This is a genomic window from Vibrio nitrifigilis (genome assembly GCF_015686695.1).
Classification (GTDB): Bacteria; Pseudomonadota; Gammaproteobacteria; order Enterobacterales; family Vibrionaceae; genus Vibrio; species Vibrio nitrifigilis.
The window spans coordinates 1384115-1441785 of sequence record NZ_JADPMR010000004.1 but is presented as its reverse complement, the minus strand read 5'-3'; the positions used below and the strand labels follow the sequence as shown (position 1 = coordinate 1441785).

Here is a 57671-nt window from a genome sequence, read left to right as displayed (position 1 = left end):
CCTCTTTGACTAATTTGGTCGCTTCGGCTGAATCAACAACTTTTAGTGAAAATATCGCATTTGGGTATTGTTGGCGAAAACGAGCGATAGCATGTGGTAAAAAATCCCAAGCCATCCCTTCCGGACAGGCGAGTGCGATAGACTGCATTTTTACACTATTCAGCTCTTTCATCTCAGAAATCACATTACTTAACTCGACGGTGTTACGTAATGAATAGGTATAAAGAATTTCTCCCGCAGGAGTCAGAGCCATACCCCGCGGCTTTCGTTCGAATAGAGTAAGTTCAAGTTGCTCTTCTAACTGACTGATTTGACGACTTATCGCCGAAATAGCGACATGTAGTTGCTCTGATGCAGCAGAAAGAGAACCCGTTTGAGCGACTGCGTGGAAATATTTCAGGGTTAAATCGTACATAGTTTAGCTTTCTATTTATGAGAACAATTTTTTGCTTAATTGATAATTGTTGCAAAGGTCTACTCATCATAAGCTAACCCGACATAGTAAATCGAGTGTTATATAACAAACAGGGACAGAAGATGACTGATATGAGTGGCTCAGCTCGAGCAAAGGTAATCACGTTAGCCAAAAATTGTATTGAGAGTGGTGTGTTTTATCAAACCCTTGCCCGGCGAGTTGCATTACCCACAGAAAGTCAGAACCCTGACGCGGCAGAGCAACTTTCAGTGTATCTAACGGATGAAATAGCCCCTTTGCTCACTGAGCAAGGTTTTAGTTGTGAGCAGTTTGCTAACCCTGTCTCTGATAAGCCTCCGTTAATGATCGCTAGTCGAATTGAATCTGAACAATTACCTACCTTGCTATTGTATGGCCATGGCGATGTTACAGACGGACAAGAACCGTTGTGGTTAGATGGCACTGCTCCTTGGGTTCTTACTCAGATCGGCGATAAGCTTTATGGGCGTGGTACAGCTGATAATAAAGGGCAACACACTATTAATCTTCTCGCTTTAGAAACCGTACTAAAGCAGCGTCAAGGTAAGCTTGGTTACAACATTAAAATTCTCTTTGAAATGAGCGAAGAAGTCGGCTCGACTGGCTTAGAACAATTTTGTCGTGAACACAGCAACGAGTTAAAAGCGGACCTATTTCTTGCTTCTGATGGCCCCCGATTAAATGCGCAAACGCCGACCATTTTTCTAGGTTCGCGAGGTGTGTGTCAATTCCGGTTACGTTGTTATACAGGGAATGGTGCCCGTCATTCTGGTAACTGGGGTGGGGTTATTACTAATGCGGCAGTCCGTTTGAATCATGCGCTTGCGTCTTTAGTTTCTCCAACAGGTCAAGTTCTCGCTGAGAAGTTGAAAGCGCCAAAACCAGCAGGGCTTGCTGCTGAAATGATGCAGGTTTTACCTGTGGGTGGTAACGAAGGTGATCCATCACTCAATGCTGAGTGGGGAGAGAAGCACCTATCTAATGGTGAGCGGTTATTCGGCTGTAATACTTTAGAAATCATTGCACTCGGGGCGGGTAATATCACTAAACCAGTGGGAGCAATTCCCGATTCTGCTGAAGCGGTCTGCCACTTGCGCTTCGTACCCGGTACTGATTGGGAAAACTTAGTCGCTAACTTACAAGAGCATTTTTCCAATCTTGGTTTTACCGATATTGAGGTTATTTATGAAGGGGGCTATAACGCGACCCGCCTTGATCCAACACATCCGTGGGTTGGGTTTGTTCAGCAGTCAATGCAACAGTCTTTACAGCAAGAAGTTACGGTATTACCTAACTTAGGTGGGACAATTCCTAATCATTGCTTTGCCGATGTGTTATCGCTACCAACCGTGTGGATGCCACACTCTTATCCATCATGCAATCAACATGCACCAGATGAGCACTTATTGGAAAGTGTAGCGAAACAAGGATTGGCTGCTGCCGCAGGTCTGTTTTGGGATTTAGGTGATCAGTGGCCTGTGTAGAATCAGGCTTAATTATGCAGAAGGGCTCCTATCTAGGAGCCCTTTAGGTATCTAACTAAATCAGTAGCTAACGTAATTTAAAGTGACGGCGAATCGCAAACATGGTCGCTAAGCTGACGCAGCAAGTGACAAGTAAGTAATAACTTGGAGCTAATAAATCCCCTGAAGCACTGATCGACCAAACAAGAAGTGCTGGCGTAAAGCTACCAAACACAGTGGTGGCGATGTTATAGCTTAATGCCATGCCCGTTGCGCGCACCTGAGTTGGAAATAATTCAGACATTAATGCAGGCAAACCACCAAAGTACATTGATTTAAGAATACTTAGCCAAAATAACACGCTGGCTAACATGATCAGCGTCGCATGTGTTGATAACAGCGCAAAGGCAGGGTAAACAGAAAGGAAAAATAATCCGGCAGCAATCATCATGATGCGTGTACGACCAAGGCGATCGGATAAATTGCCAATAAATGGGGTCAGCACAGTCAGTACCGCATAGCTAATCAAAGTACCACCGTAACCGATAGAACTGCTCATACCCAAGAACTTACTCGCATAAGTTGGCATAAAAATGATGGAGTAGGTCACTGAAGTCGATAGCATCATTGCGCCAACGTTATAAATAATGCTGCGTTTGTGCGATTTGAATAGATCCACCACGGGAACTTTGGCTTCTTTTTCCTTGGTGGTAAATTCTTCCGCTTCTTCAATATGGCGGCGAATATAAAGTCCGATTGGGCCAATAAGTAAACCAAAGATAAACGGAATTCTCCATCCCCAGTCTTCAAGTTGTTGAGTGCTCAATACCGCTGTGAGAAGTAGTCCAAATCCGGCACCTAATAACCCGCTGACCCCTTGGCTGGCAAACATAAAGCTAGAAAGAAAACCTTTACGTTCTGGGTACTGTTCAACCAACATTGCTGTTGCACTGCCAAATTCACCGCCCGCAGAGAAACCTTGCAGTAAGCGAGCCAGTAAAATGCCACATGGAGCAAGTAAACCGATGCTTTGATAGGTCGGCATGATGGCAATAAGAAATGTACCAGACATCATTAGCCAAATGGTAAGGAGCATCGCTGATTTACGTCCTGCTTTATCTGCGTAACTACCAATAACTAAAGCACCAACTGGACGAATTAAGTAAGACATCGCAAAAGCGAACAGAGCTAACATCAACGATAGCGTGGCATCATCGGTAGGAAAGAATAGCTTAGAAATAGTGCGAGCAAAAAACGCATAAGCGATAAGATCGAACCATTCCAAGGCGTTACCTATGGATGAAGCAATAATAAGTTTCAATAATTTTTTATTTGACGGGTGACCAGCAGATGTGGAGGTACCATCACTTGTTAGTATGGTCTCAGACATACATTCTCCCTGTATTCTAAATAGCAAAGTCCTTTAATCCTTCGATACTAGGGGGAAGCTAGCTTTTACACAATTGTTAATTTATTAATCCATCTTTGCTTTTTTTGGAAAGCTAAACGCGGTTATACCTAGCTCTTTGTAACATACTGGTTTAGCACGAAGGTATTCGATCTTAGTCGTGTATCTTGAGGTCATTTGAGCATATTCATGCTCATGAATACGAGTCTGATAGACTGTATTGCATTTGGCTGGTACGAGCTTTCTCTTGCTATGTCGATTTCTTGTGATGTAGCTTCGACAAATGGCATTTAATTAAAACAGTGTTTCAAAATTAGATTGATACGCCTATTTTTCTCGGTTAGGTCTGATTAATCTGTGTTCAAATTGTTGAACTTGAGGATAACCCATGATGACAAAAACACTGATTTCACTTGCGGTTGCAACATTAATTTATGGTGTGACTGGCGCTCAAGCTGCAGAGAGGCTGGATTTCGTTAATACACCACAACATCCCGTTCTAACCAAGCAAGAAGCTGCGTCATTCACTGCACAAAATTATCTTACCCTTGGCTCTGATCATTGGGCTTTGAGAAATGCCATTATTCAAGCAACTCCTTATGTCGTGGGGAATCCATCAACTAAAGCACCGTATAGGTCAATCCAGAAAGCTATTAATGCCGCAATAGCACAAAATACAAACCACCAGCCTATATCGATTAAAGTGTTACCCGGACGATATCAAGGTACGGTTTACATACCACAAGATGCGCCTCAGATAACGCTTTATGGTTCGGGTGAAAATGCGCAAGATGTTGTCATTAACTTAGCGATTGATTCTATGATCTCACCGGAGCAATACCAGTCTTTGGTTAATTCAGATGGGCAATACTCGCAAAATGATCCTGCTTGGTACATGTATCACAATTGCGCGTCAACGCCGAATAAAGTGATTACGACTGTGTGCTCCGCTGTTATTTGGAGCCAAAGCGATCAATTTACACTAGCGAACCTTACTGTTGAAAACTCGTTACTCGATGCGATTGGTTCTGGCACCCACCAAGGGGTTGCGTTGCGTACAGATGGCGATCAAGTCTTACTTGATAACGTACGCCTTATTGGTCGGCAGGATACTTTCTTTGTTAATAATGCTGATACAGATAATCAATATAATACTCAGCGCCGAAGTCGAGTTTATATTCACAATAGTTTTATTGAAGGCGATGTGGATTATGTCTTTGGTCGTGCTCAGGCGGTTTTCGATGGGGTTGAATTTCATACCGTGTCTAGTCGTGGCGTGAATTCTGCTTATGTCTTTGCTCCTGACACAACGCCAAATAACGACTATGGTTTCTTGGTGACCAACAGTACCATCACATGTGATGCGAAATCTGCCAGTTTTAAACCCAAATTGGGCCGGGCGTGGGAACAAGGTGCCAGTAAAACCGGATATCTTCCCGGTAAAACTGCTAATGGGCAACTTGTTATCGAACATAGCGAGATTCAAGATTGTTATGACTTGGAAATGCCATGGGGAGCCGCTGCTACTACCAACCGAGCCTTTCATGGCAATGCTGAGCGCGCACGTGACCTAAATGATGTGAATTTTAACCGCTTATGGTTATTTGAAAATCATCTATTTTCCTCTGTATCTGACTGAATTTTATCGATATAGCACGCTGGCAGAATGGTTAAAAAAGGCTCGAGTGATTTGTTCAAGTACGCGAGAGCGAACGCCTGCGTGCTGCCAGTAAAGTGGTACATCCATAAACACATTTGGCGCGATATTGATAAGGTCACCTGATTCAATGGCATTTCCGACTAGCCCTTCTTGTGTGACGCACCACCCCATTTGGTTTTTGACGGCATCCACTAATCCTAAAGCACTGGGAATATAATGGACACAAGTTGGAAATACCGGTTGATTTATTATCATTTCGATGAAGTTGCGTTGCAGTAAATCTTTATGATCATAATCGAGCATTGGCGCCTGTCGAAACGCCTCTTTAGTCAAACCGTGTTTAAAATACTGCTGATAAAATTCGGGAGTTGCCACAGCAAAATAGCGCATCGCCCCGATAGAATGGCTAACGCATCCTTGCAATGGTTTCTTTTCCGATGTTAGAGCACCGATTACTGTACCGTTCTTTAAATGCTCAACCGTAAAATCTTCGTTATCTATTTGGATATCAAATTGATGATTGTGCTCCTGATAGAGATCACTCAATGCGCCCAAAAGCCAAGTTGATAACGAATCTTCATTGACAGCAATAGAGAACGTTTTCGCATGAGCCATATTATCGGCCTCGGGCATAAAATCTTCTAACACTTCTGCTTCTAGGAGAGACATCGGTTTTACGCGACTCAATAATTTCTCTCCAGCGGGGGTGGGTTGACAAGGAAACTGACGAATCACTAACAACTGTCCCACTTTTTCTTCTAGCTGCTTGATGCGTTGTGACACCGCTGATGGGGTAATGGACAGCCGTTTAGCCGCTCTTTCAAAGCTAGCCTCCTCTAATACGGCGATAAAAGCTCGAACTTGAGGGGAAAGTAAGCTCATGGTGTTTATCCACATTAGAAATTCTTAAGTAAGTTAAGATTATATCGTTTTTCTTAACAGGGTAAAGGTTTCATAATTTGCTCATTAACGAAATAAATAAGCAGGAACATTATGTTACTTTCGACAATGGGGACTGGATTTACCTCAAGCGCAGGGTTGATCGTTTGTATTGGCTCACAAAACGCATTCGTATTACGCCAAGGGCTACAGCGAACACATTTGTTTGCCGTCGCTTCAGTTTGTATCTTGAGTGATGTCATTTTGATATCCGCTGGAATTTCAGGATTGGGCTTTTTAATTGATGAGTGGCCAAGCATGATTCAATTGATGCGTTTTGGCGGAGCGTTATTTTTAGCGATTAATGCATTTTCTGCGTTCAAAAGGGCATGGGCTGGTGCAGGTAAACTAATGCCATCAGAGCAAACGATGCCATCTCGTAACCAAATCATTTTATCTTGTATCGGTTACACATGGTTAAACCCACATGTATATATTGATACTGTGCTTATGTTGGGCAGCTTATCGATGCATTACGTCGGTATGGAAAAATGGAAATTTGGTCTTGGCGCTATTAGTGCTAGTGCGTTGTGGTTTATTGCTATCACCTATGGGGCGAGGTTACTGCTACCCTTGTTCAAGACCAATACAGCATGGCGAGTGTTGGATGGGGCAATTGCCGTCATGATGATATATCTTTGTGTAACGTTATTGATACCAAGTCAATCGTTAAATATTTAAACAATTATCAAGTAGATAGTGATAGAGTTCTAGTCATTATCTACTTGATTTAACGTTTATTTACATTGTAAATAAACGTTAAAAAGCTTTGCCGCGTGCAGATATTGGCCATACTGTTTCTACAGTGCCATTTCTTACACCAACGTAATAATCATGAATATTACATGTTGGATCGCAATGGCCAGGTACCAATCTCAGTGTGTCGTTGATCTTTAGCACACCCTGTGGGTCGTCAATCACTCCGTGTTCATCTGAACATTGCTGATAGGTGACGTCATCACGACCAAAGATACGCGGTAATCCGCTATCCACTGATTGAACCTTTAATCCGGCATCACACACCGCTAAAGCAGGTTTAGCATGGCTCATAATCGATGTAAGAATGAACAGCGCGTTATCGAATTCTGAAATGGTAAGATGATTGGCATCATGGACAGTTTGGTAATCCGCATCCATAAATATGTAAGAGCCACACTGCAATTCAGTATACACGCCCGATTCTGTCTCAAAGTAATAAGATCCAGTACCACCACCGGTGACGATGTCGCACGCTATGTTGGCGTCCGCCAATAAGGCTATCGCTTGTTTGACTAAATCAACCACAACCTCAATTTTTTGTTGGCGTTTTTGGTAGTTTTGAATGTGCTGCATCGCTCCTTGATAGGCTTGAATACCCGAAAACGTTAATCCTGGAGCGGCGATTATGGCTTGGGCCATCGTGACGATTTCGGGTCCAACATCAATCCCACAGCGTGCTTGGCCACATTCAATTTCTATTAAACACTCGATGGTTGTTTGATGGCGAGTTGCCGCTTGTGATAGCGCTTGAATATTATCCATATCATCCACGCAACATAATGTGCGTGTGCCCAGTAATGGTAGGCGAGCGAGTCGATCAATCATACGTGGATGGGTGACTTGGTTGGAGACCAAAATATCTTTAATCCCAGCGCGCGCAAAGACTTCCGCCTCTGATACTTTTTGGCAGCACAATCCGCTGCAATTGCCTATTTTTTTCTGCAGTTTGGCGATATCAACAGACTTGTGGGTTTTAGCATGACAGCGCAATTGCATATTATGAGCTTTTGCGTAGTGACCCAACGTGCGCATGTTTTTCTCTAGCGCATCTAAATCCACCACCAAACAAGGGGTTTGAATATCGCTTTCATCCATACCGGGCAATGCGGGTACATCGTAACCAATCTCTAGTTCTTCAAGAGCAGTGGTTAACTCCATTGTGTTTCTCCTTTTCTTTACCAATCAACATCCCACTGTGAATGTATGCCATGTGTTTGAAGGGGCCGCCTATCGACAAACCCCTCTTGGAAAATTAATTAGCATATTGATCGACTAACTTGCGAATTTGAGCAATGCGTTTAGCCGGAACATCGGTGATCTGCTTGGTCATATTTTCTGTCGCTATTTTATAGGTGGCCAGCTCAGCATCGGTAGGTTGATACACCTGAATACCAGCAGCTTGAAGCTCTTGCATATGTTTATCTTCGGATTTATCGACCCAATCAAACACTTCTTGCTGCGCAGCGGTAGAGGCCTGATTGAACTGTTTCTTTTCACTGTCTGAAAGGTCGTTCCACCAACTGTCAGATGCTAACACAAGGCGAGCTGAAATAATGACTTTAGCATTGGTAAAGTATTTGAATAAATCTTGCTGGCCAAAGGTTAATGGAACAGAAGAGGCGTTAATATAGCCATCTGCAATACCGGTTTGTATCGCATTAGGTACTTCAGAAAAAGGAATGACTACCCCGTTTGCCCCCATGAGTTTAAACATGGTGAGTTGGTTTTCGTCCATCGCTCGAAAACGCAGACCTTTCATATCCGTGACCGTTTTCACGGGTTTTTTGCTATTAAAGATGCCAAGAAAACCTCCATTGGGAGCGATAGCGAGAATTCGCATTCCCTCATTAGTCAGCTTTTTATTTACCGTCTCTAGGTAATCACTTTTGGTGAAAAAGTTAAGCTCGCTTTTAGGATCTTTAAACGTATAGGGTAATTGCAGCACTTGCAGTTCTGGGACAAACTGCGTCGCGATAGAAAAATCAGACATGGAAATATCTAAAATGCCAGCGCGAACTTGGTCCAAGCGATCATTTTCGCCCCCAATGGTATCGCGCGGAAATGTTTCGGTATCCCATCCTACCTTTTTTAGATTGGTTAAAAGGTTATCAACATAACGATAAGTCCCGGATTGCTCCCGGTTTGGATTGGCGTCCAACGCCACATTCACTGATGCGGCTTGTGCTGTTGCTGAGATAAGAAGGCTTGTAAGCCATAACGTCACTGTTTTTTTCATTATTCACTCCGTGAGATTTTCTTCCGTTTGTTGAGCATAAGAACTTTCTTGTTCTGAAATAGTGGGAGATAGCAGAGCGCCTAACCCGGCTAATCCATGCATTAAAATCAAAATGATCGCAACTGGCAGCGCAGCATTCATCCAAACGGTAGACACATGGAGTCCGTCGGATGTGCGACTCAGTTGGCGCAAAATAAATGGCCAGGAGTAATAAAGAACAGGGACGAAGAATACCCATGACGCGACGAAGCGCATCACTACCTGGATTTTCTGCCTGATGGCAGAATCTGCTGGTGGATGTACCATCGAAGGATCAGCATGGTGATGAAACGCACATGAAGCGCCCAGTAACCCACCCCAAACCATTAACCAACGAGCCAGTTCTTCTGTCCAAAATGGCGGTGAGGAAAATAAATAACGTGCCACTACTTGAAGCATCATGACTAAAAGCATGCCGAGAATGCAGAAGGCAGCGAGCTTTAACGCAATTCGGTTAATAGAGCTCGAAAAACCATAAAATTGTTCAGCAAATGTTTTCACTGCTATCTCCTTAATGAATAAAGCCTGTCAGCCTAGGCAGAAATAGGGTGAGCTCGGGAATAAAGGTCAATAACATCAAAACAACGACTTGAGTTAAGAGAAAAGGCACAGCCGCTTTGGCTATTCCCCAATAGGGGGCACCTGAAACCGCAGAGACAACTAAAAGCGCCGCACCAAAGGGTGGTGTTACTATGCCGAGCATTAAATTAACCACAATCACAATTCCTAAATGAATGGGGTCTGCACCCATTGCTAAACCGGGTGGAACCAAAAGCGGGACAAGAAGAGCGAGAGCCACTGGCACCTCGAGAAACATCCCCGCAACTAGAAAAATCACGTTGAGTAACAATAGATATTTCCAACCGGTAAATCCTAGGCTGGCAAGTCCGTGTGCGAGTAAGGTAGGTAATCTTTCTAATCCAGCGAGATAGCCAAAAATGGCGACACCTGAGAGCAAAATGAAAATAGAACCAGAGATCACGGCAGTACGTTCTAAACTGGCGAACAGTTTTTTCCAACTCATTTGTTGATAGACAATACCTGCGCCAATTGCACAGCAAACGGCAACTCCCGCCGCTTCAGTGGGCGTCATTACACCGAATACAATACCTGACAAAATTATGATGGGGATGACAGTTGCGGGGAGGGCATACACGAATCGACGGCCCAGCTCATCTAGGGGGACTTTCTCACCGCTGGGATGATCGTATTTACGGGCTAAATAAGCATTGGTGGCGAATAAGCCTATCGCCATGATAAGCCCAGGAACAATGCCCGCTACAAATAGCGCCGACACCGAAGTATTCATTAAGGCACCATAAAAAATCATCACGATAGAAGGGGGAATAATCGGCCCAATCACTGAAGATGCGGCCGTAATCGCTCCTGCATATTGGACGCTATAACCAGATTTTCGCATTGCTGGAACAATCGTATTAGATACTGAGGCGGCATCTGCCATGGCAGAGCCTGAAATCCCAGCAAAAAATACTGAAGTCAGAATATTTACGTGCCCTAACCCTCCTTTTAAACGTGCCATTAAAGCTATGGCTAAGTTTAATAAGGCCTGAGTGACGCCCGAGCGGTTCATGATTTCACCCGCCAAAATAAACAATGGCATCGACATCATTGAAAATAAATCGATATTGGCAATGATGCGTTGCGGTGCGGCTGCAAGGAATCGCACTCTATCGGCGGCGACGAACGAAAGAATCGAAGAGGCGCCGATTAAATGCGCTAATACACCGCCTCCGAGTAATAACGTTAAAGAAAAAAATAAGATCAAAGTAGCGGGCATAACTCCTCCATGAGCCTTAGCTATTTGTTTGTTGTAATGCATATTTTTGGTGCTTCCGATGCACCATAATCGTCGTTGTTTGCAATAGTTCAGTGTGCTATAACGATAAATATGAACATTGTTGGTATGCCAGCAAAAACAGTGCCCGATTTAAGAATTTGTTAATGAATAAAAAAGAAATTGTTAAAAAATCAGAGAAAAAACAATCATTAAAAGGTAGGGCAGCTCAGGTTGGACTCTCTAAAGCCCAAGTTGTTGCCGCTGCAATAGCGCAGATAGATGAACGAGGTTTAGCGAAATTTTCTATCCGCGAGTTAGCGCGAACGCTTGGTGTGTCAACCGCGGTAGTGTATTGGCACGCCAATGGCAAGAAAGCCGATTTGTTTGCAGAAATTTCGGCATCAATTACCAGTACGTTTGATCAGGATGTTGATGAGCTGGGTGATTGGAAAGAGACGATTCGATCGATTTTTCGTCGCTATCGAACATTGGTATTACAGCACCCGAATGTTGCGCCACTACTTGGTGGCGAAATGAAATCAAACGGGGTGGCCAATATTCGTTGGGTCGAGGTTGTACTGGCTGCTCTCGCTAACGCAGGGTTTAAAGGGGAACAGCAAAAAGACGCCTTTAATGCTTTGATTGGTGGTCTGGCTGGGTTCGTCACCATGGAGTTAGCGCCAGCACCAACCGAACAAACACAAGATTGGAAAGACTCTTTTTCACAGCGTATTACTGAAATAGATGCCGAGCAATTTCCTCACACGCATGGCGCATTGCCTGTAGTCACGAATCGAATATTTGTGTTGCGCTGGCAAAACGGATCGGATGTTTCCTATGATGCCAGCTTTGAATTTTTAATGAATAGCTTGATAGAAGGATTGGCTCTTTCTATTCAAGAAAACTAGGACAACTTATTGACTTACAAGGAATCGTTTTATGTCATCAATGCCCGCACTGCCATTTTCAAAAGTTCGTCGTATCGGCCAAACGGTCTACCTTTCGGGAGAGATTGGTTTTAATGATGATGGGTCAATCCCCGTCACAATTGAAGAACAAACCCATCAATGTTTTGCTCGTATTCAAACCACGCTGGAAGCGGAAGGGTTGGATTTGTCTCATGTCGTTTCTGCCACATGCTATCTAACAGATACCGATGACTTTACTGCATTTAACTCGGTATATGCGGACTATTTTCAAGCTCCTCTTCCAGTAAGAACCACCATAAAATGTGAGTTAATGGTGGATGCAAAAGTTGAAATTACAGTAATAGCAATGGATTAGCTGTGAATTTCTTGGTCGGGAGCACTAATAAATAGTGTTTCCCGGCCCATACTTAGGGATAAAAGTTATGTCAGAAATCATTGTGCTTGGCGCAGGAATGGTCGGAGTGAGCGCTGCTCTAGAGCTACAATCTCGAGGACATCATGTTGTGCTGGTAGATAGAACTACCCCAGGGATTGAAACCAGTTTCGGTAATGCTGGGATTATTCAGGCGGAAGCCGCAGAACCTTATGCTTTACCTCGGGATCTTGCCACCCTCATGCGATTTGGACTCGGCTTTACTAACGACGTGGTATGGTCGATGTCCGGATTATTCAAGATGATCCCGGCTCTATGGAAATACTTTGGTTATTCATCTGCGACTTCGCATCAACACATTTCACAGCATTACGCGCAACTGACTGGGCGTTCTACTCTAGATCATCAACCGCTTATTAGCGCTTCTCAGTCTGAGGAGCTGATTCAGCGGGACGGATTATGCATGCTGTATCGTCATGAAAAAGAGTTTGGTGAAGCTGTAAAAGAAGCACAGTATTGTTTAGAGTCGTATGGTGTGACTTCGCAAGTGTATTCTGGTGAAGAATATCGGCAGCAAGAACCCGCATTGAAAAGCACGCCTGCTGGAGTGATCCACTGGGATCAAAGCTGGAGTTGTCGATCCCCTGGGAAACTGACCCAAGCTTATGCGGATCTCTTTGTTAATCGAGGTGGCGAACTGATCACTGCTGATGCTATGCAGCTCAAGCAGCAAGGTGAATCTTGGGTATTGCCTACTCAGCAGGGTAGTATTGAAGCTGAACATGTGGTGGTGGCGCTTGGACCATGGTCGCCTGAGTTATTAAAGCCTCTGGGTTACCATATCCCCATGGTGTATAAGCGAGGTTATCACGGCCATTTTGCTGTTAAAGAAACCTTGCAGCGACCATTTTTGGATACGGCCAATGGCATTCTGGCAACCAATACGGTTGAAGGTTTGCGGTTATGCACGGGGGCAGCCTTGGTGGATATGTCTGCGCCTGCTGAGCCTGTTCAGTTGAACAGAGGCGAGAAGGCGATTCGCGAACTATTGGATTTTGGTGAAAGGGTAGAAGAGCCTCAATGGTTTGGAACCCGACCTTGTATGCCAGATATGATGCCAGTTGTTGGGGCCGCTCCAAAACATAAGGGGCTTTGGTTCAATTTCGGGCATGGTCATCAAGGGTTTACTTTGGGTCCAACTACCGCGATGTTGTTAGCCGACGTGATGGAAAATAAAACGAATTTACTTCAGGTTCCGCTTGATCCAAGTGGACGCTTTTAATTTACAAAATCTATAGAGCATGAAGCTCAGATACGGATTGTTTTGCCAACGATCAACACGTATCAATATCTATTGAGGAAAAGGAAATGACTCAACATGCAAGTAATCCAGCGGATTTAAGCGCTGTCGAAGCTCGCGATCTCATCGCCGAGAAAAAACTCTCATCCCAAGAACTGACTCAAGCTTGCATAGCGCGAGTTAATGAGCTTGATCATGCGGTCAATGCGCTGGTGGCGAGAGATTTTGATCGTGCACTCACAGAAGCAAAAGCCGCAGATGGGAAACAAGCCCGTGGAGAGGCACTTGGCCCGTTACATGGTTTGCCATTTGGTGTGAAAGACATGGTCGATGTCGCGGGGCTTCCGACAACTTTTGGTTCGGAAATTTTTCGCGATAATATTGCAACAAAAGACGACGCAATGGTTGAGGCAATGCGCAGTGCTGGCGCACTTGTATTGGGCAAAACGAATTGTCCAGAGTGGAGCGCCGGAGGGAATACTCGTAACCGAGTATATGGTGTGACACCAAACCCTTATGATCTGACTCGTAACTGTGGTGGTTCTTCGGGTGGTTCTGCTGTCGCACTTGCTTGTGGTTATACGCCACTTGCTACAGGCTCTGATACGGGTGGCTCTTTGCGTACACCTGCATCGTTTTGTGGCGTGGTTGGGTATCGACCAAGCCCAGGCGTGGTACCTGGAACAAAACGTGCGATGGGTATGATGCCCTTGCCAACCAATGGCCCAATGGGGCGCACTGTCGCTGATTGTGGTTTGATGTTATCGGTTATTGCAACCCCAGATACACGGGATCAATATACCCATGTCATGGGTGGTAACACTCTGTGGGATACGAAAAAATTTGCCAATATTCAATCTATTGATTTGAAAGGATTACGTTTCGCTATTACTGATGACTATGGTTTTGCGCCTGTAGAAAACGCAGTGAAGCGCTGTTTTCGCAAGGCAATCAGTACCTTAACGCCATTTTTATCACAAGTGGAAGAAGCCACACCGGATTGTAGCCATGCCGATAGAATTTTCTCTGTATTGCGCGCAGTGATGTTTTTAAGTTCACACCCTAAATTGCTGGATGAGCACCCAGAATTAATGGGGCCGAATATCACGGATAATGTTCTAGAAGGGCGCACATACAGTGCAGAAGATGTGTCTCAGGCATTGACGATGCAAACGGCTTATTACTGTCGCTGGCAGGATTTTTTTAATGATCACGATTATATTTTGGCGCCGACAACGACCATTCAAACCCGAAATTGGCATGAATTTTATCCAACAGAAATTGATGGTAAACCAACGAAAACGTATTATCACTGGCTTGCAATGGCATACGCCTCAACACTAGCGGGACATCCATCAATCACTATTCCTTGTGGTCGCGATGAAAATGGCATGCCATTTGGGCTGCAAATTGTGGGTAAGCGTCACGATGATGCGGGGGTATTGGCTGTTGCCTCACAGTTAGAAGCGATCATCGCGGGTATTTCATCTCTTGCTCCGCAACGTCCGGATTTTGCGATGTTAAAAGGCGCGTCGCCAATCTCTGATGTGGAAGGTTTCTTGAGCTTTGATTAACCTAGTTTATTTAATAATTATAAAATAAACATTTTAAAATCAATATATTAAAGTGTTTTCTTGGTGTCATAGGTGTGAATGTTTGAAACTCACTGAAACATCAACTCTACTGATAATACGGTTACATTATCAGTAGAGTGAATCCCATTTATTAATTACTTTGATATTTATCGAGTTTATTGTAGAGCGTTTTGACGCTAATCCCTAAGTCTTGCGCAGTTTCTGTCTTATTACCTTCTCGGTCTTCTAGGGTTTGCATGATCGCTGCTTTTTCAAGCTCTTCTAACGGTACGCCCGTTGGAACGGAATGTGCTGTTGTTGAACCCGTTTCAAGTGGTGGCGTATCAAAGATTAGATGTTCATCTTTGATGACATCATCGGCAAGAATAAAGGCACGCTCAATGCAGTGCTTGAGTTCACGTACGTTTCCGGGCCAATCGTAGAGCGCAATTTTGTTGATAGCGGATTCAAGAATCGTTTTTACTTGCTCTTCGTTGGCATTCCTGTGGCTGATAAAATGTTTTGCTAATCCAACAATATCATTACCACGCTCCCTAAGGGGAGGAACATGGATAGGAAAGTGTGACAGTCTAAAGTAAAGGTCTTCCCTTAAAAACTGTTCTTCGATAGCGACTTGTGGGTCTCGGTTAGTTGCGGCAATGACTCGCACGTCAGCATACTTTGTGTTTTGACTCCCAACAGGCCGATACTCACCACACTCAAGTACCCTTAAGAGTTTTACTTGATGTTCTAAAGGCATCTCGGTTATTTCGTCTAAAAAGAGCGTGCCACCATCAGCTTGTTCAAATACGCCATTATGGGTTTTATTGGCTCCCGTAAATGCTCCTTTTTCATGCCCAAACAGCTCACTATCAATGAGCTCTGGCGCTATAGCCCCGCAGTTTATCGCAATAAAAGGTTGTTGATTACGTTCACTAGCTAGGTGAATAGTTTGAGCAACTAGCTCTTTTCCTGACCCACTTTCTCCGATAACTAAGACGTTAGCGTCGGTTTTTGCGACTCGTCTAATCAATCTATACAAAGTATGCATTGATGCTGAAGAACCAACGAGTAACCCATATTGATCTAAATTGCTGCTTGAAATGGACTGACCTATGGAATTAAGACTTTGATAGTAAATACTGATCTCATTGAGTGTTTCTGACAATACAGACATATCAACAGGTTGGCGATAATGAAAAATGGCGTTCACACCCATTAAATTATCTATGTTCGGATTAGGCGTTCCGGGACTGATAAAGATGATCTCGATATTATGAAAAGCGGTGGTTGTTTTTAAACGTTGGTAATCATCTTGAGTAAATTCGGATAGTTCTATAATAGCTAAGTTTGGCTGATGTTTTTCTAATGTGTCTATCCAATGCTTCTGAACATTATCTGTCATCGCAGAGAAGTTTTTAACAGGTTCCAATCGCAAAATATTGTCGCTTAATGTTTCATTTTGTATGTACATAAAGAGGCTAGGACGTTGCATTTTTATACTCATTATTCTCCGGATATTTAGAATATTAGGATATCATAAATTTAAAAATTTAAGTCTTATAAATATGTTTTAAATGAAAGATAACTGTCAGAAATGGTGGCGTTTAATCGGTGGGTAAAAAGTAATTAGCTATGTCTTTTTTTAATTATTCATACCTAACATAAAGGGTCTATGTGGATAATTTTTTCAAAGAGAGTGTAAATAATTCACATTGCTACAATCGAAATTTATAACAAGGTAATGGTTAAATATAAAAATATTATTTAAAATCAGTTTCTTATATTGGTGGCATGGTCGTTGCTTATATCTGGATGTATTTAAAGAAAATTTTAAATAAGAGGAAATAGATATGAAAAACATGACGAAAAATCTTCTTATCACTTCAATGCTATGTACTACTTCAATGTCTACTTTTGCCGCAAGTTCTAATCAATGGAAAAATAAATCAATGGATGCTTGGGTAGATGGCAAAGCGGAAACAGTATTGCTTCTTAATACAAATTTAAATTCTTTCGATATTAATACTGATGTAGAACATGGTGTCGTTACATTGACCGGGAAAGTTGACAATGACGTTGATAAAGATCTAGCCGGAGAGTTGGTTGAAGGGCTTGATGGTGTTAAGGACGTTGAAAATAAGTTAACGGTGATCGACAAACAAAGTGATGATGCCGATAGTTCTTTCGGGCAGTTAAATGACGCCAAAATTACCTCGATTGTTAAAACACGTTTATTAATGGACTCAAACGTGAGTGGCACCAATATTGATGTATCGACAAATAATGGTGTTGTCACTCTTGAGGGGCAGCTAGATACTGATGCGCAGCAAGACCTTGCGATTAATATTGCGCAAAATACTGCGGATGTGACCCAGGTAGTAGATGAAATTACTGTAACCCAGTAAGCGCAGATTACGAGTAAAGGATATTCACCATGATGAGATGGATACTGATATTTCTAGTTATTGCACTCATTTCTGCCATGTTTGGTTTTAGTGGGATTGCTGGTACAGCTGCAGCAATAGCGAAAGTGATTTTTTACTTGTTTGCTTTGTCGTTCGTTATTTCAATAGTGATGGCAATGATTGGCAAGAGAAAATAGATATAAAGATTCAATAAAACAAACTATTAGGAGTGAAAATATGAAAATTTCAACGTTAGTAAAAGCAGCAACAGTAGTCGGTTTAGGTTTTACGTTAATGGCTTGTGATAACCAAGGCCCTATGGAAAAAGCAGGTGAAAAAGTCGATAACGCTGCGACAGATACGCAAAATGCCATCGAAGATAAATGTGAAGATATTAAATCAGATCTTGACCAGAAAGATACGGACTGTTAATTGCGTAAGTGCCACCAAGGATGCGTTCTTTGGTGGTTGTCTTTATTTGTGTTCTTGAGAACACTTAATAAGCCCACGTGGCTGTTTAGAGAGAATGTATTTGCTCCTAGTCAAGGCTCAGATTTCTGTTTTTGCTATTTGGGTATATAAGATTATCCGTTTAGATATTTCCCTGTCGAGTAAAGCCAACATACAACATCATAGTGAGGTGCCGTAAGATGTTTATGGTTAAATATTACTTATTGATCACTATCTTATGTTTTGCTGCTGTCGTGGCGATATCGAACCTATTGCTCAAAGTTGTATGTGGTTGGGTAGGGATGTCGATATTTCTAGTTACTATCGCGTACCTTTACAATATTCCTTCAATTTTTAAAAAAAATGAAGATGGCAAAATAGTATGGTGGATTCGTTGGGCTTTTATACCCTTTCTATTAGGTGTTAAAGCTTACAATGCTTGGAGCCGTAGTCGAGATAAAATCCCAGCTATTCATCATGTTGCACCTAACCTCTATGTGTCTCGGCGCTTACTCTCCTCAGAAATCAGTGAATTAAAGAAACATAACGTAAGTAGTATTGTTGATGTGACGGCTGAGTTTGCTGGGTTAGAAAGTGCTATTATCGACAAGCAGTTCGACTATTTCACTATTCCAGTGTTGGATCACACGGTGCCGACTACTGAACAATTAAAACATGCCCTTAATTGGATTGATACGCAGATTGCACAAGATAAAGCAGTGGTCGTCCATTGCGCACTAGGGCGAGGCCGTTCAGTGTTTGTTGTTGCTGCCTATCTACTTAGCAAAGATCCACACTTGACTGTCGAACAAGCGTTAGATTGTATTCACAATGTTCGAAGTACCGCAAGGTTAAACAAAAGGCAGTTACGGGCGCTGCACAAATTAAGAAACGAAGGTGAACTTGAACAGGTCTCTGCTGTTTGGCTTATTGCTAATCCTGTCTCTGGAGCTGGTGCTTGGCATCGCTATGGAAAAAGAATTATTGATAGGCTTACTACTGAATACCCATTAAAAATTAAGTTTACATCCAAAGACATATCTGCTGAAGAACTGACTAAAGAAGCAATGGCAAATAACGCTGGACTAGTAGTTGCAGCGGGTGGTGATGGCACGCTGTCTGAAGTCGCGAATATGTTAGTGGGGTCTGATGTTAGATTTGGCGCTATCCCTCTTGGAACGGCTAATACACTGTGTCACGTTCTTTATGGGGGAGAAATTAAAGTATTTCCGGTTGAAAAGCCTTGTGAGGCTATTTTGTCCGGCCAAGAGAAAAAAATTGATATTGCTTATTGTAATGAGAAATTGATGCTGCTCGTTCTGGGGATTGGATTTGAGCAGAAAATGATCGAATACGCCGAGCGAGAAAAGAAAAATCAAAGTGGGCAATTAGCCTATTTGAATGGGTTCTTCAATTCGTTAGCCCAAAATACTCCTATTGATCTAACTTATCAGCAAGATGACTCTGCAGAACAGAGCTTGAGTGTTTCAAGCCTGGTAGTGGCGAATACTGCGCCTTTTACTACCGTGCTTGCTCAAGGCGGCCCTATGCCCGAACCAAGCGATGGCTTACTTCATATTACGTATCTTGAAGGAACGCAAAGTGTCGGAGAAAGGTTGCTAGCGTTATCAGATATTACACTTTCTGCATTAGATGTGCGTGAAAAGGCACAGCGTTTTACTTATAACTGTGCTCAACGAGTTGTTATATCTGCTCCGCAACCATTTGATTATGTGGTGGATGGAGAGCCTTTTACTGCAGATCGCTTGGTAGTCACAATCAAACGTAATGCATTGACCATTTGTACACTTTAAACGAATTGAACTGAATAAGGCCTAAACTGCTTAGGCCTTATTTTATTTTTATGTGAGGGATATAGTCACTTAGGTGATTGTGTGTGCATACTCGATTTTCGAGGCGATATCATCATTCTCAATTTTCATGGCTGCCGTCCAATAAGATAATAGCGAGCAGACTTCAATATTTTCGATCACAGCGATCATTTCCGTTAGATATTTAATCAAAGAAGTATTAGCGTTGAGCAGCTCACCGTAACTTTCAAATATTTCAGTATTATTGAATTGGTTTTTCCTAATTTGAATGTTGTTTTTATCGCAGTCAAACTGGGTTAATTGGTTAAGCAGAGCTTCCTCCAAAGTGATAAAGCGTGAGACAGAACGAAAAATGGAATCGTAGGCTGTCTTGTGTGTTAATTTAGAACACGCTTGGTAGTGTTTTTCCAAGGTGTTACTTATGTCACTTATTTCTCTTCTATTCTTCATTAGCACTATCATGTGAACAGTCTTTAATTTGATAAGGTAATAGGAATATTAGTTTATTAAATGCATGTTATATGCCAATCATAATTTCTCTTAAGGCAATGTTTACACAAAGTTGAATGTTTGTATTTTTATTTTATAGGTAAAATTTACATAGTATTTTTATAAAATATGAAATTATTACAATATTTATATAGATGCTAATGTTTATTTTCTAGTTTCTCTGGCCTTGAATGAGTTGGCATGAAAATCGCTTGAATAATATCGATATCTAAAGTATCAAAATATAAATAAATTCCGGAGGGAAATATGGCTAACGAAAAAATGCAACATACGACTACTGGAGAAAAAATTGACGATGTACGTACTAAAGCTGAAGAATTAACCAAAGAAGCAGCAGAAACCATAAAAGAAGAGACGAAGAAGAATGTCGAATCGAGTAAAAAGGCATTGAACTCAGTTTCCGGTAGTGCGGAAAATATGGTGAAAGATAAACCATTCGTTAGTATAGGGTGTGCTTTTGTAGCCGGTGTAGTGCTAGCTAAGTTATTAAAATAGTAGCCAATTCTATGTCTAATCAAAGAAAAGAGAGAGAGGCCACCGAGCAAGGTGGCCCATCACAAGAAGCTCATCAACAACCAAAGCAGCCAATAACTGAGCTACTAGGGCTTGTCGCGCGTTTGCGAGATATTGCAGCATACTCGCAAGAGTGGGGTGATAATACTATAAAACTTTTTTTTCTTGAGTTAGATATGAGTGTCATAGCGTTAAAAAGAAAAGTGATTGTATCGGTATTATTGCTTTTCTTAATGCTAATTTTTTTTCTGTCACTATGCATACTGATTGCCGTTGTTACCTTTGAAATAACTAGCTCAATAATATTAGGTAGTGTTAGTTTTGTGGGGGCTTTAGCCATAATTTTAATCATATTAATGTTTTATCAACACTATCTTAATAGATTTGTTTCGCTAAAAAGAACCAGAGAACAAATAAAAGAAGGCATAGATGTTTTTACTCAAAAAGAAGATTAAGATGATTAAAGCTCATCGTTCGAAAGGCAAAATATTAGCTCAAGATGTTCATTCTTCGATATGCTGTTTACAATCTGAAGCAAAAAACTATGTGAAGAGTTACCCTTTACGTTCCGGAGGAGCGTTGGTTGTTTCATTAGGATTATTCAACATCTTTTCTAAAGCGTCCTTTAGCCATAAACGTTTGGTGATTAGGGCTTTGAGACAAGTATCTCAGAGATGTTCTCTAAACATATATTAAGCAAGCTATTCAAGCAAAATAAGGCCGCTGCGTATTTAGCGGCCTTTTCACACTGAATCAGACTACATATTTATTCGACTTCGCGGTTCCAACGTTTGTTCCATGTTGGACGGTTATGGTTGATCTTATCCCAATCTAACGTCACCGCTGTTTTCATATATTCCGCACTCTTTTCTAGTTCCTGTTTTTCAATCCCGGTGCCTTTAACTTTGGAGTTAACGGGTATATAAGCCGCATGTTTCAGTGCTAGTGCTTGGGCTTTTTCCGATAATACCCAGTTAGCCAGTTTTTGGGTTAGCTCTTGGTTTTTACTATTGTTCACAACACATTGAGTATAGAAGAGTGTGACTGAGCCTTCTTTTGGATTGGCATACGCCACATCGACTCCTTTTGCCTTCCATGCAGAGACTAAGGTTGGCGTTATTGGGAATATACCGGCTTCATTGGTTTGTACCATTTCAGATAGTTTTGACGAACCAGCAATATAGACTTTTACATCTTTACCCACTGTATCTGGCCATGCTTTAAAGCCTGGATTCACATTATCTTCTGTACCATTGTGCAGACGGTTAAACATCAAGAACGCGTGTAAACCAAAGGTAGAAGAAGGAAGCGATTGGAAAATCAACTTACCTTTATATTTTGGATCAGCCAGATCGTTCCATGAGGTAGGGGCTGCCCAGCCGTTTTCTTTAAACATCTTCGTGTTATAACCAATCCCGGTTAAGCCAATACTCACGGCTGTCGCCATATTACCTTTGATGTGAGCCGATTGATAAATTTGTTGGTCAATATCTTGATCCAAATGGGTTTGTGTACAAAGGCCCATTTTGATGGCGCGATACATTAAACCATCATCAAGAAACATCAGATTCATTTGTGGGTTTTCTTTACTGGCACGAACTTTTGCCAATACATCAGAAGAGGTGCCCGGAATCACCATGATTTTGACATCATTGGCTTTTTCAAAAGGAGGGAAGACATACTGCTCATACATTTTCTGCATGGTGCCACCGTTCATCCCAACATACAGTGTGGTTTCAGCTGCGGCGGGCATTGCTGCACTAGCGAGTAGTGCGCCAGTCACGAATGTTGCAATAAGAGATTGACGACCTGAGAGTGATTGATAAGTCCATTTTTTCATGTGTTTCTCCTTGATTAATTGTCTAGCAGTCGGATGATGCGAATCGAGACATACTAAAAGGGGTAAGATCAGTTGTGGTGCTACCATGAGCAACGAGATCAGCCAGTGCGGCTCCTGCGCCTGGGCCGATTTCAAAACCGCCACCGGAAAAGCCAAACCCGTAGTAAAGACCAGAGTGATTTAAGCTCTTGTCGATCACCGGGGTGTTTTCGGGTAAGAATCCTTCCATACCAGACCAAGTACGTAAAATTTGGGTGTTTTTCATTGATGGAATTAATTCCAAAAGACGCGCCATAAGGGCCATGAGATTATTGCTGGTGGCGCGCGAAGAGGAATCACTGACGGCAACGCCAGTTCCGCCGCCAAAGACCACATTACCGCGAGTCACTTGGCGGATGTATATGTCGCCTCCCTGCACACCTAAACATGGATGGAGAAAATAAGGGACAGGCTCCGTGACTGCCATCGCAGGAAAGCCGTGCGTTAATGGAAACGATTCCCCCAGTTGTGTCGCGATGTTGTTACTCCACGCACCAGCACTGATAACCAACTGTTCGGCTTCGTAGATGCCTTCTTTGGTCGTAACGCGATAACCGGTTGCAAGCTTTTCTACTGTTTGTACTGGCTCATGTTCACACACTCGCGCTCCTGCTCGGCGTGCTGCTGCAGCAAATGCTGGGCTTACAATACGAGGGTTAGCTTGGCCGTCATGCGGAGAGAGTGAACCACCAAGAACTCGGCCACTAAACCATGGGTAGCGACGGCGGATTTCATCGCCAGATAACATTTGCAGATCAAGTCCCATGCCTTGCGAATCAGCGTAGTAGTCATTAAGAATGGTCAGTTCTTCTTCGTTACGGGCAATTTTAAGATGTCCGGTCACTGTATATTCGAACTTACCGCCAATGACATTGTCTGCATCGCGCCAGATATCACGCGCACGAATCGCTAGAGGAAGGTGCGAGACCGGGCGCCCTTGGCAACGTACGCCACCAAAGTTAACCCCACTTGAACGACTGCCACACACATCACGCTCAATTAACGTAACGTTAAGCCCCTTTTGGCTCATAAACAGCGTGGCAGATGAACCTACAATACCACCACCAATGACGATAACATCTGACTTAATGGTGTTCATCGGCCAGCTCCTCTTCAATAATAATAGGGATAGGTTTTAATGGGCTTTGTGAACGAATTCGCCCGACAGCATTGCTGGGTTTATTGGTTTCATAGGCTAATAATTCACGAATCGCAGTGCTGCAGACTCGTCCCTGACAACGTCCCATGCCACTGCGGCAATGTGCTTTTAACTGATTCATCTCTTCAGCGCCTTTATTGTGCACCGTGGCACGAATATCTCCGGCAGTCACATTTTCACAGCGGCAGATGACGGTATCGTCTGAGACGTTGGCTGCCCATGTCGTAGGAAAAGGAAAAGCTTGTGTTAAGCCATACGAAAACGTGGTGTAGTGCCCCAAGCGTTTATCGATGGCTGACGATGCGTGCTCAGAAACGGGCAAGTTAAGGGAGCTTAGGATTTGATTTGCGGCTTTTTCACCGCTGAGTTTGGCGGCATAGACGCCAGCAATGCCACTGCCATCGCCGGCGAGATACAGTCCGGGGACTGTGGTTTGTTGGTTATCTAATTTGGGTAGCCAATCGCGATATTGCTCATGGTAGTAGAACTCGCAGCCCAATAAGTCAGGTATTTGGGTTTCAGATCGCAGCCCATACCCAAAGGCGATTGAATCACATTCGATATAATGGCTTGCTTTACTTTCTCCCTCTCTATGCCAATGAATTCCAGTCACTTTTTTATTGCCATTAGCAGAATCTAGGCGCGCGTTATAGACGATTTTTACCCCTGCACGTTTCAGTTCAGTGAGAAAATAGACGCCTTTGTACACGACTTTAGGCGCGTGCAGCAGTTTGGTTGTCGCTTTGCATTGATCCATAAAACCGGAATAGTCAAGGATGGCTTTAAGGTTTGCGCCAGCTTTAAGGTATTGCCAAGCCAGTAAATAGAGTAATGGACCATTGCCAGCAAGTACGATCTCACTGCCGATCACACACCCCTGATTTTTGAGTGCAATCTGCGCTGCACCGAGTGTGTAAATACCGGGGAGTGTCCAACCAGAAAAAGGCAAAATACGGTCAGTGGCACCGTTAGCAATAATCAATGAATCCCAATGGAGTTCTTTATATTTTGGGCGTTGTTGGTCAAATAGATATAGCGTATTGCCTGCGGCGTTCCACACTAGGTGGTGAGGTAAATAGGTGACGTGAGGTTGAATTTCTTGCCATTCATCCAGCGTTTGCTCTGCTTCTTTCGCATCAAAACCATACAACTGTTTTTTGGTGCGTGTAAAGTTATCGGGTTGCTGGCGATAGATTTGCCCACCCGATTTGCCATTTTCGTCAATGACGGTGGGATGAATTCCTTGAGCAACTAAGGCCTTAGCAGCTGCCATTCCTGCAGGACCCGAGCCAATGATCACCACATTATGATTCATGAGCAGGTTCTCCTTGAATAACAGGCGATGTCGAGAAGAGTTCCATCCCCGCTTGCAAAGGCGTTGAACAGGAGCGGATACGTTCTCCTTGTTGATCCCACACCCAACATTCTTGACACGCCCCCATTAAACAGAAGCCGCTTCTTGGCTGGTGGCTAAATTCGTTTTTTCGTAGGTAAGGGAAGCGAGTCAAAATGGCGATAAGAATCGAATCACCTTCAAAACCGGTGATGTCTTGACCGTCAAATGAAAAAACAATGGGAGTCCGATCTAGCTCTTGGACTCGATGCATGATGATGGTATTTCCTTCCTCATGCCAATGCGGTTTGTCCATAAGTACCTCTTAATTTTTTCCTATTAGCAGGCGATCCAATCCATAGAAGCGATCAATAACAAACATAAGAACGGCAGTGATTAAAATCATCACCGTAGAGACGGCCGCAATCATTGGGTCGATAGATTCTGTGGTGTACATATACATGCGTACCGGTAGCGTGATGGTTGACGGGGATGTCACAAATACCGACATGGTCACTTCATCAAAGCTATTGATAAACGCGAGTGCCCAGCCTCCGGCAATGCCCGGTAGAATGATTGGCAGGGTGACTTTGAAAAATACGGTAAGTTTGTTGGCTCCCAGTGATTGCGCCGCTTGCTCTGTCGCGCGATCAAAACCCATCAAGGCAGTAAAAATAAGGCGTAATACATAGGGGGTAACGACGACGATATGAGCGAGTAGCAGCCAAAATATCGAACCATTTACTCCCATTAAGGTAAACATGCGCATTAACGCCACACCAAGAACGAGGTGTGGAATCAGCAGAGGTGAAAACAGCAAGGCGCTAATGGTTTTCTTCCCCGGAAATTCGTAGCGAATCAGGGCTAATCCAGCGGGAATCGCGATTAAACAAGATAGTGTGGCAGAACCTGCCGCTAATCCCAAGCTGAGCCAAAATGAACTGATGAATTCGTCGTGTTCGAGTAGGGTATAAAACCAACGTAATGACCAGTGAGTCGTTGGTAAACTCAATGTTGGTTCGGGGGTAAAGGCTACTAAGCAAACCACAACGAGAGGTGCCAACATAAAGGTGACGACCAAGCAATGGAATATAAGTGAAATAGGACCATTTTTGCTCATCGTTAATCCTCCAATTTACGTTTATAACGGCGTTGTAATAGACGGTTGAAATTCACGATGATCAGCATGTTCGCCAGTAATAATATCAAGGCTAATGCCGCGCCTGTTGGCCAGTTAAGCTCCCGCAAATACTGGTCGTATATCAGGGTGGCAACGACTTTAAACCTACGACCACCTAAGATGCCTGGGATAACAAATGAACTTGCACTTAATGCAAATACAATCAGAGATCCGGAGAGAATGCCTGGAGTCATTTGGGGCAATAGTACTTTATAGAAGGTGCTCCAGCGGCTGGCGTTCAAAGAGAGCGCTGCGTTTTCAACTTCGGGATCCATTTTTTGAATGGTGGTCCAAAGCGGAATTAACATGAACGGCATCATCACGTGTACAAGTGCAATAATGACAGCGGTTTGTTGATAGAGCATGGTGACGGCAGGAATGCCAAAAAATTCTAAACAGCGGTTAATCAAGCCATTGTCTGCTAATAATAAACTCCAGCCAAATGAGCGGATGACCACCGAAATCAGCAGTGGAGAAAGGATCACCACTAACATGATTGAGCGCCATCCTCTTGCCATACGGTTAAGAATCATCGCTTCAGGAATCGCTATCATGGCGCACAACAGAGTCACTAAAAAGCTAACCCAAATGGTGCGACCAAAGATTTCCCAATACCATGGGTCTGTAAAAATGCCAGTAAAGTTATCGAGGGTAAATGTTCCTGCAATAGCACCAAGGTCTGGGTCATAACTGTTAAAAGACAGCATGATGGTGATAGCAAGCGGCGTAATGATCATGATGAGAAAAATCATGGTACCAATGCTACACATAAACCAAGGTGCAATGTGGGGGGATTTGGGACGTATTGAGCGCTGTGTTTCTGGAGCTAAAACATCATCTGCCATCATGCTGCGACCTCTTCATGATTGCGCTCTGAAGTGGGTAGCAGGCGACAATCATTATCGGCCCAATTGAGGTCTATCGGGGCGCCTATCTTGAGTGCATTTGGTGTATTGTGTGATGACATCACCTCTAAGCGACCGACTGGAGTATCGATGAGGTATACCCAGTGACTGCCCATGAAAAATTGTTCAGTTAGCACTCCACCAAGTCGTCCTTGACCTTGGGGCACAATAACAAGAGATTCGGGGCGTAAACTCAGAATCACCATTGAATTGGCGACAAAATGAAATTTTCTCTGTAATTCAATCTTAAACTGATTGGCTAGTGTGAGAGTCGTACAGGTTGGCGTTACTTGAGTAATGGTGCTTTTTATAAGATTCGAATGACCCACGAACGAAGACACAAAAGTATTTTTCGGATATTGATACAGCTGTTGTGGTGTATCTGTTTGCACGATGACGCCATCTTGCATCACCACGACCCGATCACTAATAGACATGGCCTCGTTTTGGTCGTGAGTCACCATTAGCGTGGTGGTACCAAACGATGATTGGATGCGACGCAGTTCATACTGCATCTCTTCGCGCAGTTTAGCATCGAGGTTTGAGAGCGGTTCATCAAGCAGCAAAATATCTGGGTTAATAACCAGAGCACGCGCTAACGCAACTCGCTGTCTTTGACCCCCTGAAAGGTGGCGTGGGTAGCGGTCTTTGTATTGGTCAAGATGGACGTGTTTAAGAATTTTTTCGGTGCGTTGAATTTTTTCGGTGGATTCTACTTTGCGCATTTGCAAACCGAACATCACATTTTCCGCCACCGTCATATGTGGAAATAGCGCATAGGATTGAAATACTATGCCTAAGCCTCGTTCATTCGGTGGAACTTGAGTGATATTGCGATCTTTCAGCATGATGGCGCCATGAGTAACGTCCACAAAACCCGCAATCATTTGTAATGTTGTGGTTTTCCCACACCCAGAAGGGCCGAGCAGTGAAATGAATTCGCCTTGTTCAATCGACAGATTGATATTTTTTATTACTTGTCGACCGCCGTAATTCTTACACAGATTGGATAGTGACAAAAAAGCCATAACAGAGCCTCCATTCAGGAACATGTATCGTTGTTGAGCATGTTCGTATACGTTTCCTTGTTATCAGAAAGTTGCACTATCTATGCCACACACTGTCATTTATTCCACTGAAAGGAATTATTTATTTATTTTTTCCGATATACGGAATTATTTTATAAATATTATTATTTATATTTCGTTGTGCAGTTTTGCACCACTTATGGTTCAGGCTAGAATGTACAGGAATGCACAAATATGAAATGAAATGCACCAATGCTGAACAATAAGTGTTCAATGCTATGAGACGTGTTGGTGTTACAAGGAGGTCGTTTGGAATCGTTAAGTAGTACTGCACGTTTATTTAAAGTGATCCGTTTACTCGCGAATCACAATGAAACAGGGATGAGAATTACTGATATTGTGGCTGAAACAGAGATGACACCCGCTTCAGTGCATCGAATCTTAAAATCATTGGTTGATGAAAGGGTGGTGATTCAAGAAGCGGATAAACGCTATTCACTGGGCTTGGAGTTTTTTTCTATAGCGGCAAATGCTGGGCTGTCCGGGGGATTAAGAGAGTTGGCTAAACCCGTATTACTAAGGTTAGGTGCAAGGCTTAATGACACGATATTTCTTTTGGTACGCAATGGATATGATGCCATTTGCCTTGATCGATTTGAAGGTCCTTTCCCTATTCAAACCTTTACTGGCGATGTTGGAGGCCGAGTCGCATTAGGTGTTGGTCAAGGTTCTATGGCTATCTTGGCTTTCTTGGATCACTCTGAGCAGGAAGAAATATTGCAGCACAACTTAGGACGCTACAAAGACTATAACGCGTATGATGAAGTAGAGATTCGTTCGGAAATACAAAAAGTAAAAGCCCAAGGGTTTTGTGCAAAAAACAGCGGATTAATTGAAGGTATGGCAGGGATAGCGGTCCCCGTATTTGATTGTAACGGTCGAATTGTTGCCGCCCTGAGTATTGGTACCTTAGCTGCACGTCTTAAAGCGGATCGATTACCTATTATTGTTGAATTAATGAAGCAAGAAGCACAAAAGCTTAGCGCTACGATCAATCCGTTTGATCCCGCTTTAACTCGCCCGCGCTTGTAGGGGCAAAATAAGATTCGGCGTGATGGAGCGCCGAATCTTATTCGGGTATATCAAAATACATTATTCGAAAACAATGCCCTGAGCCAGCGGTAGTTCTCCACCATAATTGATGGTATTGGTTGAGCGACGCATATAATTTTTCCAAGCATCAGATCCTGACTCTCTGCCACCACCGGTTTCTTTTTCGCCACCGAATGCACCGCCGATTTCTGCACCTGAAGTACCAATGTTGACATTGGCTAAACCGCAATCTGAACCTGAGGGTGATAGAAATAACTCGGCTTCTTTTAGGTTTTCGGTAAAGATGGCAGAGGAGAGTCCTTGGGGGACATCATTTTGTATATCAATGGCTTGTTCGATATTTTCGTAACTCATCACATACAGAATAGGGGCAAAGGTTTCTTGCTGCACGATAGCTGCATTGGCCGCGATGTCGACAATACTTGGTGTGACATAAAATCCGCCTTCAGGAACCTTTTCAGTCACTCGCTCACCACCAATTAAGACGGTACCGCCTTGCTGTTTGGCGTCTGTTAATGCGGCTTGCATGGTGGCGTAACTCATTTCATCAATAAGTGGGCCTACTAAAATATGCTCGCTACGAGGATCGCCAATACGCAAAGATTGATACGCTTGAACTAACTTTTCACAGAGTGCTTGTTTCACAGAGTGATGCACGATGACGCGACGTAAGGAAGTACAACGTTGACCTGCGGTGCCTACGGCAGCAAAGACGATAGCGCGTAATGCGAGATCCAGATCGGCGTGTTCAGATACGATCATGGCATTGTTTCCACCAAGCTCAAGAAGCGAACGACCTAATCGAGCGCCAACCGCTTCACCAACACTCTTACCCATGCGAGTTGAACCGGTTGCTGAGACTAAAGGATAGCGTTGGTCTTGGCTCATTGCTTTGCCTATTTCCCCACCTCCAATAATGACACTGACAATGTCTTTTGGAACATCTGGCATTTCATCAAGGGCGCGATTAACAATGGTTTGAATTGCGAGGGCGCAAAGTGGCGACTTTTCCGAGGGTTTCCATACTATGGCATCACCGCAGACGAGCCCTAGCATAGCATTCCATGACCACACTGCCATTGGAAAGTTATAAGCAGAGATAACGGCGACAGGACCAAGTGGATGCCACTGTTCCATCATACGATGCCCTGGACGTTCGCTGGCAATAGTTAAACCGTGTAATTGACGTGATAGGCCGACGGCAAAATCACAGACGTCGATCCATTCTTGTACTTCGCCCAGTGCTTCGGGAAGAATCTTCCCTGCTTCTAAGGTAATGACCTGAGCTAGTTGAGTTTTGTATTGGCGCGCTAATTCTCCAATGCGGCGTACAAATTGACCACGAACTGGTGCTGGCGTGTTGCGCCATATTTTGAATGCAGCGCAAGCACGTTCGGTTTGAGCATTTAACTGCTCCGGTGTCGCAAGCTGAAATCGAGCCGTTTTGGTTCCATCTATTGGGCTGGTGCAGTCATGCTGAGCTCCCTGACCAAGTAGCGTTTTCGCTCCGCTGACTATTGAGGGATAATATTCTCCACAAATAAATGCACTTAATCCAAGTTCATCCATAAATTCCATGGTCATAACAACATCCTTATTTAATCTGTAGTAATCATAAATTCATCCTAAGGCTCAGCTAGATATAGGTAAAATATGGAATATCTAGAACGGGTATAGCTTTTGTCTATATCAACTTTTCAGGTATGGTAGAAACTTCTGTCATCAACAGTTATTTATGGAGCACGGATGTTCCGATCATTAAAATATTTTGTTGCGGTGTTTGAAGAGTTAAGTTTTAGTGCGGCTTCGAAACGTTGCTTTATTTCCCAACCCTCTATTTCGTCTGCTGTCGCTCAGTTGGAGAGCGAATTAGGTTGCCAGCTATTCGTGCGACATACGAAAGGCGTGAGTCCTACCCCTGAAGGGATGCAGCTCTACCCCAAAGCAAAAGAGCTACTTTTTGGGGTGGGGGAGTTAAAATCACTGTTTAGTTTAGCTGCGCCAAAGCGCCAGTTAAGGCTGGCACTGAGCCCGTTTCTTGGTAGTGAGCGTGTCAGTGAATTGGTAAAGATGTTGCTTGAGTCAGTGAATGACCTCGATCTAACGCTGGTGGATATCGATGAACCTGCAGATGCGCGTATTATTCCTAAAACACAATGTGCCGACAGTGAAATCTTCCAGCATTTATGGACCGATAGTTATGTACTGGCATTACCGCTTAATCACCCATTAACTCGATTAGAGACTATTCCTCTAGCCGCACTCAACCAAGTCCCATTTATTAGTCGCCAACCTTGTGACATTGATGATGCATGGCGTTATGCCATTCAAAATCAGGGGATGGGGCTCAATATTCGTGCGACAGTAAAAACCGAAGAGTATGCGTTGGATCTAGTCGCAGCTGGTTTAGGGGTTTCTGTTGTTCCGTCTCACTCGGTACAAAAGCGCGATGATGTGGTCACCCGAGGTCTGAGAAATATTGAATTGAAGCGAGTGATTGGCCTTGCAACTCCAAGGGGAAGAGCATTATCGGAGGATATTATTCAACTCCTCACGTTCAAGCGATAATGTGCTGGTTGTACTCGTTATTTATAAGAACTAGAGAATATCAAAGCAGTTTTTGTTCTTTAAACTTGTCAGGTATTCAAAGATATCAACTGGTTTTTAACGTCACTGCAGGTGTTTTCGACAAACCTTAAATAGTAATTAAATTATTTTTGATTCATCTAAACTTTTTTTGATATAACACCTTGAGTATGAGTACTATCAGCGTATTTTGATATATTCAACCCATCTTAATTAGAACCTAATGCTATGAATAAACGTTTTGTTTCTCTTTTCTGCGCAGCATTGTTGTGCGCTGCTAGCTCTTCGGTGTTTGCTAGCCGTACTATCGTTGATCAAATTGGTCGTACTGTGACTGTTCCTGACCAAGTAAACCGTGTTGTGGTATTGCAACATCAAACTTTAGATTTACTCATGCAGTTAGATGCTAAAGATAAAATTGTGGGTGTTCTTTCGAGCTGGAAGAAACATTTAGGGGCAGATGTGGTGCGCCTTGATCCACAATTACCTTTATTACCAATGCCAGGTGATTTAACGCAAGTGAATATTGAAAGCTTGTTGAAAATCCACCCCCAAGTTGTGTTTGTGACTAACTACGCTCCGCCTGCGATGATTCAACAGATCACGGATGCCGGTATCCCGGTAGTGGCCATTTCATTACGTAAAGATGCTAAAAATCAGGCAAACAAAATGAATGCATCAATGACGAATGAAGAGCAAGTGTATAACGAGGGGTTAAAGCAAGGTATTCGTTTAATTGGGAACATTGTTAATAAAGACCAGCAGGCAGAAGAGCTGATCAAAACAGCCTTTGCTGACCGAGCAAAAGTATCCGAGCACTTAAAAGCGATTCCTGATGACAAACGTATTCGTGTGTATATGGCGAACCCCAATCTGACTACATATGGTTCGGGCAAATATACCGGCTTAATGATGCAACATGCTAGAGCAGAAAATGTGGCAGCCAAAACCATCAAAGGTTATCAGCAGGTATCGATTGAAAATGTGATGAAATGGAATCCTGAGGTGATTTTTGTTCAAAGTCGTTATCCTCATGTTGTCGACGAAATCAATCATGATCCGCGTTGGCAAGCCATCGATGCAGTAAAAGAACATCACGTATATCTTATGCCTGAATACGCCAAAGCTTGGGGCTATCCAACACCTGAAGCGATGGCTCTTGGTGAGATGTGGATGGCGAAAAAACTCTATCCGACCAAGTTTAAAGATATCGATATGTCTAAAATGGCGAACGCTTATTACCTGCATTTTTATCACACTCGTTTTGATAAAGAGCCACGAGCGGTTACTCAATAATGGTGCGATCAACGCTACTATCACAAAGTGCCCTTATTGTGGGCGCTTTTGTTATAGCCCTTTTCTCATTGGGAGTAGGTACTTACTCAATGAGTGTTTCTTCAATTGTTGAGGCATTAACTCAACCTCTATTTCATTTTTCCCATGCGCCTAGCGCCATAGAACATCAGATTATCTGGAATGTACGCTTGCCGAGGGTATTAATGGCGCTTGGGGCTGGCGCTGGATTGTCGCTCTGCGGCGCAACACTACAAGGGGTGTTTCGTAATCCATTAGTTAGCCCGCATATTATTGGGGTTTCATCTGGGGCTGCATTTGGTGGAACGTTAGCGATTCTGCTAGGCCTTGGGCAAATGGGATTGTTATGTTCGACATTCAGTTTTGGCTTGCTCGCTTTAGCTTTGGTGTTTTTGATCGCTAAATTATTTGGTCAACAAAATCGCCTTGTGCTGATTCTGGCGGGCGTGATCTTAAGCGGTTTGTTTAGTGCGTTAGTTAGCTTAGTGCAGTTTCTGGCTGATACAGAGGAAGTACTACCGAATATTGTATTCTGGTTATTGGGCAGCGTTGCCACCGCGAATTGGCAAAGTTTAGTGACCATGTTTGTTCCACTAAGTATTGCTAGCATGATGCTGTTAGGCATGCGATGGCGTATTAATGTGTTATCGATGGGGGAAGAAGATGCCAATACGCTAGATCCCCGCTCGAATCGTACTCGTTGGATTGTGTTGATCTTATGTGCGCTTATCATCGCTAGCCAAGTGGCTGTGAGTGGTAATATCGGTTGGGTTGGTTTAGTTGTCCCTCATATTGGCCGAATGCTTGTCGGCCCAGATCATCGACGATTGTTACCCGCTTCAATGGCGATTGGCGCCGCACTGATGGTGGTTGTGGATGATCTTGCTCGTACTCTCACTGATGGGGAAGTTCCGTTAGGTATCTTAACCGCATTGATTGGTACTGTGTTGATCATGTTCCTTATCTATTTCAATCGCCGTGAGGTTTTACGATGAATGACATCACGCTAAAAACAGAAGATTTGGTGTGTGGTTATCAACCTAATTGTCCGTTATTTGACCCCGTTAGTTTGGAATTACGCAGGGGGGAAATTACAGCAATATTGGGCGGAAACGGCCAGGGTAAAACCACGTTAATGAAGACCTTGCTCGGTCACCATCAACCGTTACAAGGGCAAGTTGCACATGCTGGGGAGATTAACTTTGTTCCCCAACGGTTTGATAGCGCATTTTCTTATTCGGTTATTGATATGGTGCTGATGGGGAGGGCAAACAATATCGGTCTTTTTTCTTCGCCGAGCCACCTCGATTTTCAAATGGCGCATCAAGCTCTGGATATGTTATCGATAGGATATCTTGCCGAGCATGAGTTTGACCGTTTATCGGGCGGTCAGCAGCAACTGGTTTTGATTGCCCGAGCTTTGGCGACTAAATGCGACGTGCTTATTCTTGATGAGCCTACAACTGCTCTCGACCTTGCTTTTCAATCGACAGTGATAGAGTTGCTCTATTCACTAGCCAAAGAGCGTAATATTAGTGTGTTATTTTCAACTCATGAACCTGCTCAGGCACAGCTCATCGCCGATAATATTTTATTAATTATGAAAGATAAACGCTGTTTGACAGGAAATAAGCGTGACATTCTAACAGAGCAGAATCTTACAGAACTGTATGGTGTGCCAATCCAAAAGTGTCAGATTCGACGTGATAACGGATGTTACACCACTTTTTTACCTTACTTTGGCGGCTTTCTGGGAGAATAACAAATTCCACTGTGATCTTTATTCAAAGAGCACTCCTAAACGCAAAGAGTCTCTCTTATGTTTTGCTAGAATCTCGTCCGATAACAATGCTGACTTTAACAAATAAATCAACATGATATACCCAATTAATCTCAAGGTGCTGTTGCAGCGCGAATGTATTCGTTCTTAACCCCGCATTTTGAGGGTTTAGGGGATCACTTCATTGCTATCATCTGCGATTGTCTAATAACGATATTTAAATTCGTTGTCGACCTTCTTATTTCTTATTGGTTTAAATGACTGATACAGAATATTAATGAAGAAGGGGCTTATTCGATCTTATCGATAAAATGAGATTAGATTTTTGCGTCTAATATCACCGCATAGCGGTTGGCTAGAGTAATTTTGGAGTATAACAATAATGATTATTTTTGGTACCCGCGGTAAAACCGTGTCAGGGCCTGTGATAGAAAGTCATATGTGTGAACATTGTGGACACAACGAATATGTTACGTTTGGACTTTTAAGATATTTTCATTTGTACTGGATTCCATCACTTGTCACTTCAAAGAAAATTGGTATGGAATGCACTCATTGTCGTAAAAGTTATATGGAAAGTGAGCTTTCCCAAGAGCAAATTCAAGGAATAAAGCCGCATGTATTTAATTACCAAAATACATTGCCTTATTTCTCAGGAGCTATTTTATTTGGTTGCTTTATTTTGCTCCTACTTTGCATGATGTGATTGGATTAATTGTTTAAAGGATTGCTGTCATTTGAATAAAGCCATGCACCTGCATGGCTTTTAAGTAGGTTGCTTGGGGATATTACATATTTAGAGTGTTTTAATTTTAAAACCAAGTTCAGTTGCTTTGGCGAGGCGAGCATCGACACTGCCAAAATCTTGGGTGCCATTTACCCATAATGTCGAGCAACGGGTACCGGTGCGACAAAATGCCAGAATAGGTTTCTGAGCTTCGTTAATGAGTTTAGCGAAGGTTTGATAATCTTCATCGATTAGAGCACCAGCAATGACCGGTTGCTGAATAAAATCAAGACCCAAGCGGTTAGCCAGCATTTCTAATTCACCATTGAGCGGTTGCTCTTCAGCTTCACCATCTGGACGATTGCAAATGATGGTTTTAAAGCCTTTATCTGCAATCGTTTTTAAATCCATTTTATCGATTTGAGCACAAACAGAAAGGTCATTGGTTAAGGTTTTTATATCGAGCATAATGTATCCATACCTATTAGTTAATGGAGGCGATGTAAGTAAGGGCAGTGTACTCCTAACTTTAGCAGACTGCATTCGCTATGAAACTTATCAGTAGCAAGTGGGGACAAGTTAAGCACAAATTTGATTTTGGAAACCATTTAACACTTCATTTGGTTCTAGTGAGTGAAAACTTTTTTGAACGTTGGAAAGGTGATAAACACATTACGCAGAAATACGACTTATCTAAACCTAAGCTATCGCACTTAATTTTAGATTTTTAAAAATACAACAATTGGTTATACCCAAATGAGCTTACGAAGGGAGAATATATTCTCGCTGAAACCGCATCTTTAGGTTACTTGGGTATATTGGCTAGATGAAAGGAACTTTTATGTACTGTCCAAAATGTAAAGATACAACATTAGATCCAACCAAGTTGGAGGATGGTTTACCCGTGCTCGGTTGCCCTCAATGCGCAGGGAGCTTGTTATCTCTATTGCACTATCGTGATTGGGTTGAACGTTTTGCTTTAGAAGATGAAATTGAATCTACTGCAAGCTTAGAAGCTGAATCAGATACTAAAACGGCTTTACGTTGCCCCAAATGTGGCAAAATAATGACTAAATATTCTGTCACTGGAGAGTCTACTCATCGTATAGATCTGTGTGGCAGCTGTGATGAGGCTTGGTTAGATGGCGGAGAATGGCAACTGCTAAAGTCATTAGCGTTAGGTGACCAATTGCCAAAGATTTTCACCCAACAATGGCAAACTCGCGTTAGAACTGAAAAAGCTGAATTGGGGCGTATTGAACGGCTGACGCAAATGGTTGGTGAAGACGATGCAACCCAAGCTGTAAAAACGAAACAATGGCTTAAATCTAATCCTAATCGAGCCTCCCTTCTACGCTATCTCGCGTCGGATTAAACGGTATTGGTTATGCCCAATAATGTTGAAAGGGTATAAGCATTCTACTGTTATTGGGTTTGATCTGAACTCGTAGATGAATCTTTGAATCTTGTCTCTTCAGGTCCTTAGAATACAGAGTTTTATATTTATAAAGACCGATTTATTTATAAATTTATTATTAAACCATTTCATAAAAAAATGAGAAGTTGTCCCAAAATAGTATATTGGAAACTACGTGGCACATACACTCTGTTGTAACCTACTGCCATTGCTAGGTTACTTCTCATTATTCTGGCATTAAGTTACTGAATCGATATTAAATTATTTGGCTTATAACGTGTATCTATTCATGGAATAGCTTTCGATGTTCAAAAGAATATAAGCTGCATGAAAGCAGCCTTTTGTAGCAACGACTATTTCAACTTTTTGTTAATTGAGAAGAATAGGTTTGAATTCATAAAGAAACGCATAGACGTGTCTCGTATTCGTATACCTAATAATAAATTTTAAGCGCTTGTGTAATCAAGCGTAATTATTAATAAACGTCAATTGGTAACTTATGGAAATACAAGACTTTGTATCTCTATTACTGGGTTTTCCTACCAGTATATTCTTCATTCCGTTAACGGTTCTTTTTGTCATCATGTTGGTTGATATGGTGTGCAATGTGTTTGAAACCTTTACGGCAGATTTAGACCTGTTTGATTTAGATGATATTCCTGGTTCAGGAATTCTTCTTCCTCCGGTTTTATCAAAAGTTCCTTTGGCTGTTGCCTTATTTGTTAGCTTTTTTTTCGCCACCATTCTCTCTTTTTATTACCAAGAGTGGAGTGCGCGATTCTCCGATTTAACCGTATGGTTTGTGGTAGATATTATCAGTATTCCTGTTACTGCATATCTCGCCCTATTTATTTCTGCTTGGGTTCTAAAGCCCCTGACTCCGCTATTTAGCAAACACAATTTTGCCGAGGTGAATTACATCGGCTTAAAAGCACGCGTGCATAGCAGCACTATTAATCAAGATATTGGAGAGATTATGGTTAAACATCGAGGCAATGAATTTTTGCTCGATGCCATTATCGACCAGAACACTCCAGTTTATTACGGCGATGAGGTCATCATCGTTTCTAAAGACAAAGCCTCGAACCGTTATATCGTGGCAGTAAGCAGCTGATAATTGAGGAATTAGCATGGTACTTTCCCCCAGTATGATATTTGTAATCTCAGGAATAGTCGTTTTCCTGTTGATCCTATTTTTCCTAACATCACGGTATAAAAAGGTACGCGGTGAAGGGGATGCTTTGATCGTCAATGGATTAGAGCGAACCCGAGCGTCTTTAACTGGTACGTTTGTCTGGCCAGTTATCAACCAATACGAATATATGGATATTACTCGTAAGAAGATCTCCGTTGTTCGTAGCGGTAAAAAGGACAAAGACGGTGAAGAATATGAAGGTCTGCACTGTCGCGATAATATTCGAGCCGATTTAAAAGTGGATTTTTATATTGGTGTAAACCACGAAGAAGAAGATATTGTTCGTGTTGCTAAATTGTTCACTGCCAAAGAAGCTTCAAATATTGAACGTTTGAAAGAGCACTTTCAGCCTAAATTCTCTGAAGCCTTAAAAACAGCCGTTAAACAGTTTGAGTTTGAAGAGCTGCTGACTAATCGCCGTGCGTTTAGAGATGCGGTTGTTACAGTGATTGGCAGTGAAATGGATGGGTTTAAAATTTATGACGTGGTGATTGATAAGATCGACCAAACGTCTCTTGATGCTCATAGCCCAGATAACATTCTCGATGTGGAAGGTATCCGCAAGATCTCGATGATCACTGCGCAAAAAAATACCGAAACCAACGCGATTCGCCAAGATGAACAAACCACCATCAAGAAGAAAAACGTTGAAGCAGAAGCTAACCGTCTGCAGTTAGATAAACAAGAGAAAGAAAGCATCGCGAGAACTCAGCGTGAGATTGAAATCATCAAAGCGCAAGAGGAAGCGTTAGCGTCTGAAAAGCGTGAAGAATACAATCGATTAACTCGACTTGCTGAATTGGAAACAGAGGAAGAAATCTCTAAAAGACGTGAAAGCGTTGAGATGGAAGTCGAAATGACGCGTATTGCAAACCAGCGTCAAGTAGCGATTCAACAAGAAGAGCTTACACGTTCTGTTGAAACGGAAAAGGTACGTACTGCCGCAGAAGTGGCGGAAAAAGAGATGCATAAAGAAACCACAGTCGAAGAAGCTCGTAAGTCTGTGGCTGAAATGCGCTCTCAACGTGTGGAAATTGAACGTAAGATCGCCAAAGAAGAAGAAGAGACCGAAAACCTTCGCGTTAACGAGCAAGTCAACCGTGATAAACGTGTGAAAATGGTTGAAGCAGAAGCTCAAGCCGAAGCAAAACAGTTAGAACTGTTGGTTGCGGCGCGCGCCGAAAAAGATGCTGCTCGTGAAAAAGCAGAACGTCTGTTGATCGAAAATGAAGCGGACATGCAAGTGAAAACTCGCACTGCCGAAAACGATTTGGCCGTTCGCACTCGTGAAGCAGAAGCCGAGCAAGTCGTTGTCGCGAAACGAGCTGAAGCAGAACAAATCGCTGCTGAGAAACGTGCTCAAGCTGAATATGTGGCGAAAGAGCGTGAAGCAGCTGCGAAAGAACGTATGGCCCAAGCTGAGAAAGAATTCATTAGTGCTACTGGTTTGGCTGAAATTACGGTTGAACGCGAACGAGCACAAGCGATTCGTGAAACCGGGGAAGCACAAGCGTACACCTTGCAAACGACAGGCCAAGCTGAAGCTGAAGCTCTGCGCGCGAAAGGTATTGCAGAAGCTGAAGCGCAAACAGCACGCTTTGAAGCTACTCAGAAATACGATGATCACACTCGTGAACATGACAAGTGGGTGATGCAGCTACAACAAGCGAAAGAGCTTGAACTAGCACGTATTGACGCACAGAAAGCGGTTGTAGGTGAGAACGCAAAAGCATTGTCACAAGCACTGTCACAAGCCGATATCAAGCTGTTTGGTGGTGAAGGTATGGAACAATTACGCCGTACGATTCTTGATGCCGCAGCGATGGATACCAAATTTACTGAATCTGAAGTGATGAAACCGCTAGTTGCGGAATATATGAATGGTAGTCGCAGTTTACCGCAAGATCTCAAAGATATTTTAGAGAACAGCGAACTGAAAAGCAGCGATTTAAGTAATGTTGCGTTAGCGGGTTTATTGAATTCGCAAGGTGGCGCAACAGAAGTACTTAATAAGCTAAAAGCGACACTGGGAACTTCTGGGCATAACGATAACGCCTAACGTTCATTTCTTCTAATTTGTCCCGCCTCTTTCTGAGGCGGGATTTAAAGGGTTTAGTATGTCAGAAAAGACACAGCAAGCAGTCACAGAAGGTGGTGCATACGAGGTTCTAAAATCCCGTTTAGCACAACAAGGTGAGCAGCTTAAATCGCTCGCCAAATCATTTAATCAAGAGCGTCAACAAATTTTCGGTGGTCAGGAAATGACTTTGGTTGGGAAGGCTAATGTGCAAACCGAAGCACGTTGTATTCCCATCGATATGGCGCAAGTTAGTAACCAACTGCTGTTTGGTTATCAGGTAAAAGTTGGTTTAAAAGCCGTGCCTGAACTTAACGATGTCTTTGGTTTATATCAACTGCACGAAAATGATGGCATTTTCCGTGTTGAACCTTTATCGGTACATGAGAGCTTCTTGGCAGATGACCGATTCCACCATGAATTCACCGAGCTATTTACCTATTACAGTGACGCGAAGTTACAGCAAATCTCTCGTCAAGAAAGTACGCTTTATGTGGTCTTTCAAATCGGGATGCGACCTGATGACCGTAAGGTGTTTCGCTTTCAAGTTAATGGAGAATCGGTTACCTACCTGGACGCTCTTGGTCACACGACATTAGAGAGTGTGCCGCAATTTGATTTTGATTGGATTGCGACCACACGCGACAACCATATTCTTGGTACTCACCCCCATGTTTCGATACAAGATAAGCTCTTTGTTGAATGTGTGGGAGGTGATTTAACTATTAAGGTCGAAGATAACACCGAAGATGGGAAAGGGATTTATAGCGAAGAAGTGGAAGATCCGCATCAAAGTGTTGCCGATGCGAGCATTGATTATGCCTTCGTGGGTGAGTTAATTGTACTGCGGATTAAGCCTCACCGTGAGAAAAAGCATCGTTACTTTATTTATAACCCAATGAATCAATCGGTCGTTCGGGCTGATTCGTTAGGACGAAGCGCGAAAGTTCTGCCGGAAAACCATGGCATTTTACTTGCCCATGGCTACGTGTTAGCCAATGGCGATTACAAGCTGTTTGATATTCCTTGGAAGGATCTAGAATTCTTCCAAAAAATAGCGTCGCCAAATGGCGAAGATGTTATCTATTACTTTTTTAATAAAGCGAAGGGTGCCTACGTTTCTTTTTCTTATAACATGATTGAGAAACGTTTTTCTGCTCCACTCGATAGCTATGGATTTAGCCTCTATTCGGATGGACGAATGCTCGTTTTTCAGGCAGCAGAAAATCCAGAAGCTTCGACTATTCATCCGCTGCAAATTTGGAATACACCGTATTGTACTCCTGAATTTTATACGCAAGAAAATGCGAAGGCGGACGGTTCAAGTCCTCTCTTCAATTTGGGTAATGCTGAATTGGTTCGCGCGTTATCATCAATACTGTCTATATGTCAGCTTACGCTCAATGAAGAGGTCACCCAAGCTGCGTATGAAATGTTACTTAAGCAGTGTCATACCACCCTCGATCATTACCACTGGCTTAAGCACCACTATGCATTAGGAATTGGCGACTCAATTCATGAGATTGTCGAAACCTCGGATAATATCATTGATGAGTTTGCCAAGGTTCAGCAACTCCAGATCGCAGCAGCACAAAGTTTAGAGCAGCAACAGCAGCATGTAGCAGAGTTAATCGGTAAGATTAAATTAACACCTAAAGAGCAGGCTAATGCATTACTTGCGCTTTTAGCCGAGGTGAAAACGGAAGTCGGATCGGTGATGTCATTGCGCCAGCAACACTATATGGATACGGTAAGTGTCGATGAGATGTTGGAGCAACTGCAGTTACAGCGTGATGAACTGAATCATCGTTTATTACTCCTGTTGCAAGAAGAGAAAGCTTACCAACCGTATAAACACACCATTGCGGACATTGAAACTAGGCTCGAAACCACAGAAAAAACCGCTGAGTTAAATGATTTGCAGCAGGAAGTGGATGAGCTGCGTTCGCAGTTGCAGTTAGTCACAGAGGAAGTGACGGATATCGAAACTGAAGATCCAACGCAATCTACCCGGATCTTGGATCTGACGACGGAAGTGTCGTCACTATTGAATGCGTTATCCGCTAAGTTACGCGCCAAAGGTCAGTCATTACAAAGCGAAGAAGCTCAAGCAGAATTCAGTGCCCAATTTAAATTGCTCGGACAGGCGGTGAGTACTGCCATGGAGCAGGCAACCACGCCAGACGAGTGCGACAATCAGTTAGCTCGTTTGATTGGTCAGTTAGATAAGTTGGAGTCTCGTTTCGCTGACTTTGACCAATTCCTCGCGGAAATCTACACCAAGCGCGATGAAATTCAGTCGACATTAGATAATCACAAGCAGCAATTAGTCGCTGCGCAGCAACGTCGAGTTCAGAACTTACAACAAGCTGCGAACGTCACGTTAAATAGCATTGAAAAACGTATCGATCGCTTTGATGATGTTGCTGGACTTAATAGTTATTTTGCAACCGATGCTATGGTGATGAAACTGCACCAACTTTCTGAATCAATCAGGGAACTAGGTGATAGTGTAAAAGCGGATAGTATCGACGCTAAATTGAAGTCACTGCAAGATCAGTCACTACGCTCGATGCGTGATAATCAAGATATATTTGAACAAGGTGGTAAAGTTTTACGCCTTGGTAAGCACCGTTTTAGTGTGAACCAACAGGGGTTAGATTTAAGTTTAATTGAACAAAGTGAGCAACTATGCACCCATATTTCAGGTACTGATTTTTATCAGCCGATAGAAGATCAAGAGTTTCTGCAACTCCAAGACATCGCTAAACTGGATGTCACATCAGAAAGTGAGCATGTGTATCGTGGTGAATACCTAGCTTATTTGATATTGCATGCTGCGCAACATCACCAGAATGATCTTTCACTCGACCGCTTGTATCAAGCTCTCCAAGAGCAATCGTTAAAAGATCTGATCCAGCGTTTTGCTGCTCCTCGTTATAAAGAGGGATATGTGAAAGGTATCCATGACCATGATGCCGCGCAGATACTGTCGACCATGTTGCCCATTTATCAACGTGCTGGGTTGTTACGTTATAGTCAAGGTGCCCGCGCCGCAGCACTTATTTGGTTACTAGAGCAAGAGGATACATCTCAGTGGCATGAGCAAGCGGTCAACGCTGTTTTACTGAGAGATCATTTACAATCTGCTGATGCATACTCTGCGCTGCAAGAGGTATTACTCCCTCAATTAGAGGTCAAATATGCCCATGAAGCTGCCGATTACTTGATTCAAATCTTAGCCGATAAAGTGCCAAGAATTGAAGTAAGCCAAGATGCATTTCAATTAAGCGAAGATTATCTTCAGTTTCGACGTAGCTTGGGTTGGAATGCGAAAGAGATGCCAATGGCCGCTGCATTTACCGATCATGTGCAATGGCTAACTCCTTACACTAAACAAAATAAGACTGGCGAAGCGTTTGTGTTGGAAGCGGCAGCCATCGCGATGTGTAAAACCTTGTCACAACAACTATTGAGTAGCGTGTCTTTTTCTTTAACCGGTAAAGTCGCCGATTTACTCGGTGAGCATAAGCGGATTAAACAAGGGGCTTTACCGTTAGTATTGGATGATTTTATTCGTCGCTGCGAACACCATCGTAGTGTGATTGTGCCACGCTTTAATGCTTATCTAGAAAAACGTTCAGCGCTATTAAGCCAAGCAAAACAACAGTTTCGCTTGCAGGAATTTAAGCCGCGTCCATTAACTTCATTTGTACGTAATAAACTGATTAGTGATAGTTATTTACCGTTAATTGGCGATAACTTAGCGAAACAGATGGGAACGTTGGGCGATAAAAAACGCACCGACTTAATGGGGATGCTACTGCTCATCTCTCCTCCAGGTTACGGTAAAACTACCTTGATTGAATACGTTGCCTCTAAATTGGGTTTGGTATTCATGAAAGTTAACGGTCCTTCGATTGGCCACCAAGTAACATCGTTGGATCCTGCCCTAGCTCCGGATCAAAACGCCGCTCGCGAGATTGAAAAAATCAACTTGGCATTTGAAATGGGTAATAACGTGTTGCTTTATCTCGATGATATTCAGCACACCAACCCAGAATTGCTCCAAAAATTCATCTCCTTGTGTGACGGAACACGTCGGGTCGATGGAACTTGGCAAGGTAAAACCAAAACTTACGATATGCGCGGTAAAAAGTTTGCCGTGGTAATGGCGGGTAACCCGTATACAGAAACGGGTGAGGCGTTCCGTATTCCCGATATGTTAGCCAACCGTGCTGATATTTATAACTTGGGCGATATGTTGTCTGATCAGGGGAATGCGTTTGCTTTGAGTTTCATTGAAAACTCTCTAACTTCAAATTCAGTATTAGCTCCGCTCGCGACTCGCGATCTGAATGATTTGTACCGTTTTGTTCGTATGGCACAAGGGGAGAGTATTGCATTGAGTGAGATGACACACTCTTATTCAGCGACGCAAGCTAATGAAGTGGTCACGACGTTGCAAAAATTAATGCGTGTGCAGCAGACCGTTCTTAAGGTGAACCAACAATATATTCAATCCGCTGCAACTGCAGATGATTACCGGGTTGAGCCTGCATTTAAGCTGCAAGGATCTTATCGAAATATGAATAAGTTGGCAGAGAAAATTTCATCAGTCATGACCGATGAAGAACTGGATACCCTTATTCAAGATCACTACCAAGGCGAAGCTCAAACCCTTGCTAATGGCACAGAGGAAAACTTGCTTAAACTCGCTGAACTGCGCGGCAATATGACTAAAGCACAACGAGCACGCTGGGACGAGATCAAACAGAGTTATCAGCGTCAGCAAATGATGGGAGATTCTGAGGATCGCGCGGGTCAAGTGGTACAGCAATTAGCAATGCTAAACCAATACGTGTCTGGTGTGTCGGCCCGCTTTTCAGGAAGTGATACCTCAAGAGATAAAGTTTCAGGAGATACGGGCGCATGAATCAGCAACAGTGGGAACAGTGGTTAAAGGCGTCGATTGCCGATGTTCGATTGGATGATCAAGAGCGTAAAGATCTCAAACAGAAATTGGCGCACCTAAACTGTTCTGATGAAGAGCGTGCGTATTTACGCAATCAGTCATTTCGTTTAGCGCATGAAGCCGTTGAATCGGGTGAAGATGCTTGCCAAGTTATTCGGTGGTTAGAGCGTGTTGTGAAAATTTTAGATACAGCACGTGAAACCCAAGTCAATGAGATCGCTGGCAGTTGGTTTTCACCGGGAAAAGACTGTTTCAACGGTATTGTTGAACAGCTTAAGTTAGCTCGGAATCATATTGATATCTGTGTCTTTACGATTGCAGATGATGATTTGACTAAACACATTATTAAAGCTCATGAACGAGGCGTTGAAGTCCGAGTGATTACTGATCGCAACAAGCGGTTTGATGCTGGAAGTGACGTGGATTATCTCGCTCGTAAAGGAGTGCAAGTGAAGATAGATACATCGGATTATCACATGCACCACAAATTTGCGATCTTTGATGGTATACGCATGATTAATGGCAGTTTTAACTGGACTCGAAGTGCTTCTAGATACAACCAAGAAGACATTACCTTAACCGATGATCAGCGCTTTATTACTGCTTTCCAGCAACAGTTTGAAAAACTGTGGAAGCAATTTCCCAGGCATCGCTCAAACGAGCATTAAGGAGAATACCACCATGACTGAATCTACACCTGAATCAAAACCAGCAGTTGATGCTCCTAACTTGAATGAGCCTGATTTAACGTCTCATGTTGACGCACAACCTACACTTGCTGATTCAAAAAATGACGTGTCAGTTCACGCCAACCAAATTCAAGAAGATCCGGTTCCTAAAGTAGAGATGGCTGTGTCTCCAGAAGCGGCTGAGGTAGCGCAAAAGTTTGATCCGTTTGATACGGTTGCCACTATCACATTTGGTAAAGAAGCCTTGGAAACTATTACTTCGTTTTCGGATGAGATTCTTGATCAAATTCGCATTAGAGATTCCGGAGAAGCTGGGGAAGTGCTACAGGCGATGATTTCATCAATGGATTCCACTGATTTTGATGGGTTAGGCAGAGACAGTTTTCTCGCGAAATTGCCTTTGATCGGGGAGCTTTTTGATTCGTTTAAAAAGTTCTCGGCTAGCTTTGATTCAGTTAAAGATCACATTGATTCTCTCGCTGAAAAACTAGAAGGGCAAGAAGCAAAACTGGCTCATGATATTAATCAGTTGGATGGATTGTATAACCACAACTTAGAGTTATTAAAAGGGCTCGAAACCTACATAGAAGCAGGTAAGTTTAAGTTATCTGAACTGAATCAAGTCGTGTTACCTCAGTTACTCGCTCAATCTCAAGCCAGTGGTGATGCGTTAGATACCCAAAAATACCGCGATGCTACTCAAGCGGTGGCACGTTTAGAAAAGCGTGTGCATAACTTGGCGCTCACTCGATTAGCGGCCATTCAAACGGCACCTCAGATTCGTTTGTCTCAAGAGGGCAATAAAATGCTCATGGAAGATATACAGGATATCGTGTACAACACCTTCCCTCTATGGAAACGTCAATTTTTGATCGCGATTTCTAACTATGAAAAAGAAAAAGCGCTCAAGGTGACTCGAGCTGTGAAAGATTATACCAATGCGCAATATCAGCAGAATGCACAAAAGTTGAAAGTCTTGGAAGAGCAAATTGCGGAAAACTATCAGCGCGGCATTTTGGATATTGAATCTTTACAAGTTGTTAACCAACTGACTATTGATACGTTGAATAATACCTTAGCGCGAGTAAAAGAAGGCCGAGCACAGCGGGAACAAGCACAGTTATTGATTGAACAAGCAGAGCAAGAACTAAAAACAGCACTGGCTCAAACGTTGGAATAAATCTGAATGTTTTGAATAAGGAAATTTGATGCGGTTAATCACATCAAAATTAGAAACAGTGATAAAGAGGGCAGTCAATGGCCCTCTTTTTGTGTTTCTGATCCCATTTCATAACCTGAATATAAAACATTCACATCTTCACTTTACAATCGAACAGTGTTCGATTAATGTTGGTCCTAAATTAATTGAACGGTGTTCGATTGGGAAATGACAATGAGCAGATTATTTAAAAACAAAGGCTTTATCGCTTATTTACTAGTGGCATTTATTAATGCGTTTGTCGATTTTGGCCATAAAATCGTCATCCAGAATACACTTTTTAAAAGTTACGATGGCAATCAACAAATGCTTCTGATGGCAATTGTAAATGCACTCATCTTATTACCATTTGTTATGCTATTTACGCCATCTGGGTATTTAGCGGATCGGTTTCCCAAGGCCAAAGTGATGCGCTGTAGCGCGATGCTGGCCATTGTAGTGACATTACTCATTACTTATTGTTACTACACTGGGCATTTTTATGCAGCGTTCGCCTTAACCTTTATTCTAGCGATGCAGAGTGCTTCATATTCTCCCGCTAAATACGGTTATATACGCGAATTACTTGGCGCTGAGTATTTAAGTGCTGGTAATGGTTGGGTGCAAGCAGTCTCTATGATTGCGGTGCTAGCAGGGAGTGCTGCATTTTCTGCTCTGTTTGAATTTGATTTAAATTCGGCAACGCCGCTTGTGCCATCGGCAATACTTCAAGATGTCGCTAATATTGGCTGGTTGTTGGTATTAGGTTCCATTATTGAGTGTGTGCTAGCATTTCGTTTACCTAACTGCCAATCAAAAACCACTGTGACAGGTTTCCCATGGCGTCAGTATGCTACGGGCAAAACATTAACCAGCAATATTCGATTACTTTTTAAAGAGAAAGCGATTTGGCAATCCGTATTGGGTCTCACTTGCTTTCTTTCAATTAGCCAAGTACTAATCGCCGCGTTTCCTTCCTATGCGAAATCAACACTTGGAATTGGTAATACCTTTGCCATTCAATGCGTGATTGCTATGGCCATTATTGGTTTGATGCTCGGTTCCGCTTTCGTGGCTAAACATTCAGTGCGACATATCAACATTTCTCTCATCCCTGCAGGGGCTGTTGTGGTGTGCATCAGCCTATTTTTCTTGGCTCAAGTAACCACATTAACCTTGATGGCCGTGTTATTCCTGTTGGTTGGGTTTGGTGGTGCACTAATGCTGGTACCGTTAAATGCACTGATTCAGTTTCATGCCAATGAATCTCAAATAGGGCGCGTGCTGGCGGGCAATAACTTCATTCAAAACATTGGTATGTTATTGTTTCTAGGGCTGACCGTACTCTTTGCTACCACTTCTTTAGATGCTCAATACCTACTGTGGGGGGTGTTTGGTCTAAGTGTATTGGTGGCGCTGTTTGCGATTGTCATATTACCTCAAGCTTTAGTGCGTGGTTTAATGAATCGTTTACTGGGACATAAATACCGGTTGAAAGTGGTGGGCTTTGATAATCTGCCTGAATCCGGTACGGGGACTTTGTTATTGGGTAACCATATTAGCTGGATGGATTGGGCGATTATTCAAATGGCAGTACCAAAACAGGTTTATTTTGTTATGGACCGTAGCATTTACCAGCAATGGTATCTGAAATGGTTTTTTGACTTGTTTGGTGTTATCCCTATTTCTGCAGGACAAAGTAAGCAAGCTCTGGCTAAAGTCACGGAGCTACTGAATGCCGGTGAAACCGTTTGTCTGTTCCCTGAAGGTCGTATTAGTCACTTGGGCCAATTAGGTGAATTCAAAAAAGGGTTTGAACGTGCTTGCAAAGACGCAAATGGTGTCATTGTGCCATTCTATCTGCGCGGCATGTGGGGCAGTGCGTTTTCTCGTTCAACCAAGAAACTTGGCAAAATGCGTAAAAACGGTATCAAGCGTGACATCATCGCTGCGTTTGGCGAGCCAATGGACATTCATTCTGATGCCGCTCAAGTTAAACAAAAAGTGTTTGAAATGTCGGTAGCAAGTTGGAATGAATATGCAGAAACGTTAGATACCTTACCGCAAACTTGGATTGAAACTGCGAAATCAAAACCGAGTGATTGGGCTGTAGTCGATAGCTCGGGGACGCCAATGTCACACTTCAAATTTTTAGTCGGTAGCTTACTTGTTAAGCAGAAACTACAAGCGTTACCGGGCCAGAACTTAGGTTTATTGGTTCCAACCTCTGCGCCTGGGTTAATGACTAACATTGGTGCCCTCATGGCGGGTAAAACGGTGGTGAATATTAACTACACGTCATCTATTGAGGCGATCAGCAATGCTAAACAGAGTGCTGCAATTAAGAGTATCGTGACCTCACGCCGTTTTATTAGCAAGCTTGAGAAACGAGGTATTGATTGTGAAACCATTTTAAGTGGCTGTGAACGGTTTTACTTGGAAGACCTAAAAACGGGCATCAGCCCGTTACGTAAATGGTTGACCACCGCGGCAGCGCTTTGTTTGCCTGCAGCATGGATTCATGCGTTCTTTTGTAAGCCAACGGATCTGGAAGATAACGCTGCGATTTTGTTCTCTTCTGGTAGCGAAGGAGCACCGAAAGGTGTGATGCTTACTCATAAAAATATCATGGCTAACTTACGTCAGGTATCAGATGTACTCAATGTGCGGGAAGAAGATCGTATTATGGCAACACTTCCTTTATTCCATGCTTTCGGTTTAACCGTAACAGGTATGTTGCCATTGATGGAGGGGATCCCTGTGATTTGTCATCCTGATCCTACTGATGGCCACAATATTGCAAAAGCGGTTGCGAAATACGAAGCCACACTGATGTGTGCGACGTCGACATTCTTAGGTATGTATCAGCGCAATCGCAGGATTAAGCCAATGATGTTTAATTCGCTGCGCGCTGTAGTATCAGGGGCTGAAAAACTAGATAAAACGGTAAAAGAGGCGTTTCAGCAGAAATTTATGGTGCCGGTCTTAGAAGGATATGGCACGACGGAAACTACACCAGTCGCCAGTGTTAACTTGCCAGGGCATATGATTCGTGAGCAGGCCTATATTCAAGAAGCGGCAAAAGATGGCACGGTAGGGCTTGCTCTACCAGGAACCACTTTCCGTATTGTTGACCCGGTTAGCCTTGAAACCTTGCCGGTAGGGGAAGATGGTTTGATTTTGATTGGTGGTGCCCAGATCATGAAAGGATACTTAAATGATCCGGAGAAAACTGATTCTGTGATCGTCAATCTTGATGGCATGCGTTGGTATAAAACGGGCGATAAAGGCCATTTAGATGAAGATGGATACTTAACCATTGTTGACCGTTACTCTCGTTTTGCGAAGTTGGCAGGGGAGATGGTCAGTCTTGGTGCGGTTGAGCAAACCATTAAAGAGCTGCTTGGTGAGCCAGAGATGAATTTGGTGGCAGTTAATTTACCAGATGAGAAAAAAGGTGAACAGATAGTGCTACTTACAGAAAGTGAACAAGCGCCCGCGGAGATTAAGAAAACGTTGAATCAAAAAGGCATGTCAGCACTTATGATTCCGAGCGCTATTTTTCAAGTAGAGCAGGTTCCTGTATTAGGAACAGGGAAACTGGATTTTGCAGGTGCAAAATCTCTTGCTAAAGAAAAACTTAGTGCATAGGTATTCCCTTAAGCCTCAGTGTGCCAATACTGAGGCTTTTCTACAGAAATTTGTGGATCTTGATCCAGTAATAACGTCAGTCAGTGGACTAAATTGATAAACTTTTTGTTCTAATAAGAGTCTCAAAATTATCACAATAAAGGTAACGTCAATGGTCACTTTAATTAAATTTTTGATAGGAATGGCTTCAACCATTCAAGTATTGATAGGTTTGGCTGGCCTATTTTTATCCGGTCTCTTTGCTTCAGGTATACCTGCTGAATTAGGGGCTTTAATCTCCGTGCTTCCTATTATTTTGGTCTGTTTGGCAGGGTTAGGATATTGGTCCATTTTTAAAAATAATCGGGCGGGACAATACAGTTATTCGATTGTGCTGTTATTAGCATGGCCTGCTGGAACCATTATTGGAGCTATCTTGATTGGGTTGTTATTGGCAACTAGCGGTTCTGCTTCTAAAACTCCGGCCGCATCAAACTAATCAGTTATCACCTAAAAACAACACGCCTACTCATCATGGTGAGTGGGCGTTTTTTTATTGTTTGAATTAATGATGGCAGTTAGCCATGTTATTTATAGGGTTTATTGGATGTTTCCTTACAGAGAGTAGTAGAATAGCCGGCCCTTAGTTGAAGTAAAAAGTGTGGTTAGAGCGTGAGTGAGAGTCAGTTTGAGTTATTAGCCCCAGGTGGTGACATCGAATCCATTAAAGCGGCAATCGCAGCTGGAGCTGATGCCGTATATTGTGGGCTGGAACGTTTTAATGCGCGAAATAGAGCGTCCAATCTTAATTTAGATGACTTAAAAGCAATATTGGTGATTGCTCATGAACACCACTGCAAAATATTTCTGACACTGAATATTATTTTATTGGAAAGCGAGATTCGCTCAGTCGTTCGCTTGTTAAATCAACTGATTCACACCGACATTGATGGCGTAATTATTCAGGACCTTGGTCTTGGTTATATTTTGAAGCATTACTTCCCAATGCTGGATGTGCATGGTTCAACCCAGCTCAATTCTCATAACGAAGGTCAAATTCGATTTTTGTCTAAGCTGGGGACTAGCCGAGTGAATTTATCCCGTGAATTGGACTCAACAGAAATTCGTCATCTAACGCAATATGGTAGACAGCATAATGTATTGATGGAAGTGTTTGTTCACGGTTCCTACTGCATTGGTTTTTCTGGGCTATGTTATATCAGCTCAGCAAGAAATGGGGCTTCGGGTAACCGAGGGCGTTGCAGTCAGCCTTGCCGTGATAAATATCAGACCACAGATATGGGGATCAGTCACCCATTAAACATGAAGGATAATACGGCATTTGAAGATTTTGCCGAGCTTGCTGAACTCGGCGTGTATTCGTTGAAAGTCGAAGGGAGAATGAAACAGCCGCACTATGTGTTTAATGTGGTCGATCAGTGGCGGCAACAAATTGACCGTTATGAAAATAACCAACCTTTGTTGTCTGATACCTCTGAGCTTTATAAGGTCTTCAATCGTGATTTTTCTGCGGGCTATTTAAAAGGCACTATCTCAAAAGAAATGTACATTGATAATCCGCGTAATCATTCCGCTGATCATTTCATCCAGCAAGCGGGAGTCTCGGAAGGTGAACAAACTCGCCAGATTAAACAGCAAGTCTATGATGAAAATACCCGAATTATCGCGCGGGTGAATGAGCGTTTAGTTCAGCTTGATCATGAGCAGCATAAAAATCAAACGACAGAAAAAAAATACGCGGATATCCAAGTGCCTGCGATAAATACGGATTTAGATGAGCCGATTAAACCTCATTTAAATGTATTGGTTTCCACCCTTGAAGAAGTGCAGCAGCTGCATGCTGACAACATCAGTGTTTACTATCAAATGCCTTCGTCTCTAGCTCGGCAAAAAACACAAGTACTGGATGTTTTCTCACAATACCCGCACCTTATCCCGTGGTTTCCTGCGGTATTGATAGGTGATAATTATTTGGCTGCGCAACAGTTTTTGGAAGCTGTTAAGCCAAGTTGGATTGTGACCAATAATACTGGGATCGGAATGTTGGCTGGGGAAATGGATATAGCATGGTTAGCTGGGCCGCAGTTAAACCTCACCAACTCATATGCACTGCAATGTTTGCAACAAGAGTATGGCTGTAGTGGTGCTTTTATTTCCAATGAAATTTCGCATAAGCAGATGAAACGTATTGTAAGACCAAAAGGATTCCGTTTATGTCACAGTATTTATCATCCGATGAATTTGTTAACCAGTCGTCAATGCTTGTTCCAACAAACCGTTGGGTGTAAGAAAAAGCGTGTGACTCGAGGATGTTTGCCTAACTGTAAAAAGTCGGCCTCAATACTGAACTTAAATGGGTCTGCTTATGTGATTGATAAGCAGTTGGGCGAGCACAACAGTTTATATAATCAGCATCATTTTATGAACTTAGAGGTGATTCAGGATCTTCCAGAACTTTTTACTGATTGGTTTATAGATGTAAGAGATATTCACACTGAAACGCGAAGCCCTTGGCGCTTAAATGAATTGGTTGAGCAATTTCGCCAACTTTGTGAAAAGGAGCAGCGTCAAGCTGCGATATTGAGTTTGCAAAACGCTATTTTACCGACAACACATGCTCAATACCATAAAGGGCTATAGGTGATTAAGCCCCCATTTTAGGGGGCTTAATCGATCAGGAGCTAATCGAATAGAGGGTTATAAGACACAGTGCTTAGCGTAAGAAGTTGCTTGATTTGCTGTCCAATCACCTTTCGGTTTTTCGTCCATGTCTTTACACCATTGCTCACTGCCTACTTCATTATTGAGTAAACAGTTTTTTGCATAATCAACCGCGTTTTGGCTGCTCCACTCGGTTTTCGGCTTTTCACGCATATCTTGACACCAAGATTGACTACCAACTTCATCTTGGCAAGCAGACAGAGCAAGAACAGAAAGAAGAACGAAAGCTGAACGTTTAAGCATGAAGATGCTCCATTTTATTAAAATTCAATAAATTATATAAAGTTAAGTGTGTTATCGGCAGTTAGAAGCCCGTATCTGTTTGATTTATTGCCACTTAAACTTTTCTTTAGTTTAGCCTTATTCATATCACTTATGTTAAATCTGGGAAAAATATCCGGATTACTATACCTAAATAACCTCAAGATGCTGTTTCAGCGAGAATGTGTTTTTACGGCTAATTAATCACCATCAGTGATCATTCTCACTAATTTGGGGCACTAATTCCCTGTTGTAACGATCACAATCACACTCTGATTTCAATCGTGATGCAAATTCATTGCTATCTCATTACTATCTCATCGAAACGTTTCGATAAGGTTTCTAAAAAATAATCGAAACCTAGATTAAATACGGATTATTCAATAATTATCTTAATTAATAGTTAATTATATTAATTTAAATATCATTAACTATTGCTTTAAGTCTAATTAAACTGAATGAGTGGTGAAGGTCTTAGCCAGTACGTAAGAGAACGAAAAAGGAATAATAATGAAAAAAACAGCCCTTATTAATGCAGAGCTATCTCATCTTGTCGCAACATTAGGTCATACGGATGAATACACAATTTGTGATGCGGGATTACCGATTCCTTCGGCAACACAACGCATTGATTTAGCGCTAACGTACGGTGTGCCCGGATTTCTTGAAACAGTGAAAACTGTGCTGTCAGAATCACAAATTGAAGGGGTTATCTTGGCTGAAGAGTTCCCTAAAACCAGCCCTGAATGTTTTGAGCAGTTCATGGTATTACTTAATGCAGAAGAACAAAGTAGTGGGAAACCCATCACCATTACTTATTTACCTCACGAAGCTTTTAAAGCACGCACTCACCAGAGCCGAGCGGTGATTCGCACTGGTGAATGTACCGCTTATGCCAACGTTATTTTTCAAGCTGGCGTTGTATTTTAATCCCAAATTCACCGACCTAGAAATGATTGAGGAGAGTGTATGACCCAGCCGATTTTATCCCTAAAAAATATTGAAAAGGGGTTCCCTGGAGTTAAAGCCTTAGATGGTGCCAGCCTAAATGTTTATCCCGGTAAGGTGATGGCTTTGATGGGAGAGAATGGCGCGGGTAAATCCACCTTGATGAAAGTGCTGACTGGTATTTATCGTCGTGATGCTGGGGAGATTGAATATCATGGTGTACCCGTACAATTCAAAGGTCCGCGTGATTCTCAAATAGCCGGCATCAGTATTATTCACCAAGAGCTCAACCTGATTCCAGAACTGACGATTGCTGAAAATATATTTCTGGGCCGAGAAATTGTTAGTGTATTTGGCCGCATTCAATGGAAAGAGATGTACCAGAAAGCCGATGCGTTGCTTGAGCGTTTAAACGTGGCCCATCGCTCGAATACCTTATTAGGTGATTTGAGCTTGAGTGAGCAACAAATGGTTGAGATTGCGAAGGCGCTTTCGTTTGAATCTAAAGTGATCATCATGGATGAACCAACAGATGCGCTGACTGATACAGAAACAGCCTCGTTATTTAAAGTGATTAATGAACTTCGAGAACAAGGTTGTGGCATCGTTTATATCTCGCATCGTTTGAAAGAAATTTTTGAAATTTGTGATGACATTACTGTCTTGCGTGATGGGAAATTTATTGGTCAGTGTGCAGTGGCGGATACCGATGAAGATGGTTTGATCGAAAAAATGGTTGGACGTCGACTCGATGAACAGTACCCGCGCGTCAGTGTCCCTCAAGGTGATGTTTGCCTTGCTGTTGAGCAAGTGTCTGGCGCTGGTGTTGAAGAAATTAGTTTTAATGTTCGCCACGGTGAAATTTTGGGTATTTCGGGCCTGATGGGAGCCGGACGTACGGAACTGATGAAAGTGATTTATGGTGCCTTGCCTAAATCTGCTGGTCAGGTGTGGATTGATGGCCAGAAAATCGATGCGCATAGTCCCCAAGATGGCTTGAAAGCGGGTATTGCCTATATCTCTGAAGACCGTAAAGGTGATGGGTTAATACTTGGGTTATCGGTTAAAGACAACATGAGTCTATGTGCGTTAAAGCAACTTAGCCATGGTATGCAAATCAAGCACAGTGAAGAAAAATTGGCAGTGGATGATTTTATTCAACTGTTCAATATCAAAACACCAAAACGCGAACAGATTATCGGTAACTTATCCGGTGGTAACCAACAGAAAGTCGCGATCGCAAAAGGATTAATGACTCGTCCTAAGTTATTGATTCTTGACGAACCTACTCGTGGTGTAGATGTTGGTGCTAAAAAAGAAATCTATCAACTTATTAATGAATTTAAAGCGGACGGTATGAGTATCATTTTAGTGTCCTCGGAAATGCCTGAAGTTTTGGGCATGAGTGACCGTATCCTAGTGATGCATGAGGGCCGTATTAGTGGCGAATTTAGCGCTAAAGAAGCAAATCAAGAAAATTTATTGGCATGCGCAGTTGGTAAACAGCCAGCTCAATCATTGCAGCCTACAGATAACGTGTTGAACGAGGAAACCGCATGAACTCTGAAACCATCAAGAAAACAGCACCTAGTCAGAAAAAATGGCTGAGTAAAGAGTGGCTTATCGAACAAAAGTCATTGATTGCTCTTCTATTTCTTGTGGTTGTCGTGTCTTTTCTCAATCCACATTTCTTTACCTTTGGTAATTTAATGAACATTCTGCGCCAAACGTCAGTCAATGCGATCATTGCAGTGGGTATGACATTGGTTATTTTAACCGCAGGAATCGATTTGAGCGTAGGTTCAGTATTGGCATTATCTGGTGCCTTTGCCGCAAGCCTAATCGCACTTGAAGTCCCTGTGATTGTGGCTGTTCCTGTCGCGCTACTTGCTGGTGCGGCATTAGGTGCGGTAAGCGGTATCATTATTGCCAAGGGTAAAGTGCAAGCCTTTATTGCAACATTAGTCACAATGACTCTGCTACGTGGTGTCACCATGGTGTACACCGATGGCCGACCAATTTCTACAGGATTTACCGATACTGCGGACGCTTTCGCATGGTTTGGTACTGGGTATTTATTAGGTATTCCTGTGCCGGTTTGGCTCATGGTTTTGGTCTTTGCTGTGGCTTGGTACCTGTTAAATCATACTCGCTTTGGCCGTTACGTGTATGCGCTTGGCGGTAATGAATCCGCGACACGTTTGTCTGGTATTAACGTAGACCGCGTGAAAATCGGTGTTTATGCTATCTGTGGCCTATTGGCGGCACTAGCTGGAATCATTGTTACCTCACGCTTGTCATCCGCTCAACCTACTGCGGGTATGGGATATGAATTAGATGCCATTGCTGCTGTTGTACTAGGTGGAACAAGCCTGATGGGCGGCAAAGGTAAAATTATGGGCACGCTGATTGGTGCGTTAATCATCGGATTTTTGAATAACGCGTTGAATTTACTGGATGTGTCTTCTTACTACCAAATGATTGCTAAAGCGGTCGTGATCTTACTTGCCGTTTTGGTAGACAACAAAAACAAATAATAAGGCCTGGCAAGACCAGCCACTGTACCCTACAAAAAGGAACCAAATTATGAAAAAAGTCGTCTCGCTGATTACTGCTGCTGTGTTGGGCTCGACCTTATCTGTGTCTGCTCAAGCTCAGGATACACTTGCTATTGTACTGTCTACGTTAAATAACCCATTCTTCGTTTCAATGAAAGAAGGAGCGGAAGCTAAGGCGCAAGATTTGGGTTATAAGTTGATTGTCCTAGATTCACAAAATGACCCAAGTAAAGAGCTATCAAATGTTGAAGATCTTACTATTCGTGGCGTGAAGGCTATTTTGATCAATCCAACCGACTCTGATGCGGTTTCAAATGCCATTCGTTTAGCGA

General features: G+C 42.8%; 51 protein-coding genes (2 of these 51 running past the window's edge). 32 read left to right on the top strand and 19 right to left on the bottom strand.

The genetic code is table 11. The features are described from left to right. A protein-coding gene (locus I1A42_RS22825) for a LysR family transcriptional regulator (protein ID WP_196125226.1) crosses the window boundary here: on the bottom strand, positions 1-415 show its start. Its footprint begins 482 nt before the window's first position; the window shows 415 of its 897 coding nt (coding positions 1-415); its start codon is at positions 413-415; its stop codon lies off the left edge, out of view. Positions 416-537: 122 nt separating this feature from the next. Between I1A42_RS22825 and I1A42_RS22820 the strand changes: the two genes are divergently transcribed. Beyond that, complete coding sequence (locus I1A42_RS22820) at positions 538-1938, top strand: M20 family metallopeptidase (RefSeq protein ID WP_196125223.1); 1401 nt, start codon at positions 538-540, stop codon at positions 1936-1938. A gap of 67 nt (positions 1939-2005) precedes the next feature. Here I1A42_RS22820 and I1A42_RS22815 read toward each other — a convergent pair whose 3' ends face one another. Next, a complete protein-coding gene (locus I1A42_RS22815) occupies positions 2006-3307 on the bottom strand; it encodes an MFS transporter (RefSeq protein WP_196125221.1) in 1302 nt (433 codons plus the stop codon). Positions 3308-3713: 406 nt separating this feature from the next. Here I1A42_RS22815 and I1A42_RS22810 point away from each other — a divergent pair, with 406 nt between their 5' ends. Then, the gene (locus tag I1A42_RS22810; protein WP_230389724.1) at positions 3714-4964 is read left to right on the top strand and encodes a putative acyl-CoA thioester hydrolase; all 1251 of its coding nucleotides are present in this window, start codon (positions 3714-3716) and stop codon (positions 4962-4964) included. A 3-nt stretch (positions 4965-4967) separates the two neighbouring features. Here the strand turns inward: I1A42_RS22810 and I1A42_RS22805 are convergent, their stop codons facing one another. Continuing rightward, the gene (locus I1A42_RS22805; RefSeq protein WP_161158188.1) at positions 4968-5867 is read right to left on the bottom strand and encodes a LysR family transcriptional regulator ArgP; all 900 of its coding nucleotides are present in this window, start codon (positions 5865-5867) and stop codon (positions 4968-4970) included. A 111-nt stretch (positions 5868-5978) separates the two neighbouring features. Here I1A42_RS22805 and I1A42_RS22800 point away from each other — a divergent pair, with 111 nt between their 5' ends. Continuing rightward, positions 5979-6605 (top strand): LysE/ArgO family amino acid transporter, encoded by a 627-nt coding sequence (locus I1A42_RS22800; protein WP_196125218.1) that lies wholly within the window; start codon positions 5979-5981, stop codon positions 6603-6605. Positions 6606-6683: 78 nt separating this feature from the next. Here I1A42_RS22800 and I1A42_RS22795 read toward each other — a convergent pair whose 3' ends face one another. From I1A42_RS22795 to I1A42_RS22780, 4 genes are all read right to left on the bottom strand, one after another. Continuing rightward, on the bottom strand, positions 6684-7841 hold the full coding sequence (locus tag I1A42_RS22795; protein WP_196125216.1) for a DSD1 family PLP-dependent enzyme: 1158 nt from the start codon (positions 7839-7841) through the stop codon (positions 6684-6686). Positions 7842-7935: 94 nt separating this feature from the next. Beyond that, positions 7936-8919: a TRAP transporter substrate-binding protein gene (locus tag I1A42_RS22790; RefSeq protein ID WP_196125213.1), complete on the bottom strand. Its 984-nt coding sequence runs from the start codon at positions 8917-8919 to the stop codon at positions 7936-7938. A gap of 3 nt (positions 8920-8922) precedes the next feature. After that, positions 8923-9459: a TRAP transporter small permease gene (locus I1A42_RS22785; protein WP_196125211.1), complete on the bottom strand. Its 537-nt coding sequence runs from the start codon at positions 9457-9459 to the stop codon at positions 8923-8925. A gap of 10 nt (positions 9460-9469) precedes the next feature. Beyond that, positions 9470-10756 carry a TRAP transporter large permease gene (locus I1A42_RS22780; RefSeq protein ID WP_161158183.1) on the bottom strand — a complete coding sequence of 429 codons (1287 nt, stop codon included), beginning with the start codon at positions 10754-10756 and terminating at the stop codon, positions 9470-9472. A gap of 164 nt (positions 10757-10920) precedes the next feature. Here I1A42_RS22780 and I1A42_RS22775 point away from each other — a divergent pair, with 164 nt between their 5' ends. From I1A42_RS22775 to I1A42_RS22760, 4 genes are all read left to right on the top strand, one after another. Continuing rightward, a complete protein-coding gene (locus tag I1A42_RS22775; protein ID WP_161158182.1) occupies positions 10921-11664 on the top strand; it encodes a TetR/AcrR family transcriptional regulator in 744 nt (247 codons plus the stop codon). 31 nt (positions 11665-11695) lie between these two features. Next, positions 11696-12040 (top strand): RidA family protein, encoded by a 345-nt coding sequence (locus I1A42_RS22770; protein WP_196125209.1) that lies wholly within the window; start codon positions 11696-11698, stop codon positions 12038-12040. 67 nt (positions 12041-12107) lie between these two features. Then, the gene (locus I1A42_RS22765) at positions 12108-13340 is read left to right on the top strand and encodes an NAD(P)/FAD-dependent oxidoreductase (RefSeq protein ID WP_196125207.1); all 1233 of its coding nucleotides are present in this window, start codon (positions 12108-12110) and stop codon (positions 13338-13340) included. Positions 13341-13426: 86 nt separating this feature from the next. Next, positions 13427-14932: an amidase gene (locus I1A42_RS22760; protein ID WP_196125205.1), complete on the top strand. Its 1506-nt coding sequence runs from the start codon at positions 13427-13429 to the stop codon at positions 14930-14932. A 151-nt stretch (positions 14933-15083) separates the two neighbouring features. On the opposite strand, the gene I1A42_RS22755 is transcribed toward I1A42_RS22760, so the two are convergent. After that, on the bottom strand, positions 15084-16427 hold the full coding sequence (locus tag I1A42_RS22755) for a sigma-54 interaction domain-containing protein (protein WP_196125203.1): 1344 nt from the start codon (positions 16425-16427) through the stop codon (positions 15084-15086). Positions 16428-16785: 358 nt separating this feature from the next. On the opposite strand from I1A42_RS22755, the gene I1A42_RS22750 reads away from it, so the two are divergent. The 4 genes from I1A42_RS22750 (at position 16786) to I1A42_RS22735 (ending at position 19604) form a co-directional block, all read left to right on the top strand. Further along, on the top strand, positions 16786-17340 hold the full coding sequence (locus tag I1A42_RS22750; RefSeq protein ID WP_161158177.1) for a BON domain-containing protein: 555 nt from the start codon (positions 16786-16788) through the stop codon (positions 17338-17340). A gap of 29 nt (positions 17341-17369) precedes the next feature. Continuing rightward, on the top strand, positions 17370-17537 hold the full coding sequence (locus I1A42_RS22745; RefSeq protein WP_161158176.1) for a DUF1328 domain-containing protein: 168 nt from the start codon (positions 17370-17372) through the stop codon (positions 17535-17537). Between the two features lie 40 nt (positions 17538-17577). Continuing rightward, positions 17578-17772, top strand: a complete 195-nt coding sequence (locus I1A42_RS22740; RefSeq protein ID WP_161158175.1) for a hypothetical protein — start codon at positions 17578-17580, stop codon at positions 17770-17772. Between the two features lie 218 nt (positions 17773-17990). After that, on the top strand, positions 17991-19604 hold the full coding sequence (locus I1A42_RS22735) for a diacylglycerol kinase family protein (RefSeq protein ID WP_196125201.1): 1614 nt from the start codon (positions 17991-17993) through the stop codon (positions 19602-19604). Positions 19605-19673: 69 nt separating this feature from the next. Here I1A42_RS22735 and I1A42_RS22730 read toward each other — a convergent pair whose 3' ends face one another. Continuing rightward, positions 19674-20072 carry a hypothetical protein gene (locus I1A42_RS22730; RefSeq protein ID WP_196125199.1) on the bottom strand — a complete coding sequence of 133 codons (399 nt, stop codon included), beginning with the start codon at positions 20070-20072 and terminating at the stop codon, positions 19674-19676. Positions 20073-20378: 306 nt separating this feature from the next. On the opposite strand from I1A42_RS22730, the gene I1A42_RS22725 reads away from it, so the two are divergent. Together I1A42_RS22725 and I1A42_RS22720 are read left to right on the top strand one after the other, a co-directional pair. Next, entirely contained in the window at positions 20379-20627 is a 249-nt protein-coding gene (locus tag I1A42_RS22725) for a hypothetical protein (RefSeq protein WP_161153330.1), read from the top strand. Positions 20628-20638: 11 nt separating this feature from the next. Further along, positions 20639-21100, top strand: a complete 462-nt coding sequence (locus I1A42_RS22720) for a hypothetical protein (RefSeq protein WP_196125197.1) — start codon at positions 20639-20641, stop codon at positions 21098-21100. 311 nt (positions 21101-21411) lie between these two features. Here I1A42_RS22720 and I1A42_RS22715 read toward each other — a convergent pair whose 3' ends face one another. From I1A42_RS22715 to I1A42_RS22685, 7 genes are read right to left on the bottom strand one after another with little or no spacing between them, the layout of a single operon-like run. Further along, on the bottom strand, positions 21412-22485 hold the full coding sequence (locus I1A42_RS22715; protein WP_196125195.1) for an ABC transporter substrate-binding protein: 1074 nt from the start codon (positions 22483-22485) through the stop codon (positions 21412-21414). A gap of 22 nt (positions 22486-22507) precedes the next feature. Beyond that, on the bottom strand, positions 22508-23623 hold the full coding sequence (locus tag I1A42_RS22710) for an NAD(P)/FAD-dependent oxidoreductase (RefSeq protein ID WP_196125193.1): 1116 nt from the start codon (positions 23621-23623) through the stop codon (positions 22508-22510). Next, a complete protein-coding gene (locus tag I1A42_RS22705; RefSeq protein ID WP_196125192.1) occupies positions 23610-24998 on the bottom strand; it encodes an FAD/NAD(P)-dependent oxidoreductase in 1389 nt (462 codons plus the stop codon). The genes I1A42_RS22710 and I1A42_RS22705 overlap by 14 nt, the downstream gene beginning before the upstream one ends. Next, complete coding sequence (locus tag I1A42_RS22700; RefSeq protein WP_161153325.1) at positions 24988-25332, bottom strand: (2Fe-2S)-binding protein; 345 nt, start codon at positions 25330-25332, stop codon at positions 24988-24990. Before I1A42_RS22700 ends, I1A42_RS22705 begins: the two co-directional genes overlap by 11 nt. Positions 25333-25341: 9 nt before the next feature. Then, positions 25342-26136: an ABC transporter permease gene (locus I1A42_RS22695; protein ID WP_161153324.1), complete on the bottom strand. Its 795-nt coding sequence runs from the start codon at positions 26134-26136 to the stop codon at positions 25342-25344. Positions 26137-26138: 2 nt separating this feature from the next. Beyond that, the gene (locus I1A42_RS22690) at positions 26139-27044 is read right to left on the bottom strand and encodes an ABC transporter permease (RefSeq protein ID WP_230389722.1); all 906 of its coding nucleotides are present in this window, start codon (positions 27042-27044) and stop codon (positions 26139-26141) included. Continuing rightward, complete coding sequence (locus I1A42_RS22685) at positions 27041-28129, bottom strand: ABC transporter ATP-binding protein (protein WP_196125190.1); 1089 nt, start codon at positions 28127-28129, stop codon at positions 27041-27043. Before I1A42_RS22685 ends, I1A42_RS22690 begins: the two co-directional genes overlap by 4 nt. 309 nt (positions 28130-28438) lie before the next feature. On the opposite strand from I1A42_RS22685, the gene I1A42_RS22680 reads away from it, so the two are divergent. Continuing rightward, positions 28439-29221: an IclR family transcriptional regulator gene (locus tag I1A42_RS22680; RefSeq protein ID WP_230389720.1), complete on the top strand. Its 783-nt coding sequence runs from the start codon at positions 28439-28441 to the stop codon at positions 29219-29221. A gap of 60 nt (positions 29222-29281) precedes the next feature. Here the strand turns inward: I1A42_RS22680 and amaB are convergent, their stop codons facing one another. Continuing rightward, positions 29282-30826, bottom strand: a complete 1545-nt coding sequence (gene amaB, locus I1A42_RS22675; protein WP_196125188.1) for an L-piperidine-6-carboxylate dehydrogenase — start codon at positions 30824-30826, stop codon at positions 29282-29284. 162 nt (positions 30827-30988) lie between these two features. Between amaB and I1A42_RS22670 the strand changes: the two genes are divergently transcribed. The 5 genes from I1A42_RS22670 (at position 30989) to I1A42_RS22650 (ending at position 35628) form a co-directional block, all read left to right on the top strand. Beyond that, entirely contained in the window at positions 30989-31810 is an 822-nt protein-coding gene (locus I1A42_RS22670) for a LysR family transcriptional regulator (protein WP_196125186.1), read from the top strand. Positions 31811-32056: 246 nt separating this feature from the next. Then, positions 32057-33124 carry an ABC transporter substrate-binding protein gene (locus I1A42_RS22665; protein ID WP_196125184.1) on the top strand — a complete coding sequence of 356 codons (1068 nt, stop codon included), beginning with the start codon at positions 32057-32059 and terminating at the stop codon, positions 33122-33124. Beyond that, positions 33124-34137, top strand: coding sequence for a FecCD family ABC transporter permease (locus I1A42_RS22660; protein ID WP_196125183.1), 1014 nt, complete (start codon positions 33124-33126; stop codon positions 34135-34137). The genes I1A42_RS22665 and I1A42_RS22660 overlap by 1 nt, the downstream gene beginning before the upstream one ends. After that, positions 34134-34904 (top strand): ABC transporter ATP-binding protein, encoded by a 771-nt coding sequence (locus I1A42_RS22655; protein WP_196125182.1) that lies wholly within the window; start codon positions 34134-34136, stop codon positions 34902-34904. The genes I1A42_RS22660 and I1A42_RS22655 overlap by 4 nt, the downstream gene beginning before the upstream one ends. A 400-nt stretch (positions 34905-35304) precedes the next feature. Next, positions 35305-35628, top strand: coding sequence for a hypothetical protein (locus I1A42_RS22650; protein WP_161153317.1), 324 nt, complete (start codon positions 35305-35307; stop codon positions 35626-35628). Between the two features lie 90 nt (positions 35629-35718). Here the strand turns inward: I1A42_RS22650 and I1A42_RS22645 are convergent, their stop codons facing one another. Further along, the gene (locus tag I1A42_RS22645; RefSeq protein ID WP_196125181.1) at positions 35719-36117 is read right to left on the bottom strand and encodes a TIGR01244 family sulfur transferase; all 399 of its coding nucleotides are present in this window, start codon (positions 36115-36117) and stop codon (positions 35719-35721) included. A 373-nt stretch (positions 36118-36490) separates the two neighbouring features. On the opposite strand from I1A42_RS22645, the gene I1A42_RS22640 reads away from it, so the two are divergent. The 9 genes from I1A42_RS22640 to I1A42_RS22600 all read left to right on the top strand — a co-directional run bounded on the left by I1A42_RS22640 (position 36491) and on the right by I1A42_RS22600 (position 53491). Next, complete coding sequence (locus tag I1A42_RS22640) at positions 36491-37024, top strand: zf-TFIIB domain-containing protein (RefSeq protein WP_161153315.1); 534 nt, start codon at positions 36491-36493, stop codon at positions 37022-37024. A 541-nt stretch (positions 37025-37565) separates the two neighbouring features. Next, entirely contained in the window at positions 37566-38180 is a 615-nt protein-coding gene (locus tag I1A42_RS22635) for a DUF1449 domain-containing protein (protein WP_196125179.1), read from the top strand. Positions 38181-38196: 16 nt separating this feature from the next. Continuing rightward, positions 38197-40320, top strand: coding sequence for a peptidase (locus I1A42_RS22630; RefSeq protein ID WP_196125176.1), 2124 nt, complete (start codon positions 38197-38199; stop codon positions 40318-40320). A gap of 58 nt (positions 40321-40378) precedes the next feature. Then, positions 40379-45274 carry a DNA repair ATPase gene (locus tag I1A42_RS22625; protein WP_196125174.1) on the top strand — a complete coding sequence of 1632 codons (4896 nt, stop codon included), beginning with the start codon at positions 40379-40381 and terminating at the stop codon, positions 45272-45274. After that, the gene (locus I1A42_RS22620) at positions 45271-45981 is read left to right on the top strand and encodes a phospholipase D-like domain-containing protein (protein ID WP_196125172.1); all 711 of its coding nucleotides are present in this window, start codon (positions 45271-45273) and stop codon (positions 45979-45981) included. The genes I1A42_RS22625 and I1A42_RS22620 overlap by 4 nt, the downstream gene beginning before the upstream one ends. Before the next feature lie 178 nt (positions 45982-46159). Beyond that, on the top strand, positions 46160-47182 hold the full coding sequence (locus tag I1A42_RS22615; protein ID WP_196125725.1) for a toxic anion resistance protein: 1023 nt from the start codon (positions 46160-46162) through the stop codon (positions 47180-47182). A gap of 213 nt (positions 47183-47395) precedes the next feature. Beyond that, the gene (locus tag I1A42_RS22610; RefSeq protein WP_196125171.1) at positions 47396-50851 is read left to right on the top strand and encodes an acyl-[ACP]--phospholipid O-acyltransferase; all 3456 of its coding nucleotides are present in this window, start codon (positions 47396-47398) and stop codon (positions 50849-50851) included. Positions 50852-51002: 151 nt separating this feature from the next. Next, the gene (locus tag I1A42_RS22605; protein ID WP_196125169.1) at positions 51003-51329 is read left to right on the top strand and encodes a hypothetical protein; all 327 of its coding nucleotides are present in this window, start codon (positions 51003-51005) and stop codon (positions 51327-51329) included. A gap of 173 nt (positions 51330-51502) precedes the next feature. Next, positions 51503-53491, top strand: a complete 1989-nt coding sequence (locus tag I1A42_RS22600) for a U32 family peptidase (RefSeq protein WP_196125167.1) — start codon at positions 51503-51505, stop codon at positions 53489-53491. Between the two features lie 57 nt (positions 53492-53548). Here I1A42_RS22600 and I1A42_RS22595 read toward each other — a convergent pair whose 3' ends face one another. Beyond that, the gene (locus I1A42_RS22595) at positions 53549-53815 is read right to left on the bottom strand and encodes a DUF3012 domain-containing protein (RefSeq protein ID WP_161153307.1); all 267 of its coding nucleotides are present in this window, start codon (positions 53813-53815) and stop codon (positions 53549-53551) included. 528 nt (positions 53816-54343) lie between these two features. Between I1A42_RS22595 and rbsD the strand changes: the two genes are divergently transcribed. The 4 genes in view from rbsD to rbsB are tightly spaced (at most 49 nt apart) and all read left to right on the top strand, a layout consistent with a single transcriptional unit that may run on beyond the window. Continuing rightward, the gene (gene rbsD / locus I1A42_RS22590; RefSeq protein WP_196125165.1) at positions 54344-54763 is read left to right on the top strand and encodes a D-ribose pyranase; all 420 of its coding nucleotides are present in this window, start codon (positions 54344-54346) and stop codon (positions 54761-54763) included. Positions 54764-54802: 39 nt separating this feature from the next. Beyond that, entirely contained in the window at positions 54803-56341 is a 1539-nt protein-coding gene (gene rbsA / locus I1A42_RS22585) for a ribose ABC transporter ATP-binding protein RbsA (protein WP_196125163.1), read from the top strand. After that, entirely contained in the window at positions 56338-57318 is a 981-nt protein-coding gene (gene rbsC / locus I1A42_RS22580; protein ID WP_196125161.1) for a ribose ABC transporter permease, read from the top strand. The genes rbsA and rbsC overlap by 4 nt, the downstream gene beginning before the upstream one ends. Positions 57319-57367: 49 nt before the next feature. After that, positions 57368-57671 carry the 5' portion of a ribose ABC transporter substrate-binding protein RbsB gene (gene rbsB, locus I1A42_RS22575; protein ID WP_196125158.1) on the top strand. It continues 575 nt past the right edge of the window, so 304 of the gene's 879 nt are visible here — the first part of the coding sequence; its start codon is at positions 57368-57370; the stop codon falls past the right edge of the window.

Bases quoted from the DNA above. Each gene is read 5' to 3' on its own strand.
- I1A42_RS22820 (WP_196125223.1), top strand. From the start codon at position 538: ATGACTGATATGAGTGGCTCAGCTCGAGCAAAGGTAATCACGTTAGCC.
- I1A42_RS22815 (WP_196125221.1), bottom strand. From the start codon at position 3,307: ATGTCTGAGACCATACTAACAAGTGATGGTACCTCCACATCTGCTGGT.
- I1A42_RS22810 (WP_230389724.1), top strand. From the start codon at position 3,714: ATGATGACAAAAACACTGATTTCACTTGCGGTTGCAACATTAATTTAT.
- I1A42_RS22805 (WP_161158188.1), bottom strand. From the start codon at position 5,867: ATGAGCTTACTTTCCCCTCAAGTTCGAGCTTTTATCGCCGTATTAGAG.
- I1A42_RS22800 (WP_196125218.1), top strand. From the start codon at position 5,979: ATGTTACTTTCGACAATGGGGACTGGATTTACCTCAAGCGCAGGGTTG.
- I1A42_RS22795 (WP_196125216.1), bottom strand. From the start codon at position 7,841: ATGGAGTTAACCACTGCTCTTGAAGAACTAGAGATTGGTTACGATGTA.
- I1A42_RS22790 (WP_196125213.1), bottom strand. From the start codon at position 8,919: ATGAAAAAAACAGTGACGTTATGGCTTACAAGCCTTCTTATCTCAGCA.
- I1A42_RS22780 (WP_161158183.1), bottom strand. From the start codon at position 10,756: ATGCCCGCTACTTTGATCTTATTTTTTTCTTTAACGTTATTACTCGGA.
- I1A42_RS22775 (WP_161158182.1), top strand. From the start codon at position 10,921: ATGAATAAAAAAGAAATTGTTAAAAAATCAGAGAAAAAACAATCATTA.
- I1A42_RS22770 (WP_196125209.1), top strand. From the start codon at position 11,696: ATGTCATCAATGCCCGCACTGCCATTTTCAAAAGTTCGTCGTATCGGC.
- I1A42_RS22765 (WP_196125207.1), top strand. From the start codon at position 12,108: ATGTCAGAAATCATTGTGCTTGGCGCAGGAATGGTCGGAGTGAGCGCT.
- I1A42_RS22760 (WP_196125205.1), top strand. From the start codon at position 13,427: ATGACTCAACATGCAAGTAATCCAGCGGATTTAAGCGCTGTCGAAGCT.
- I1A42_RS22755 (WP_196125203.1), bottom strand. From the start codon at position 16,427: ATGCAACGTCCTAGCCTCTTTATGTACATACAAAATGAAACATTAAGC.
- I1A42_RS22750 (WP_161158177.1), top strand. From the start codon at position 16,786: ATGAAAAACATGACGAAAAATCTTCTTATCACTTCAATGCTATGTACT.
- I1A42_RS22745 (WP_161158176.1), top strand. From the start codon at position 17,370: ATGATGAGATGGATACTGATATTTCTAGTTATTGCACTCATTTCTGCC.
- I1A42_RS22740 (WP_161158175.1), top strand. From the start codon at position 17,578: ATGAAAATTTCAACGTTAGTAAAAGCAGCAACAGTAGTCGGTTTAGGT.
- I1A42_RS22735 (WP_196125201.1), top strand. From the start codon at position 17,991: ATGTTTATGGTTAAATATTACTTATTGATCACTATCTTATGTTTTGCT.
- I1A42_RS22730 (WP_196125199.1), bottom strand. From the start codon at position 20,072: ATGAAGAATAGAAGAGAAATAAGTGACATAAGTAACACCTTGGAAAAA.
- I1A42_RS22725 (WP_161153330.1), top strand. From the start codon at position 20,379: ATGGCTAACGAAAAAATGCAACATACGACTACTGGAGAAAAAATTGAC.
- I1A42_RS22720 (WP_196125197.1), top strand. From the start codon at position 20,639: ATGTCTAATCAAAGAAAAGAGAGAGAGGCCACCGAGCAAGGTGGCCCA.
- I1A42_RS22715 (WP_196125195.1), bottom strand. From the start codon at position 22,485: ATGAAAAAATGGACTTATCAATCACTCTCAGGTCGTCAATCTCTTATT.
- I1A42_RS22710 (WP_196125193.1), bottom strand. From the start codon at position 23,623: ATGAACACCATTAAGTCAGATGTTATCGTCATTGGTGGTGGTATTGTA.
- I1A42_RS22705 (WP_196125192.1), bottom strand. From the start codon at position 24,998: ATGAATCATAATGTGGTGATCATTGGCTCGGGTCCTGCAGGAATGGCA.
- I1A42_RS22700 (WP_161153325.1), bottom strand. From the start codon at position 25,332: ATGGACAAACCGCATTGGCATGAGGAAGGAAATACCATCATCATGCAT.
- I1A42_RS22695 (WP_161153324.1), bottom strand. From the start codon at position 26,136: ATGAGCAAAAATGGTCCTATTTCACTTATATTCCATTGCTTGGTCGTC.
- I1A42_RS22690 (WP_230389722.1), bottom strand. From the start codon at position 27,044: ATGATGGCAGATGATGTTTTAGCTCCAGAAACACAGCGCTCAATACGT.
- I1A42_RS22685 (WP_196125190.1), bottom strand. From the start codon at position 28,129: ATGGCTTTTTTGTCACTATCCAATCTGTGTAAGAATTACGGCGGTCGA.
- amaB (WP_196125188.1), bottom strand. From the start codon at position 30,826: ATGACCATGGAATTTATGGATGAACTTGGATTAAGTGCATTTATTTGT.
- I1A42_RS22670 (WP_196125186.1), top strand. From the start codon at position 30,989: ATGTTCCGATCATTAAAATATTTTGTTGCGGTGTTTGAAGAGTTAAGT.
- I1A42_RS22665 (WP_196125184.1), top strand. From the start codon at position 32,057: ATGAATAAACGTTTTGTTTCTCTTTTCTGCGCAGCATTGTTGTGCGCT.
- I1A42_RS22660 (WP_196125183.1), top strand. From the start codon at position 33,124: ATGGTGCGATCAACGCTACTATCACAAAGTGCCCTTATTGTGGGCGCT.
- I1A42_RS22655 (WP_196125182.1), top strand. From the start codon at position 34,134: ATGAATGACATCACGCTAAAAACAGAAGATTTGGTGTGTGGTTATCAA.
- I1A42_RS22650 (WP_161153317.1), top strand. From the start codon at position 35,305: ATGATTATTTTTGGTACCCGCGGTAAAACCGTGTCAGGGCCTGTGATA.
- I1A42_RS22645 (WP_196125181.1), bottom strand. From the start codon at position 36,117: ATGCTCGATATAAAAACCTTAACCAATGACCTTTCTGTTTGTGCTCAA.
- I1A42_RS22640 (WP_161153315.1), top strand. From the start codon at position 36,491: ATGTACTGTCCAAAATGTAAAGATACAACATTAGATCCAACCAAGTTG.
- I1A42_RS22635 (WP_196125179.1), top strand. From the start codon at position 37,566: ATGGAAATACAAGACTTTGTATCTCTATTACTGGGTTTTCCTACCAGT.
- I1A42_RS22630 (WP_196125176.1), top strand. From the start codon at position 38,197: ATGGTACTTTCCCCCAGTATGATATTTGTAATCTCAGGAATAGTCGTT.
- I1A42_RS22625 (WP_196125174.1), top strand. From the start codon at position 40,379: ATGTCAGAAAAGACACAGCAAGCAGTCACAGAAGGTGGTGCATACGAG.
- I1A42_RS22620 (WP_196125172.1), top strand. From the start codon at position 45,271: ATGAATCAGCAACAGTGGGAACAGTGGTTAAAGGCGTCGATTGCCGAT.
- I1A42_RS22615 (WP_196125725.1), top strand. From the start codon at position 46,160: ATGGCTGTGTCTCCAGAAGCGGCTGAGGTAGCGCAAAAGTTTGATCCG.
- I1A42_RS22610 (WP_196125171.1), top strand. From the start codon at position 47,396: ATGAGCAGATTATTTAAAAACAAAGGCTTTATCGCTTATTTACTAGTG.
- I1A42_RS22605 (WP_196125169.1), top strand. From the start codon at position 51,003: ATGGTCACTTTAATTAAATTTTTGATAGGAATGGCTTCAACCATTCAA.
- I1A42_RS22595 (WP_161153307.1), bottom strand. From the start codon at position 53,815: ATGCTTAAACGTTCAGCTTTCGTTCTTCTTTCTGTTCTTGCTCTGTCT.
- rbsD (WP_196125165.1), top strand. From the start codon at position 54,344: ATGAAAAAAACAGCCCTTATTAATGCAGAGCTATCTCATCTTGTCGCA.
- rbsA (WP_196125163.1), top strand. From the start codon at position 54,803: ATGACCCAGCCGATTTTATCCCTAAAAAATATTGAAAAGGGGTTCCCT.
- rbsC (WP_196125161.1), top strand. From the start codon at position 56,338: ATGAACTCTGAAACCATCAAGAAAACAGCACCTAGTCAGAAAAAATGG.